A 44987-nucleotide genomic window follows, 5' to 3' on the forward strand; every position below is an offset into this window, starting at 1 on the left:
CGCCCAAAGTTTTAACGTTTGTTGGATACCAGCCCACCGGGATAAAACCTAAACTTTGGCTGCTGCCGGGTTTGGTAACATCAAAAACAGCCAGGCAATTGTTATCGGCGTTGGCAATGTACAAGGTTTTTTCGTTGGCAGATAAAGCCAAACCGTTGGTGGTAGAACCGGTCAGTTTAGTCGGGAACAAAGCTGTAGCCAAAGTTTCTATCACTTTATTGGTTTTGGTGTTGATCACCGAAACCGAATTATCGTTGGCATTGGCTACGTATAAAATGCTCCCTTTTTTATTCAGCAGCAATTCGTTCGGGTGGCTTTCGGTGTTGATGGTTGCGGCCAATGCTTCTTTTACCGCATCAAAAACAGCAACCTTGTCGCTTCCCCACAAAGAAACGTACAGCGTTTTTTCATCCGGCGATAAAACACAACTGTAAGCCTCGGCCGCCAATTTTATTTTGTTGATGATGCTATGCGAAGCCGGGTTGATGATATACAACGTACTGTCTTCCTTGGTTACCGAATACAAGCGGTCGCCGGTTTTATTAACAGTTATTCCGGTCGGGCAAATTTTATCTTTCGGCCACTGTTTTCCCAAAATGATGGTATCGGCGTTGCCCAGTTTGTTGTTGCTGATCGGGTAGCAAAGAATCCAATTGTCATTTCCGCCGGAAGCGTACAGTTTCTTTTCATCTTTGCTGAAGGCCAAACCGTACCACGATTTTTTGATTGTTTTCTGATCAAGCAGTTTTTCGGTATTTGGGTCAATCAATTGGATGGATTGCGTGCTTTGCCCGTTGTTGGTTACGGCCAGTAGTTTTCCGGATGCGGATAATTGCATGTTCAGCGGCAAATCGCCCAAAGGCAATGCACGTCCGGCCGGGCTTAATTTCCAGCCGTTGGGCAGCAGCACTTGCTGTGTTGATTGGATTTTGCCGGGGATTTGTGCCTGCAACTGCACCGACAACACCAAAAAAAGTATGATAAAAGAAGCATGTTTAAAAGAAACCATCCGTATAAAATATGAGTGTTTTTGTTGCCGTAAAATAACAAAACTAAAATTAAGGTTTTGTAAAGTTTAAGTTAACGCAAACCATAAATCATTTAAAATTTAATACCTTGCATAGAATTGTTAAATGTAACCAAGCTTAACACTTCCCGTAATACCGACCAAACTTATTTTATTATGCTGGAAATAAATCCGCCCGTTCCTCTAAACGAAATGGAAAGGACTGTTAACCTTTCTGAGTTTAATTTAGATTATTCTGAACTTGAAAGCCACTTTAAGGATCTGGCCAGATTAACAGCAAAAATAGCAGGTACGCCTGTTTCCCTGATTAACCTAATCGATTCTTATACAGTATGGACAATTACTAACCACGGGTTAGAAACCGGCCAGATGCCACGCGAAGATTCGATTTGCCAATACACAATCTTAAACGATTATGTTTTTGAAGTAAAGGATCTAACAGAAGATGAACGATTTAAAGATAAATTATATGTAACCGATGCCCCTAATTTGCGCTATTATTTAGGTGTTCCGATAAAAACAGAAAGCGGGCATCGGATTGGTTCCCTATGCGTTTTGGATATGGATGCAAAAAGCATCAGTTTAGAAAAGGAGATTACATCAGAAAAAATAGAAATGTTAACACTTATTGCTGCCGAGATTGTGCAAAGGCTAAAAGCATTAAGTGTAATTCAATCGCTTCAGGACCAGTTGCATGAGGCTACTTCTTTAAGGAAAAAAGTATTGCACGACATTCGCGGCCCAATTGGCGGGATTATCGGTTTGGCGCAAATCATTAACGATCAGGAAAAAAGCAATACCATAGAACAAATACTCGAAATGGTTGGCCTCATCCACCAAAGCGGAACTGCACTGCTGGAACTGGCCGACGAGATTTTAAATTCAGAAACCATAGAATTTTCCCATCAGCCGTTCAACTTGCTGGTTTTTAAAGAGAAACTACTGAAACTTTATTCGCCGCAGGCAAAAAACAAAGACATCCATTTTGCTGTAAACATAGCTGCCGGAAATGAAACAAAGGCATTTTCAAAAGATAAACTGCTGCAAATTGTTGGGAATTTGATTTCTAACGCCATAAAGTTTACGCCCCGAAACGGTTTTGTAACGGTAAACATGGCTATCATCGGCCATTCTTCCGAAGCAATGTTAAACATCATCGTTAAAGATTCGGGCGTTGGTTTAAGCCCCGAAGCAATTGCTGTAATTGTAAACGGAACGGCCACGACCACCAAAGGCACGGTTGGCGAAAAAGGTTTTGGTTTTGGTTTGGCTTTGGTAAAACATTTGGTTGATAAACTAAACGGAACAATCAATATCACTTCGGTTGAAGGGGAAGGGACGTCGTTTGAAATCAACCTGCCGCAAGGTTTAAAAACGGCACTGATTACTGCTCAATAAAAATTTTTAAAAAAACCATGCTTCTTTTATCGGCATAAAATTGTTGTTTTCTGTTGAAAGCAACGGTTGCGTTGATACTGATTTTATGCCGATAAAAGAAGCATGAGCATGTTTTAATGGTTAAACCTTTTCAAGCCTGCTGTTTTTGATGATAGATTTGATACTACGCAGCGGAACGATAACCCAAGTTGGGCGGTTGTTCAGCTCGTAGTTCAGCTCGTAAATGGCTTTTTGCAACAGGAAAGTTTGCAGTAAAACTTCCAGCCCTTCCAAATCTTTGGGGATAAAAGAAGCATTGCCAACGGTTTTGAGATAAGCTTTCATAAAAAAACCGCTGATGTAATGGTACCATTGCTCTACAAAAGGTAGCAGTTTGCTGATGTCTTCTTGGCGGATCTGGTTGTCCAAAAATAAACTGCCATAAGCGGCATAATGGAAAGAACGGACCATACCGGCAACATCGCGCATAGCAGAATATTTTAACCTTCTTTCGCTGTAGCTTCGGGCTGGTTCGCCTTCAAAATCCAAGATCAGGAAATCTTTGCCGGTAAACAAAACCTGGCCCAAATGGTAATCGCCATGGATCCTGATTTTGCTGACATCAATTTTCCGACTGTAAACTTTTTTCAACACATTTAGGATTTCTTCCTTCATGCCCAGCACTTCTTCCGCTTCAAGCCGTACGCTTTCGGGCAGTTTTTTGATGTTTTTGCTGAGGCTGGAAAATGCCACGCGCACCAAAGATTGCAGCCCGGCAAACAGCGAACGTTGGTAATGTAAAGAATACTCTTCGGATTTGAATGCTGGTAAATCTTCTCCCGAAGCCAAAGCCAGGTGCATTTCCCCGGTGCGGATGCCAAGCGTGTTTACGTGTTCGGCAACCGTGCCTTCCAGCAGTTCCTGTATATTTTCCGGTACTTCTTCAAAAGCAACCGGCTCAATCAAACTTCCTTTCAGTTCCTGTGAAATCTGTGAAAGATCAGCGTTCGACAACAACTTCTCGTTAAAATGATCCAGCCTGTCCAGCATGTATTCCCAGCCGTCGCTGTGGCTTTTTACCATTTCCTGCATCATGCCCAGCACCATGGTTTCGTGTCCGAACTTCCATTCAATAGCACCGATAAACTCTGGTATGTGTTTAAAATGAGCATGGTTGGTGAGAAATTGCGTAATCTCTACATCGGGGTTGATGGCGCGGTCTACCTTGCGGTAAATTTTTAAATAATACTTGCCATCATAAGTGATCGAGGTATTGCTTTGCTCGGCCGAAAGCACTTTTGGCTTGGTTTGCGGCTGTTCTTCGATATGCTGTTTTAAGCCTTTGTTCCCGGAAAACACAATCTCACCGTTGTTTTGCGGCACAACGTGGTGGTTTCCCATATTGGTAATGATGGCTTGTTGCAAATCAATGCCGTAAATGGCATCATACAGTACGCCTTCTTCTTCACCAACTTTTAATAACGTGATGATAGACTGCGGGCAGTTGTCCTGCAATTTCTGTGCAAGCGGCCCGGTGCCAAAAGCAACAGGCAACTGGTACATATCCGGCAAGCCTTCGCGGTAAGAAACTTCCATTAACAGAAAATACGCGCTGCCTTCTTGCAACGGCACATGCGCATGATCCACAATACGGATGTTTTCCATGCCACGCGCTTTGCCGCCAAACCAGCGCAAACGCATCAGGTAATCGGGCAAAATCTGTTTCTCTAATTGTTCAATGGTTTCCCGCTCGGCCAGGTCTTTCCATTTTTGCATGGCTAAACGATGCACTACAGTTTCCTGTGCTGTTTCTACCTGTGCTTTTTCGAGTTCAAAAATCTGGCAGGCGTAAGGGCCGAGCGTGAAGAAATAAGGCTGGTCTTCGCGCACTAATGGGAAACGATTACGGCTTAATATTTCTACTGGAACATAACCTTTGTAAGCATCCAAATTGATTTCTGCCGGTTGGGTAAACCGGGAAAGATTGGCCACCACCAGCATCACCTGCTCGCCGTAACTACGGGTGAAAGATAGGATTTTGGCATTTTCGGCAGTAACAAACTTCATATCGCCGCGGCCGAACGCTTTGTATTTTTTCCGCGTGCTGATGACCCGTTTCATCCACCCTAATAATGACGAAGTATTTCTGGATTGGATTTCCACGTTCACCGATTCGTAATGAAACTGCGGATCTAAGATTAGCGGCAAGTACAACTTTTGCGGGTTGGCTTTTGAGAAACCGGAGTTACGGTCAGAAGTCCATTGCATCGGTGTCCGAACGCCATCGCGGTCGCCCAGATAAAAGTTATCGCCCATGCCAATTTCATCACCATAATAAATAACAGGCGTACCAGGTAGCGTGAACAACAAGCTGTTTAAAAGCTGGATTTTGTTCCGGTTATTTTCCAACAAAGGTGCCAAACGATGCCGGATACCGAGATTAATCCGTGCTTTCGGGTCTTTTACATAAACGCGGTACATGTAATCGCGTTCCTCATCGGTAACCATTTCCAACGTCAGTTCATCGTGATTTCGAAGAAAAATTGCCCATTGGCAAGTATCAGGGATTGCCGGAGTTTGATCAAAAATGTCCGTGATTGGATAGCGGTCTTCCATTTGTAAAGCCATAAACATGCGCGGCATTACCGGGAAGTGGTAGTTCATCTGGCATTCATCACCATCGCCAAAATATGCCGCCGAATCTTCGGGCCACATATTTGCCTCTGCTAAAAGAAGTGTTCCGGGATAACGTTCGTCCACATATTTCCGAAGCTTTTTTAGGAATGCGTGGGTTTCTGGCAGGTTCTCGCAATTGGTGCCATCGCGCTCAAAAAGGTAAGGAACGGCATCCAAACGGAAACCATCTACGCCCATTTTACACCAGTAATCCATAATCCGAAAAACTTCTTCCTGCACCAATGGACTATCATAATTCAAATCAGGCTGGTGATGGAAAAAGCGGTGCCAATAATACTGCTGCGCTACCGGGTCCCAAGTCCAGTTGGAAGCTTCAAAATCCTGAAAAATGATACGGGCATCCTTAAACTGTTTTGGGTCATCCGTCCACACATAATAATTTCTTTTATCTGATCCTTTTGGCGCTTTCCGTGCCTTTTGGAACCAGGGATGCTGATCGGAAGTATGGTTGATCACCAGCTCGGTTATTATTTTTAAGCCTCTTTTATGGGCTTCTTTTAGCAGTTGTTTAAACTCTTTGATATCGCCGTAAGAAGGGTTGATGTTGTAATAATCAGCAATATCATAGCCGTCATCTTTCAGCGGCGAAGGATAAAAAGGGAGCATCCAGATGGCCGTAATGCCGAGGTCTTGCAGGTAATCCAGCTTTTCCATCAGCCCTTTAAAATCACCGATGCCATCGCAGTTGCCATCGTTAAAAGCTTTGATATGCAGTTCGTAAATTACGGCATCTTTATACCAATGCAATTTATCGTCTAATACTGTTCTTTCTTCGGACATATTTTGGTTGTATATTGTATAAAAATTATTGTTGGACAAGGAATAGGTGGGCAGGCATTAAATAAGGGTTTAGTTGTACAAAGTTCCATTCGCCCTGCCAGGTGTAATTGTCGCCGCTCAATAAATCCTGCACCTGAAAAGGCTTGTCGTAATCTAAACCTATTTTTGATAAAGGCAGTTTTACCCTGGCACTTTGCGTATTGTGTACATCTAGGTTTATGGCAATAATTAACAAATTATTGGTTTGCAAATCAAACTTTGTGTAACAGATAATCTGGTCGTTGGTGGTCTCGGCAAATTCAATGTTCCAGGTGCTTTGCAGTGCGGTGTTATTTCTGCGGATATGGTTTAACCGCGTGATAATTTCGCCGATGCGTGTGTTTCTTTCCCAGTCCCAATGCTTGGTCTCGTATTTTTCATTGTCAATGTATTCTTCTTTTGCGCCATGCGGTTCGTTAATGCCAAACTCGTAAACCGGGCCGTACAAACCGTAGTTGGAAGATAAGGTTCCAGCCAAAATCACGCGCATGATATGTGCATTTTCTCCGCCCTGGATTAAAGCAGGAGGCAAAATATCAGGCGTGTTGGGCCAGAAGTTGGGGCGGAAATAATAGCGCATGTCTGTTTTGGTCAGCTCCGTTATGTATTCCTCAATTTCCTGCTTGGTATTGCGCCAGGTAAAATAGGTGTAAGATTGGTTGAAACCGATCTTCGCCAACCGTTCCATCACGCGCGGACGGGTAAAGGCTTCGGCCAGGAAAATAACCTCGGGATGTTGTTTGCGCACTTCGCCGATCATCCATTCCCAAAAATGAAAAGCTTTGGTGTGCGGGTTGTCAATCCTAAAAATACGGATCCCTTCATCAACCCAAAAATCAATTACGCTTTTCAGTTCCTGCCACAGGTTTTGCCAGTCGTCGGTTTCAAAATTAAAAGGCAAAATGTCCTCGTATTTTTTAGGCGGGTTTTCGGCGTATTGCACCGTTCCGTCTGGCCGCCACTTAAACCACTGCGGGTGTTGTTTTACATAAGGATGGTCTGGTGCACACTGGTAAGCAATGTCCATCGCAATTTCGATGCTTCTTTTACCGGCCTCTTTTATGAGTGTCCTAAAATCGCGTACCGTTCCCAGTTGCGGATGGATGGCTTTGTGGCCGCCTTTTCGGTTGCCGATTGCCCAAGGTGATCCGGGATCTTCCGGACCAGCCGTTAACGAATTGTTTTTGCCTTTTCGATTTTTTTCGCCAATTGGATGAATCGGAGGAAAGTAAAGCACATCAAATCCCATTTTTTGCACGCGCGGCAGCAGTTGGATGACATCCCGAAAAGTCCCGTGTTTGCCTGCTTCCGCAGCAGCCGAACGCGGAAAAAGTTCGTACCAAGTGCTGTAAGCTGCTTTTTTCCGTTCTACCTCAATTTTATAAACGGTTGGATAAACGGTAATCAAATCTTCGTGCCGAAACTGGTACATTGCCTTTGCAACTTCCTCACTTAAAGCCAAAACCACACTTTGTGCCGGGCTTTCTGCCTGTTTTAACTCATCTGCCCAGGCCAAAAGTTCTGCTTTGTTGGTTTCGTTTCCGGCTGCCGCCTGCTCCAATAATTGAACACCGATTTGCAGTTCGACCAAAATATCCTGGCCGGCCTCGTACTTCTTTTGCAGGCCTTTTTTCCAGGTGGTGTAATGGTCTTCCCATGCTTTTACCTGAAATTCGTAAAAACCCAGTTGTTCTACTTTAAATTCCGTTTCCCAATGGTCGTTGTTGATCAATTTCATCGGAAGCTCTTTCCACAACGCCTCGGATGTAGGTTTGATAAAAATGCTTGCGGCAATCTCGTCATGCCCGTCGCCAAAAATAGCTGCCGATAAAGTAACAATTTCATCCAGCACAACCCTTGCCGGAAATTTTCCTTCTTCAACTTTTGGAAATACGTTGGTGATGATAACCCTTTGTCTGCCGCCTGGATGGATCATTGATATATGTTGTTGGTTTTTAAGATTTAATTTGATTGGTGCTTCTTTTATCGTGCAAAAATCAGTGAAGTATCCGGCTTTTGTAAACACCAAACCGAATACCAATTTTTATGTGCTAAAAGAAGCATTGTTGTTGGCCCTGTACTTATCAAAGGCCCAAATATAAATTTAAACTCTAACTATTGGTAAGTTTAAAAAGTTTAACCGGCGGCCAAAAAAATGGCCGGGGAAACGTTTTGGGCGAAAAAAACAACCAATCCAAAGCTGTTTTAGAAAAATGGTTTATAACAGAAAACCGAAAACCGCGAGGTAAACAACAGCTAACCAGTATAATTAAAAATATATTTAACAAATGATTAACTTTTTTTATCAGTTGCCGTAAAAGAAGCAGGTTAAGGTAGATTAATTTCTAATTAGGATATTTTTAAGGTAAATGGCACCATTAAGACAATTTTTTATGCAAAACTTTTTCACCAAATTTTTATGGGTAAAAGAAGCATCAACAGTTTCTGATCAAAGCATAAATGGTGTTTCTGTTTCTTTAATTTAAAATTAACCTGTTGTTTTAATTTTCCAAAAAATGATAATTTAATTTACTTTTGAAAAAATTTGTATTCTGTATTGGAGTGGTGCAACCCATGCTCTAATCGTTTAAATGTATGAACAAAGCTACTTTTCTTGTTTTTTTACTTTCTGTTTTTATCAGTTTTTGTGCGGTAAAAACAGCATCGGCACAAACCAACCTGGATAACATTTCTACCATTAATGTAGATAACCTTACCGATCAGCAGATTAAACAACTGTTGCAGCAGGCGCAAAATCAGGGTATTAGCGATACCGAGTTGTTGCAGCAGGCGCAGGCCAGGGGATTGGCAAACGGGCAGCTTCAAAAACTGCAGGCCAGGATTATCCAAATCCGAAAAAGCAGTACGGCGGGCAACAGTTTGTCGGATACGATCCTTGCCGGCAAAAGAAATTTAAACTACAAGCCAGAGGCTTTAGATACCACAAACCGGGTTGACCTTTTTGCAGATTTAAAGCCTAAAATATTTGGCGCCGACCTTTTTAAAGGTAAAAACAATTCTTTTGAGCCTAACCTTAAACTGGCGACCCCGATAAATTATATCATCGGGCCTGATGACCAGCTTAATATCAACGTTTACGGTAATTCGTTGGTAAACTGGCGGTTGGATGTTTCTCCCGAAGGCAATATTAATATTCCCGGCATTGGTATTTTAAATGTGGCCGGTAAGACGATTGAAACGGCTACAGCAATGATTAAAGCTAAACTGGCAGCAAATAATTATGCTATTGGTCATGGTACAAATGTGCAGGTGAGTTTGGGCAATATCCGCAGCATTAAAGTAATCATGATTGGGCAGTTGGAAAGGCCTGGCACTTACACTTTGCCTTCGCTGGCCACTGTTTTTAATGCCCTGTATGCGGCAGGCGGCCCAAGCGAAACGGGTAGTTTCAGGCAGATTGAAGTGATCAGAAACAACCGGATCATCAGGATATTGGATATGTATGATTTTTTGGTAAAGGGCAACCAGAAAGACAACATTGCTTTACGCGACCAGGACGTGATCCGCGTGCCTACTTACCGCACCCGGGTAGAATTGCTTGGACAGGTTAAAATTCCGGCCTTGTTTGAAGTTTTGCCAGGCGAAAGCTTTCAAACTGTTTTAAATTTTGCCGGAGGTTTTACCGATAGCGCTTACGTATCCAGGATAAAAATTTCTCAAATAAGCGGCCAGCAGCGTAAATTGACAGACTTGGTAGAAGCCGATTATTCAAATTATATGCCTTTGCGCGGCGATATTTATTACATAGAATCTGTGCTTAACCGTTTTGTAAACCGCGTTACTATTAACGGTGCTGTGTTTCGCCCGGGCGAATACGAACTGCAAAACGGGTTAAATTTGGGTCAATTGCTTGAAAAAGCAGCCGGTTTGCGGGAAGATGCTTTTACAGAACGTGGTACGATTACCAGGCTAAAACCCGATAACAGTACGGAGTTGATTTCTTTCAGCGTAAAAGATGTGCTAAACAAAGCAGTAACCATCCCACTGCAAAGGGAAGACGTGGTTTTTATTTCTTCTATTTTTGATCTGCGCAATAAATATCAGGTTACGATCAATGGGTCGGTAAGAAAGCCGGGCACAATTGATTACGCACAAAACATGAAATTGGAAGACCTGATTTTATATGCCGGTGGTTTTGCAGAAGGGGCCAGCCCGAAACGCATTGAAGTGGCCCGAAGGGTGTACAACGCTGACCCGGAATCAAAAAACAGTAAAGTTGCGCAGGTTTTTAGTGTTAATGTGGATAGCCAGCTTAAGCTTGCCGGTGTTGATTTTGTGCTGCAGCCTTTTGATATAGTTTCGGTGTACAGCCTCCCGGGGTTTGAAAAACAAAGGACCGTAAGGGTAGAAGGCGAGGTGCTGTATCCGGGATCCTACACCATTCAAACCAAAGACGAAAAAATCTCTGATTTGGTTAGGCGTGCCGGTGGTTTAACTGTCTCGGCCGATGTACAAGGCGGTTCCTTAAAAAGAAGCAACATTGCTATTTTAGGTGTTGATAAAAATAAAACCGATACCACGGCTTTAAGATTGGAAAGGAATGAGCAAGTGAGCCGTTTAAGAAGGACCAACAGGGGCGATACAACGAATACCAATAATTTGCAGCCCCGCAATAATTATGTAGGTATTGACCTGCGGAAAATAATAGAAAAACCAGGTACAAAGACTGATTTAATACTGGAAGATGGCGATGTTTTACGGGTGCCAAAAGAACAGCAGGTTGTACGTGTAAACGGCGAAGTGCTTTATCCGAGTGCCGTGGTTTACAGCAAATCAAAATCGTTTAAGTCTTATGTCTATAATGCAGGTGGTTTTTCGTCCAATGCCTTAAAAAGCGCTGCTTATGTGGTTTATCCAAACGGAACGGTAAAAGGGACGAAGAAAATCCTTTTCTTTAACAATCACCCCAGTATAAGGCCGGGGAGCGAAATTTTTGTGCCTAACAAACCTAAAAACCCGGTTAACGCCATTCAAACAGTTTTAGGGCTGACCACAGGTTTAGCTTCATTAGGCGCTATTATTTTAGGGATAATAAGTGTTACCAAATAGATTGTCGGTTTGCGAAAGTAGTAAAGGATGGTTTAGAAGATACTAAATGGAAAAAAATAGCATTTCTGATTCTGAAGAAATATCTTTAAAAGAACTCGTTTTAAAAGTAAAGTCTGCAATTGCTTATTTAAAAAGCAAATGGGTTTTGATTACGATATGTGGTATTATGGGCGGGTTGTTGGGTTTGGCATATTCCTTCTACCGAAAACCGCTTTATATCGCAACCAGCACGTTTGTTTTAGAAGATAGTAAAGGCGGAGGTTTAGGCCAATATGCCGGTTTAGCATCGTTGGCAGGGATAGATATTGGCGGAGGGGCTGGCGGGATATTTCAAGGCGACAATATTATTGAATTGTACCGGTCCCGGGTGATGTTGGAAAAAACATTGCTTAGTCCAGTTGTGATTGAAGGGAAAAAGCAGTTGCTGATTGACCGTTACATCAATTTTAATAAGCTGCGCGACAAATGGAAAGAGAAAGACCATATTTCTTCCATCAGTTTTTATGGTGATCCTGACAAATTTAACCGGAAGCAGGACAGTATCATTTCGGATTTGGTTGGACTTTTAAGGACTAAAATTTTGGGCGTTGATAAGATTGATAAAAAACTGAACATTTTAAAAGTAGATATTGCTACCGATGATGAGCTTTTTTCTAAAGAGTTTAACAACAAATTGGTAGAAACGGTAAACAACTTTTATACCGAAACCAAAACAAAAAAAAGTTCGCAAAATGTAATGATCCTGCAAAAACAAGCCGATAGTGTAAAACGGGTTTTGAATTCATCTATCGGTGGTGTAGCTTCCGCTATTGATGCCGCACCCAATGCCAACCCTGCTTTGCTTACCTTACGTGTGCCTTCTCAACGACGACAAGTTGATGTACAGGCTAACTCTGCTATTTATGGAGAGATTGTGAGAAATTTAGAAGTTTCTAAAATTTCATTACGCCAGGAAACACCTTTAATCCAAGTGATCGACAGGCCTGTATTGCCTCTGTTTGTAAGTAGTTTAGGCAAATTAAAAGGGATTTTAGTGGGTGGGTTTTTAGGCGTTTTTTTAATCACCTTAATCCTTTCTGTTCGTAAAATTTTTACCGCAATCCTTAATTAACAGGTATAATATGAAACATTATACACTTAAAGTTATAGGGTTACGTAAAGAAACAGCGGATACACTAACCGTAGTATTTAAACAGCCGGGGTTAAAAAAAATAAAATACCAAGCTGGCCAATACCTAACCCTGATCTTTCACATCAATGGCCGCAGGTATATCCGGCCTTATTCGTTTTCCTCTGCACCAGGTTTTGATCAGGATTTGGAGGTTACGGTAAAGCAGGTTCCGGGAGGCATTGTTTCAAACCATATTGCCGACCGGTTAAAAACAGGTGATCTGGTGGAAGTAATGGAACCGATGGGAAGTTTCGTCCTAAATCCTGATTCAATAACAACAGCTACGCATATTGTACTATGGGGGGCAGGAAGCGGGATAACGCCACTTTTTTCTATCCTAAAAGAAGCATTGTCTAAAAATACAGGCAAGCAAGTTACGCTGGTTTATGGCAACCGCAGTTTGGAAAGTGTGATTTTTAAGGATAAAATTATGGCACTAAAAACAGTATATCCAAATTTTACTTCCTGGGATTTTCATACTAAGCTTGCTATCAGCGAGGTTAATCCAACTATTATTGAAGGACGAATTGATCCGGCAAAAGTACTTTCGGTAATGCAGGCAGAAGGAGATTTAAACCAAATGTTGCATTATATCTGCGGCCCAACCGGATTAAAAGAGTCGGTAAAAACAGCATTGCTGGGTTTAGGTGTCAACGATCAAAGCATCCTGACGGAAGATTTTGAGATTGTAAGAGACCCGGTCGAGTTTGAAAATATCAGTACCAGGATGGTAACGGTGATTAAAGCTGGTGTAAAATCTTTGGTTGAAGTAGTTAAAGGCAAAAGTATTTTAGAAGCCGGGCTGGATGCAATGCTCGATTTATCGTACTCCTGCCAAACCGGAAGTTGTTTGCTTTGCAAGGCCGTACTTTTAAAAGGTGAGGTTAAAATGATAGGCCTTGCAACCAGGCCCGAAGGATTAATTACCGATGAATGTCTTTTATGTTGTAGTTTTCCTTTGGTGGACAACGTAGAAGTTGCTGTTGCGTAAAAATATATAGATTTTACTACATGAAAGTTGTGTTGCTTGCTGGTGGTTTAGGTACCAGGTTATCCGAAGAAACGGTTTTAAAGCCAAAACCAATGGTCGAAATTGGTGGTATGCCGATACTTTGGCACATCATGAAAATGTATTCTGCCCATGGTTTTAATGATTTTGTCATCTGCCTGGGCTACAAAGGCTACGTGGTGAAAGAATACTTCGCCAATTATTTTCTGCATCAATCGGATGTTACCATTGATCTGGCAAAAAATTCGATGGAAGTGCACGATTCTCAGGCAGAACCTTGGAAAATAACTTTGGTAGATACCGGAAACGAATCCATGACAGGTGGCCGGATCAAAAGGATCCAGCAACATACCGAAAACAAACCTTTTATGCTGACGTATGGCGATGGCGTTTCTGATGTCAACATTACCGAATTGTTAAAATTCCATCAAGCCAACGGAAAGTATTGTACTGTTACTGCCGTACAGCCATCAGGCAGGTTTGGTGCCATCAATATGGATGCAGCTAATCAGGTAAAATCATTTATGGAAAAACCAAAAGGTGATGGTGCCTGGATTAACGGTGGTTTTTTTGTTTGTGAACCCGAAATATTTAACTATATTAAAGATGGCGACAGCACGATTTGGGAACGCGAACCAATGGAAAAGATTGCAGAAGAAGGGCAGATGATGGCTTTTAAACACGACAAGTTTTGGAAGCCGATGGACACACTTCGGGATAAGCACGAGCTGGAAGAAGAGTGGTCTCAGAACAGGGCGAAATGGAAAATTTGGTAATATGGGTTTTTGGAATTGTTACCACGGGAAAAAAGTGTTGATTACAGGCCATACCGGTTTTAAAGGATCGTGGCTGGCAATTTGGTTAAAAGAATTGGGAGCTGAAGTTTATGGTTATGCCTTGGCTCCATCATCTGATGCAGATAATTTTGTAACCTGCAACTTGGCTAAAGAAGTTGACCATATGGTAGGTGATGTTCGTGATGCAAAAAAATTAAAAGATTATTTTAAGCATGTACAACCAGATATTGCTTTTCATCTTGCCGCTCAGCCTTTAGTTTTATTATCATATCAAAACCCGGTCGAAACCTTTGAAACAAACCTGATGGGTACAGTAAACTTTTTTGAAGCCGTACGCCAAACACCATCTGTAAAAGCAGCAGTAAACATTACCAGTGATAAATGTTATGATAACAAAGAATGGGTTTGGGGCTATCGCGAAAATGACCCAATGGGCGGGAAAGATCCTTACAGTGCTTCAAAAGGTTGCGCCGAATTAATTACTTCATCCTACATAAACTCTTTTTTTAATGGTGAAAGTTGCTGCGTGGCTTCTGCCCGTGCCGGCAATGTAATCGGTGGCGGGGATTGGGCTGCCGACCGTATCGTGCCCGATTATTTCCGGGCAGTAAAGGCCGGAGAGAAATTAACAATCCGTAACCCAAGCGCAACTCGCCCCTGGCAGCATGTTTTAGAGCCATTAAGCGGTTATTTAAATTTGGGCGCAGCCTTATTTTTAAAAGGTAAACCGTTTGTTGGCGGATGGAATTTCGGACCGGAAGATTCTGCAAATTATTCAGTTCAGGATTTGATAGAAAAAATATTGCAAATTGATCATACGGGCGGTTATACCATTCCGGAAAATACAAACAAGCCCCACGAAGCTCATTTTTTGAAGTTGGATATATCAAAAGCTGTAAACAGGTTAGGTTGGAAGCCTGTACTTTCATTTGATGAAACCGTGAAATTTACAGTAGAAGGTTATCAGGCAGAAAATGACCATTCAAAATCAATTTTAGAAAACAGGGTGCAACAAATTCAAAATTACGTTACAAAAGCTAAAAGTAAAGCCGAATGGGCTTATAGGTAAAATACATGAAAATATTCGGCACACCATTTAGCGATCTGTTTTTGTTAGAATATCATATCCACCGGGATACACGAGGCGAATTTGTAAAAACCATTCACGACGATGTATTTCAATCTCATGGGTTAGATTACTTATTTGTAGAAAACTACTTTTCAGTATCCCACAAAAATGTGATCAGAGGTATGCATTTTCAAAATCCGCCGCACGACCATGCTAAATTAGTTTATGCGGTAACCGGTAAGACTTTGGATGTAGTATTGGATATTCGAAAATCATCTCCTACTTATGGCGAATTTTTTTCGGTTGAATTGAGTGCAGAAAAAAGAAACGCCATTTATATTGGAAAAGGTTTTGCACATGGTTTTTTAAGTTTAGAAGACAATAGTTTGGTAGAATACCATACTACAACCGCGCAAAACAAAGCCTCAGAAGATGGCATCAAATGGGATTCGTTCGGTTTTGAATGGAATGTTGAAAACCCAATTATTTCTGAAAGAGACCAGTCATTTGAAGATTTCAAAAAGTTAATTGCAGTTTAATGAAAGTGTTGATTATTGGTGCATCCGGATTGGTGGGCAGTAACTTGTACCAGGTTTTTGGGAAGAACAATAAAGACGGAATCAACTTGGGAACCCACCTAAGTTATTCAACCGATCATTCTGTTTATTTTGACCCGCTAAAAGAAGTACCGATTGAAATAAGCAAAGAAAACTGGGATGTAATTATCCATACCGGCGCATTAACCAATGTAGATCAATGCGAAACAGAGCAGGATTTAAGTTACCAGCTAACTGTTGCATCTACACAAATGCTTCTTTTACTGGCAAAAAATAACAATTCAAAATTTGTATATCTATCTACAGACTATGTGTTTAATGGCGAAAATGGGCCTTATATAGAAACAGATAAAGTTGAACCATTAAATGTTTATGGCAAACATAAATTGGAAGCAGAAAAATTAGTTTTAACATATCCTGATCATTTAATTTTGCGTATTACCAATGTTTATGGGAATGAAATTCGAAACAAAAATTTTATTGCCAGAATATTAGATTCTGTAAAGCAAAAAGAATTTGTTGAGATTAAAGCACCGGTTGATCAGCTTGCAACACCGGTAAACGCAGCAGATGTGGCAAAAGCAATTTACCTTTTAGTACAAGATAATAGAACAGGTATCTATCATTTGGCAAGTACAGATTATTTATCGCGCGTACAATTATTGCAACGCATAAATGCTTATTATGCCAATAAGATCAAAATTATACCGGTAAAAACAGCATCACTAAACCAGGCTGCCCTTCGCCCTCTTCGTGGCGGTTTAATAGCGGCAAAGTTTGCTTCAGAATATCCTGATTTTATTTTTTCAAATGTAGATGATTACTTAAAAAAGCAATAATGATCAGTCAAACTATAAACGCTCAGGGCTTTGAGCTAAAAACAACAAAAATTTCGGAACCGGGCAAAGATTATATACCTGTAACCGGAAAGATAATCGAAGAAGATGATTTGCTGTTAGGTATGGAAGCCGTAGCAGATGGATGGTTAACCGCAGGAAGGTTTGCTAATCAGTTTGAAAGTAATTTTACTTCCTATTTTAAGGCGGTAAAAACACTATTGGTTAATTCCGGCTCGTCAGCCAATCTGGTTGCCTTTTATTCTTTAACATCACCTAAATTGGGCGACCGTGCAATTAAGCCTGGAGATGAAGTGATTACCGTTGCAGCAGGTTTTCCAACCACGGTTAATCCAATTGTGCAATTTGGCGCTGTTCCGGTTTTTGTAGATGTAGATATTGCTACGCATAATGTACAGGCAGATCTGATCGAACAAGCTGTTTCCTCTAAAACCAAAGCCATCATGATCGCGCATTCTTTAGGAAACCCATTTAATCTGGATGAAGTGATGCGTGTGGCAAAAAAATATAACTTATGGGTTGTAGAAGATGACTGTGATTCCTTGGGAGCAACTTACAGAGGCAAAAAAACCGGGACATTTGGTGATATTTCAACTTTCTCATTTTATCCTGCACACCACATAACCATGGGCGAAGGTGGTGCCGTATTAATTAACAATCCTGAATTGGCCAAAATTGCCGAAAGCTTTCGGGATTGGGGCCGGGACTGCTATTGTGAACCTGGACGAGACAATACATGCGGCTGCCGGTTTTCTCAACAGTTAGGATCGTTGCCTTACGGGTATGACCATAAATATACCTATTCGCATGTTGGGTTTAATTTAAAAGTAACTGATATGCAAGCCGCAATCGGGGTATCACAATTTAAAAAGATAGACCGTTTTGTAGAGAAGCGCCGACAGAATTATAAAGCATTATACGAGCGTATGAAAGAGTTTGAGGAGGTTTTTGTCCTGCCAGAACCAACACCTGAGAGCGACCCATCCTGGTTTGGGTTTTTGATGACGTTGCGAGAAGGAGATGCCGCAGACCGGCACATGTTAGTTCAACATTTGGAACAACATAAAATAGGGACAAGGTTGTTATTTGCCGGAAACTTATTGCGCCAGCCAGCCTATACAAATGTACATCACAGGGTAAGCGGAGGTTTAAAAAACACAGATATCATCATGAACCAGTCATTTTGGTTGGGGGTATGGCCCGGGTTGAACGATAATCATTATGATTATATTACGGATACAATAAGGGATTACATTAATGGATAAAGTTTGGTACTTAAAACTAAGTATCAAATTTAAGTGATTTATGAGCCGTGCTAACTCTGCTTTAAAAGGAATAATTTCTTCCCAAGTCTTTATGGTAATAAACTTGTTGTTAAATTTATTTTCAACACCATTTATTATTCATCATCTTAATGCACAAGTGTATGGTTTATCCATTATCATTTTTCAAATTGTAGGTTATCTTGGAATTTTTGATTTTGGTCTAACCTCCGGAATGGTGAGGTATCTGGCTACTGCCCGCGGAGAAAGTGAGGAAGCCATATCTAATAGCAGAAAGATTATATCTACTTCTTTTATAATATACGCTTTTTTAGGAGTAATAGTTTCTGTAATAGGTATAGGTTTGGCTCCTTTTGCATCAATGGCTTTTAAGATCACTAATAATTTTGAACATCAGGTAACTCACATCATTTCCATTATAAGTGTAATTGTAGGTTTGCAATTTTTAGTTAAAGCTGTAACCGGAGTTTTTTTTGCCCATCAGAGGCAAGTGCTGTCTAATAGTATAATATTCGCTACCGGTATTTTAAATACAATATTAATTGTTCTATTTATATACTTGGGATACAATTTGTGGAGCTTTGTTTATGCTCAAATAATTGTTTTAATAATAAGCGGGATAATTAATGTTTATTTTTTTAAAAAATATTATCGTAGTATATCTATTTCAATAAAAGATTTTGACTATTCATTACTAAAAGAAATGTTTTCTTTTGGTTTTTTTATTTTTTTAAACGGGATAGCTGTTCAGATAATTTTTCAAACCGATCGCATCATGATTGGATCAATTATATCCTTATCGGCTGTAACTATTTATTCTATAACCTCTAAAATTCCGGAAATTGTTTCACAACTGATATGGAAAATAACGGATAATGCATTGCCGGCAATGATTGAGTTATCTGGTGCTGGTTCTAAAAAGCCATTTAGAGATATCCACAATAATATAATGCAGTTATCATTATCGCTTGCAACGGCAGGTTTTTGGATAATTATAATTATAGCTTTTCCTTTTATTAAACTATGGGTAGGTGGGCAATATTATGCAGGGATTACATTTATAGCAGTTGTATCTTACATGTTTCTTATTCATCATTCTATTATACATGTTACAGCAGTATGTTTAAACGGGGCCGGGTTTACCAAAGGGTTTTCAATAATGTCTTTGATAGAAGCGGCTGCCAACTTAGCACTATCTATTATACTTGGCCGTTTATATGGCATTACTGGAATAGTGGTTGCCACAATTATAGCAGGCATTTTAACATCTGGCTGGTTTGTACCCTATATTGCTTTTAAAAATATGGATTTCGATTGGAAGCAGTACTTTTATTATATTTTGAAACCTGTTATTGGCTGTTCATTTTTTGGAGTTTTGTTTTATTATGAGTTTAATGATTTTTTTAAAGCTATTAATCAATGGATAATATTGTTTTTATCAGCAGCAGGTATAACAATTTTATTTCTTTTGCCTGTGTTTTATATTAACAAAAGAAGTGTGTTAAACTTTATGAATAGAAATAAATAACCAATGCCTAAAGTTTCCATAATTATCCCAACTTTTAACAGGGCAGCTTATTTAAAAAAAGCTATTGAAAGTATTTTTTTACAAGATTATACGGATTATGAAATTATTGTAACAGATAATTCTTCAACAGATAATACAGAAGAAGTTATAAAATCTTTTCATGATGATAGAATAGTTTACCAACGAAACGATGAAAATGTTGGTATCACAAACAACCACAATATAGCATTAAAACTTTGTAAAGGTGAATATATCCATATTTTTAGTGATGATGACATCATGTTGCAAGGATGTATCAGAAAGAAAGTAGCGGTACTTGACAGTTTTCCTACAGTGGGTGTAGTTCATTCAGATATTAAAATTATTGGTTCTGATGACGAAGTAATATCAGAAACCCATTGGGCGCAATTGGCTTGGAAACATTGGTCGGATGTTCATAAAGCCGACAAATTGTTTAAGGGAAAGAAATATCATCGGCTGTTGTATAAAATACATAATTTAATAGGGTTGCCTTCTGCAATGATTAGACGTTCTGTGATTGATAAAATTGGATATTTCGACCCAAGCTTTGTTTACATACTTGACTGGGACTTTTGGCTCAGGTTAACGCTATTTTACGATGTTTATTATATAAAAGATAAACTGATTTTATTTAGGTCACATCAATTAAGTACTACGAGTAAAGTGTCGTCACTGTTATTTACCGAACGTAGAAAAATGAAGGCGAAACTTATTCAAAGCTTCCCTAACGATGCATTTATGAAGGATTATAAATATATAGAATTTCTTCAGAAAGCAATGTACTATTCAGATTATAGCATTTACAGGATCTTTAAAATAATTTTAAAAAAGATACTATATATTTGACTAATAGCTTTACTTGATGGAAAATCAGTTGAACATTTTTTTTACGATTGATGAAAATTACATACAACATTTTACAGTAACACTAACGTCTATTTTAGAAAACAATAAAGATTTATCAATAAGGGTATTTGTAATTCATGATCTTAAAAAAATATCAATTTTAAACAGAGCAAGTAATTTCATAAAAAAAAGATATGGTGTAACTTTAGAATTATATTCATTAAACCCTAAGTTATTTGAAGAATTTAAAATAACAGACCATGTTTCTAAAGCCACTTACTTCAGACTATTACTTACAGAAATTATCCCAAATGATGTAAATTACGGTTTGTTTATTGACTCTGATATTGTTGTAACAGGGCCGCTTAGATATTTTTCACAAATAAATTTTGACAATAGTTGCAACTCCAATTCATTGTTTGCTGTAAAGGATGATGATATTGTTAATGTAAAAAGACTTAATAGTTTGGGTTTTGAAACAATGAAGTATTTTAATGCAGGTGTAATGTATATAAATTTAAAAGCATGGAGAAATGAAAAAGCCCCACAGCATTTAATTCAAATAGCTGAAGAATTTAAGCAGGAATTATTATGGTGGGACCAGGATGTATTAAATATGTTTTTTTACGATAAATGGTCGCCGCTTCCCTTTGTTTATAATGCATTTGCACTTCAAGAGAAGATGCCGAATTTGCCAGTTGTAATTCATTATACTGGGTCTTTTAAACCTTGGGATTATAACAACAATCACCCTTATCGTTACTTGTATTTTAAATATTTAAAAATTACGCCTTATAAATTCTACAATCCATTTTTTTATACTTATAAAAAAAGGATAGTTGGTAAAATAAAAAAAATATTTAATGTTAAAAACAAGCAGTAATTATTAGTTATAGTATGGTAATCAATTAAGGTCCTTTTTAAATTCTGTCATATCTTTTGACAAGCTTAGGGTTAATAATTATAATGCTTCTTTTATGCCTGTAAATTTTGTTTTAAATGTTGCATTGATACAAAAAGTACAATATGTGCCAATGATTTTTTGGTGGTAAAAGAAGCATGGAAAATAAATTGAATAAAATTTAAACAGGCCCTTAAAATGTTAATATTTCTTTTGGCTTTTGATTGGCAGTAAATTGTTAAAGATATATTTGTAAAAATTAAAAACGAAAAGTTTGATATGTTTTTTTATAAATATAGTTGATGTTATTGAAATGGTAAATTATATATGTAAATCTCCAGTGTTGTTTTTAATATTTAATAGGCCGGAAGAAACAAGAAGGGTATTTGATAGAATTAAAGAGGTTAAGCCATCAAAGTTATATATAGCTGCAGACGGCCCTCGTAAAAACAAAGCAACAGATATTGAATTGTGCCAAAAAACACAAGCTATTGTAAATGAAATAGATTGGGATTGTGATGTAAAAACGTTATTTCATAATATAAATTATGGTTGCAAAATTGCAGTTAGTAACAATATAACATGGTTTTTTGAAAATGAAGTTGAAGGCATAATTTTAGAAGATGATTGTTTGCCAAGTCAACAATTTTTTGAATATTGTGATATTTTGCTTGACAAATATAGAGATGATACAAGAATACGGCATATTAGTGGCAGTAACTTGAATGCTGGAAAGATAAGTAGTGATACCTATTATTTTTCAAAGTTAACCAGTATATGGGGTTGGGCTTCCTGGAGGCGGGTATGGAAAGATTATGACGTGAATTTAACCCTTTTTGACAAAGTTACAAGTTTGTCTTTGTTTAATAATATTATTCCGGATAAATTGGTTGCAAACCATTTTTATAAACAGTTTAAATTAATCAAGCAAAGTGGTTTGGATACATGGGACTATCAATATGTGTTTTGTAATATGATAAATAATGGTTTGTGCATCCAGCCTAATTACAACATGATTTCAAATATTGGTTTTAATAAAGATGCTACCCATACACATGATGCAGAAAATGTTCTCTCAAACTTGCTTTTTGAAAAATATGATCAAATGGTGCATCCTGATTTTATTATTCCTAATGTAATTAGTGATATTAAACAAGTAAAGAAATATATTCCATCTCCAATTCAGAGGGGGAAATATTACCTAAAGTATCATCTTAAAAAAATAGTTGTAAAGTTAATTAAGCTTAAATAATTAGGTTGTTATTACAAACTAAAATATATTGTTATAAATAATTATAAGTTAGTTTATTAAAATGTCATATGAAGAGTTGCAAAATTTGTAATAGTGAAATACAGGAATGTTTTAATGGCCTAATTTTAAAGAAGTATAATGAAACATATTATAGATGTGTTAATTGTGGTTTTATCCAAACCGATATGCCACATTGGCTGGACGAGGCTTATAGTAGTGCTATAACAAAACAGGATATCGGATTGGTACACCGTAATCTTTCTTTCGCCCCGATAGTATCTTGCTTAATATCATTTATATTTAACAAAAAAGGTAGATTTATAGATTTTGGCGGTGGATATGGATTATTAACAAGGATAATGAGAGACAAAGGCTACGAGTATTATCGGTATGATACTTATTGCGAAAACCTGTTTGCTAAAGATTTTGATAAAGTTTCCCCTGCATCTCCTGATTACGAACTTTTAACAGCTTTTGAATTATTTGAACACTTGGTTAACCCTGTGGAAGAACTTAAAGAAATGTTAAAATGGAGCACCAATATATTTTTTTCAACTGAAATACAAAAACCTGATTTAAAATCCCCTGAAGATTGGTGGTATATAATGCCTGAAACAGGGCAGCATATTGCGTTCTATACTGTTAAATCTTTACGCTTGTTAGGAGAAAAATTCAATCTAAATTTTTACACTAACGGTGTTAACCTACATTTATTTACTAAAAATAAAATTAGTCCAATCAAATTCAAGCTATCTACAACATATTTAAGCGCCAAACTTTTAGATTATTTTGCTTCTAAAAATGAATCCTTATTAATGAAGGATTACAATTTAAGTAAGGTCTAAGGGGGCCTGTTCAAATTTAAACAAGAAAATACCCAATACTTCTTTTACCCCTATAAAATTGGTGTTTACTTCAACATAAACAAACCAAAAACCAATTGGACATTAATTTTTAGGTGATAAAAGAAGCATAGAAACTTAATAAGTAAATTTTAAACAGGCTTTATATTTTATGAAAATTTTATACGATTGTCAAGCCTTTGATTTTTTAAACTTTGGAGGCGTTCCAAGATACTTTTATGAATTAACGAGGGGGATAACCAAACTAAATCATGCAGTAACAAACTCTATCAGGTTTTCAGAAAATGTTTATACTTTAGATAAGGATTATTTTAACGCTTCTCCATTTTTTCTTGGTTCTAAGTTTCGAGGTAGAACGCGTATTAAAAGATATCTGAATAAGAGGGCTTCTATTAAATACATCAAAGAAAACAAGTACGATATATTTCATCCCACCTATTATGACCCTTATTTTTTAAAATATCTAAAAAATAAACCTTACGTTGTTACTTTCCATGATATGATCCATGAAAAGTTTTCTAACAAGTATGAATTTTTGGCCAAAGATTATAAAACGATAGTTTTTAAAAAAGAGGTCTTAAAAAAAGCACAAACAATTATTTCGGTTTCTGAAACCACTAAAAAGGACCTCATAGATATTTATCAAATAAATGCTGATAAAATAAAAGTTATAGGTTTAGGCAACTCTATACAAGTTAAGGATATAATTTATGTAAATAATACCCAACAGAAGTATATATTATATGTAGGGAATAGGGTGGCTTGGAAAAACTTTAACTTTTGTATTGAAGCTATAGCATCCACCTTAAAAAGCTTTAACTTGTTGTTTATTTGTGCTGGTGGCGGTAAGTTTACTGATGCTGAAACTGCACATATTAATAAATTAGGATTAAAAAACCACGTTAAACAGGAGCTTGTTACTGATATCAAAGCTGCTTCTTTATACGGCAATGCCTACGCTTTTATCTTTCCAAGTGCGTATGAAGGTTTTGGGATACCTGTTTTAGAAGCATTTGCCTGCGGTTGTCCATGCTTATTAAGTAATAGAGGTTCGCTACCGGAGGTGGGTGGAGAAGCTGCACTATACTTTGATCCAGAAGATGGAAATTCTATTCAAAAAGCTTTAAACACGATAATTACAGACCGGGTATTAAGGAACTCTTTAATAGTAAAGGGTAAAAGTAGGTTAAAGCATTTTTCGTGGGATATTACTTGTAAGAAAACTTTACAGATATATCAATCTGTAATAAATGATTCTATTTAAACTTTATCTTTGACAGTTTAGAATTAATAATGCAAGAAAACCTTCCTTTAATATCAGTTATAACAGTTGTTTACAATGCACTTAGTGAAATTGAAAAAACAATTGAAAGTGTTATAAACCAAACTTATCCGAAAGTTGAATACATTATTATTGATGGAGGGTCAAAAGATGGCACAGTTGATATTATCAGGAAACACGAAGAAAAAATAAGCTATTGGATAAGCGAACCAGATAAAGGTATCTACGATGCTATGAATAAAGGTATAGATCAGGCTAATGGTTTATATACCATTTTTGTCAATTCGGGAGATTATTTATATGAAGATTTTGTTTTAGAAAAAATTGCGGCAGAAATTGAAAATGACTCCAATTGCGAGATGATATATGGCCGTTCAAAAATTATCAAGGCAAATGGACAGATCACAGATTTAAATATCAAACATTCGCATCAAGATTTATGGAAAGGGCCCAGTTTTCGTCATGGTGCTTTATTTGCGAGAACAAGTTTGTTAAAACATTTTAAGTTTGAAATATCAGAACGTCTTAAAATTGCGGCCGATTTAGATTTTATTTATAAAGTATATAAGCAAGGTTATAAATTTTGTGCCGTAAACGTAGTTGTTGTTGCTTTTTTGGAAGAAGGGGTTTCTAATAACCCTTATATGAACATCAAAGACAGTATCCATGTTGTTAAAAAATATGGTGATTGGGATTTTAAAAAAAGCTTATTTTATTTATATAAATATTTTAAACTGTTTATAAGCCTTTCTGTTTTTAAATATGTTTATAAGTTCTTTCGTCTTTTTTTTCAAGATTACTTTTCCAACTACTGGATAAACAAAATCCCTTTTTATTTTATCAGACATCAGTACTACAAAACGGTAATGGGAATAAAAATTGGGAAAGGCAGTAGCATACATTTAAATTGCTTTGTTTATGGCACAAATATTCAAATAGCAGAAAATAGCACAATAAACAGAAATTGTTATTTAGACGGAAGAGGCAGGTTGTTTATTGGCAATAAAGTTTCAATTTCGCCGGAAGTACAATTAATTACCGAAGACCATGATTATAATTCTATTAATTTCTCTGGCCGCTCGAGAGATATTGTAATAGGGGATTACGTGTGGATAGGAACAAGGGCAATAATACTTCCCGGTGTACATATTGGGAAAGGGGCCGTTGTATGTGCAGGTGCTGTAGTAACAAAAAGTGTAGCAGAATATGATGTAGTAGCTGGTGTACCTGCTGTTAAGATCAAGGAAAGAAATAAAAATCTTAATTATAATCCGAGTTGGTTGCCTTACTTTGATTAGTTATAATAAAATAATGAGTAAACAAAGTATTTATATTATTGATAAGTTAGTTAATGGATACAATCATGTTACGTTTAACGCAGCAATTACTTCTATAATTGCTAAAGTTTATAAAAACCAAGAGGTGATTTTTATTTGTGAATCCCTACACGCAAATGCCATCAAAAGCAAAAACAGCGATCTTGCAAATTTAAAATATCGGCCCTACAGCGAAAGCCCATTATCACCCAGTATAACCAAAAGAATACTTCCCTGGATGAAAAAGAAGTTAACTGATTTGTTTTTTATAAACCATTTTTATAAACAAACAATTAAACAGTCTTCTGTTGTTTTTTTTACATGTCTCAGTACTTCTACGCTTTTGTACACAGGTTATAAGTTAAAACTGTTAAACATTCCTGTTTATTTTTTTTTACACGGTGAAATTGAATTTCTTTTTTTAAAAAAAATCAGTACAATAAACAAAATTCGTGGTGAAATATATAAGTTGTTTTTTAAGCAATTAGGTGAAACGTCAAAGATTGTAGTAATATCTGAAATTGTTAAAGAAAGTTTAGTTGCAGGTAAGTATTTATCGGAAGATAAAGTTATTACAATTGAACACCCTATTACACCATCATCTTCTATTAGAAAATTATCCATAGAAAAAAAGATAATTTTTGGTCATATAGGCGTAGCAGTAAAGAAAAAAAGTTCTGAGTTGTTTTTTGAATTATCAAAATTACATAAACGAGAAATAGAAAAAGGTTTTGTTGAATTTCAATTAATTGGCAAAATAGGAAATGAGCTTTTTTTAGAAGACAGCAGTACCGTTAAAATATTGACAGAGAATAATAAATCACTTGCTCAGGATCAATATGAGCAGAGTATAGCCAATATTGATTATGCTATTTTTACTTTTACCAAAGATAATTATGTTTATAGGGCAAGCGGTTCTGTAATGGACGCAATTGCTTTTACAAAACCAATTATCGCTTTAAAGCACCATTATTTTGATTATTTATTTAGTAGTGCAGGAAATATTGGTTTTTTGTGCAACAATTTTGAAGAGTTGAATATATTATTAAACAGAATTATCTTAAAAGATAAGGGCTTATTAGGCCAGTATCAATTTCAACAAGACAACTTGAGAAAGTTGGCGAAAAGGCAATCCAATGAGGAAATAGAAAATAAATTGTTGACAGTTTTTTAAATAATCTGTATTTTGTTTAGTAGCTTAGTTATTAAGGCGTGTTTGTGTTTTTATTCAAATATTTTCCATGCTTCTTTTACCACATAAAAATCATTGTTTTTTGTAATTTTTGTACTGTTGTAATATCTAAATACAAAATTTATGGGCATAAAAAAAGCACTATAAATTTTTATGACAGGAATTTAAACAGGCTCTTATATCCTAAAAACAACTATCATTAAAAAGAGGCATGTGGTTTTATAGTATTGTATTTTTAGTTTTAGCTATTTTTAACGCTTACACCTATTTTCGTAAATTTCCTAAAATTGGTTATGTTATTAGCATAGTTGTTTTAATTATAATTGCAGCCTTTAGGCCTAGTTCTTGTTGTGCAGATTATGGAACTTATATTGAATATTACAATGATATTTCTAATATTCCATTCACATTTTTAGAACCAACCTTTTTTGCTATTGTATGGTTATCGAATATAATATTCAAAAGTCCTATTGGTATTTTCATTATTTACAGCATGTTAGGTGTAAGCATTAAAGGGTTTGCACTTACCCGTTTAACCAAATATTATCAAGTTTCCTTAATCTTATATTTTGGCTCTTTTTTTTTGTTAGAAGAAATGACCCAAATCAGGGTTGGCGTGGCTGCCGCTATTCTTTTGCTTAGCATTCCTTACATCCAAGAAAAAAAACCGTTAAAATTTTTCCCACTTGTTTTCGTTGGATTCTTGTTTCATTATTCTTTAATTATTTTTGCTTTTTTTTATTTTTTAAATCCTGCAAAAATTAATAAGTATATATATATAACAGCGATTTTTGCTGTTTTTGTCGCTACAATTTTTGGATTAAACTTCATCTCAATCCTACAACTATTAAAACTGGGATTCTTAACCCAAAAAATAGAAACTTATCAAATGTTGCTTGAGCAAGGTATGTTTGGCGGAATAACATTATTAAACCCTTTGTTATTTTTAAGAATAGCCATATTGATATTCTTTATTATAAATTATGAAGCACTGCTTTTGCGAAATAAATATTCTTTAACAGTTACCAAAATTTATGCTTTTTCTATATTCTCTTTTATTTTATTAAGTCCGTTGCCTGTTCTTGCAGGTAGGGTAAGCCAGTTACTTGGAGTGGTAGAAATTTTGATTGTACCATACAGTATTTACATATTAAAACCAAAATATGCCTCTATATTGTTGGTTGTTTTTTTTGCCATAATGATTATGTACAAACAGTTATACTACAGTGATCTGTTGTTCGGATATTTTAAATAGATAAATATGGTATCAGTTTGTATGGCTACTTATAATGGGGAAGGATTTATTTCAGAACAAATTAAATCTATCCTAATCCAGCTTAACCCTAATGATGAATTGGTAATTTCTGACGATTCATCAACCGATCATACCGTAGAAATAATAAAAAACATTACAGATTCAAGGATAAGGCTTTTGGCAGGGCAAACATTTAGGGACCCTATCAAAAATTTTCAGAACGCACTTATTAATGCTAAAGGAGAATTTGTTTTTTTATCTGATCAGGATGACGTATGGCTGGAAGGAAAATACAAAGGTATGCTTCAATTACTTAGAAAATATGATTTAGTAATCAGTGATTCTATTATAGTAAATGAGCAACTCCAGATATTACACCCATCCTTTTTTAAATATTTTAATTCGGGTAGGGGAATAGTAAAAAATATGATGAAAAGTTGTTACTATGGATCTTGTATGGCTTTCCGAAGGAATGTGTTGGAAGCAGCACTGCCGTTTCCTGGTACTAAAGAAATTGGCCATGATTTATGGATCGGATTGGTTGCAGAGATGATTGGGGCTGTTTGTTTCTATCCAAAACCCTTACTTTTGTACAGACGGCATGATACTGCTTTTACCCCTGTAAATGTTGGCAAAAGCACTCGTACAAAGTATCAGATGCTGCGCGGAAGGGTAATTATGTTTAAAGAAGTTGCCAAGTTTTATCTTAAATATAAATTAAATTGGAAAAAGGTTTAGTCTCCATCATAACACCCATGTATAATGGAGAGAAATTTATAGTTGAAACTGTAAAGTCTGTTTTGCATCAAACTTATCCAAACTGGGAAATGATTATCGTTGATGATGGCTCAAAAGATAAAGGTGCTGAAATTGTAACCGGATTTGCTTTAAAAGACCCGAGAATAAAATTGGTACAACAAGCAAACGGTGGCTCTGCTTCGGCCAGAAACAATGGGATACGGCTGGCTAAAGGGCAATACATCGCTTTGTTAGACGCTGACGATACCTGGAACAATAACTTTTTAGAAAAGCAGCTTAAATTGATGCATGATAAAAAAGCTGCATTAGTTTATTCTTCGCATACGCGTATTGATGAAAATTCGAAAGAAATTTTAAAACCGTTTATTGTTCCTGCAAAAGTAACTTATACAGATTTATTAAAAACTTGCTCTATTTCATGTTTAACGGGTTTGTACGATACAGAAAAATTTGGTAAAGTATATTTGCGTGAAGACATGAAAAGCCTGCGGGACGACTACGTTTATTGGCTCGAAATAATTAAGAAAGTAAAAGTAGCTTACGGTAACCAGGAAATATTGGCTAATTATCGGATATTAGGTTCATCGGCAAGCAGAAAAAAGAAAAAAGTAATCCTGCCGCATTTTAAGGTTTTTTATAATATTGAGAAGTTGGGGCTTATGCGTAGTTTATATTACTTAGGAAACTGGGCCGTAATTAGTTATTTTAAATACAGAAAATAAAGGATTACAGGTATGAATGTTTTAATAACAGGTTCTTCTGGTTTTGTTGGCCAAAATTTATTGCATTATCTTGAAAAAGATTATCAATGCAATGCGCTAAATCGAAATGAACTACAAAATATTTCTAAAGATGTAATTAACAATTACAATACTGTCATCCACCTTGCCGGCAAAGCCCACGACCTAAAAAAAACCTCCGATCCCGAAGAATACTACCAGGTTAATTTCGAACTCACCAAAAAGCTATATGATGCTTTTTTAAATTCCAACCCGAAGAAGTTCATTTTTGTAAGTTCCGTTAAAGCGGCGGCGGATAGGACTGATGAGATATTGACCGAAGATGTTAATCCTGACCCAAAAACAGATTATGGAAAATCCAAACTGATGGCCGAACAATATATCGAAAGCCAAGTGTTGCCCCAAGGAAAAGCATATTACATCCTTCGCCCTTGCATGATTCATGGCCCTGGAAATAAGGGGAATTTAAATTTGCTTTACCAGGTGGTAAAAAAAGGCCTCCCTTATCCGCTGGCCGGATTTCAAAACAAGCGTTCGTTTTTAAGTGTAGAAAACTTGTGTTTTATCATAAAAGAGTTGATCTCCAGGGACGACATTAAAAGCGGCATTTATAATGTTGCGGATGACGAAGCGCTATCAACCAATGAAGTGGTTTCTATTTTGGCAACATCACTAAATAAAAAGCCGCGTTTGTGGAAAATCTCTCCAAGCCTGATTACCTTTTTTGCCAAAATTGGTAATCGGCTGCACCTTCCTTTAACTACCGAACGGCTTGACAAACTAACGGAAAGCTACGTGGTGAGCAATGCAAAAATAAAAGCAGCCATCAACAAAAAATTACCTGTAAGAGCAGCACAAGGTTTACAAACAACCGCTGCTTCTTTTAGCCACTAATAATTATGCCGGTAAGCCTACTTGTTGTTAGTTTAATACTTCTTTTTGCTGCCGAATTGTTGTATTTCAAAATTGCCGATCATTATAACATCATTGATAAACCCAACCACCGCAGTTCGCACACGGCAATAACCATACGCGGCGGCGGCATTATATTTCCGTTTGCCATATTGGCTTTTTCATTTTATGCAGGCTTCGTTTATCCATACTTTTTAGTTGGGCTGTTGCTGATCAGCTTCATCAGTTTTATGGACGACATCCGCGAACTAAGCAGTAAAGTGCGTATGCTTTTCCATATCACGGCCGTGGCCTTGCTTTTTTACCAGCTACACCTGTTTGTGTTCCCGGTTTATTGGATTTTATTGGCTTTGGTGTTTGTGATCGGCACCATCAACGCCATCAATTTTATGGACGGCATCAACGGCATTACCGGCGGCTACGGCTTGGTTACGCTTGTTACTTTACAATACATCAATGCGGTTAGGGTTCATTTTACTGCCGATGGCTTTTTGATTGTGGCGATACTGGCCGTGTTGGTTTTCAACTTTTTTAATTTCCGCACCAAAGCCAAATGCTTTGCCGGCGACGTTGGCAGCGTAAGTTTGGCTTTTATCATTCTTTTCTTTTTGATGCAACTGATCATCAAAACACATAACCCGGGCTATTTTGCGCTGCTTTTGCTTTATGGTTTGGATGCGGTTTCGACCATTGTGTTTAGGCTGTTCCGAAAAGAAAATATTTTTAAAGCACACCGCAGCCATTTGTACCAGTTTTTGGCCAACGAAAAAAAACTGCCCCACGTGCTGGTTACCTCGCTTTATGCCTTGGTTCAGTTAGGAATAAATATTTGCTGGCTTGCTTTTCTTTCCGCATCTAATTTTAAATTAGCCGCAGTTTTGGTTTTGGTTACCGGTTTGTTCATTGCATTACGGTTTTTATTAGAAGGTCCGCGCAGGTTGTTAAAACCAGCGAAAATTTAAGCGTTTAATGCAATGCTTCTTTTACCACCATAAAATTGTTGTTGCAAAATTTGATGACCGCGCAACCAACACTGATTTTTATACGATAAAAGAAGTATGCCCTGGCTTAAATTATTTTAAAATGCTGTAACAGATGCACACCATATTAACGTATTAAATATAAAAACAAAAACCGATGACAATTTTTTTAACTATGTTTAAATTTATGCTTTATTTTACTTCATTATTTTGCCGGTAAAGATTGCAGATAAAAAACCTGTTACAAACACAACATACTTTTAAATGTAGATATTTAATACACGTTGTATTGCGATAGCTCACAATTACCTCACATGACTTCTACAAGATTGTTTAAACAGTTAAATATAGTACCGCGCTGGATCATTTTTACCCTCGACCTGCTTATCTGCCTGCTGTCTATAACGGCTGCCTACATTATCAAATACAATTTCGACTTTTCTGCCCTCAACTTTATGCAGTTCAGTCAAAATGTATTGATTATCCTGACTATCAGTACCATCGTTTTTTTTGCCGTAAAAACCTATTCCGGCATCATCCGATATACCAGCGCGCAGGATTCTTTCCGTATTTTGTTTGCCGTTTTCCTTAGCAACGGTGCTTTTTTTATCCTCAATTTATTTACCGTGGCAAGTGGCAAGCCGCAATTTATTTCCAACAGTATTTTAATTATCAATGCGTTGTCGTGCTTTTTGCTGATGGTAACCTACCGCATGTTGGTAAAGTATTTCTTTCTCTACGTAAAAAACCTGAGGCTGGATAAAAAGAGGGTGATCATTTATGGTGCAGGTGAATCTGGCGTTGCGGCAAAAAGGACTTTCGACCACGATTTTAAAGTGAATAAAAATATCATTGCCTATGTAGACGACGACCAGCGGAAAGTAGGAAAAATGATTGACCGGATTAAGATTTTGGATGCCAAAGAGCTGCCGGGACTGATCGAAGATCATAAATTAGACGAAGTGATTTTTGCTTCTTACACCATTCCTGTAGACCGCAAAAACAAAATTGTAGATGTTTGCCTGGAAAATAACATCAAAGTAATGCACGTTCCCCCACACGATGTTTGGTCGGGCGGAAAGCTACAACCAACACAAATCCAAAAAGTTAATATTGAAGACCTTTTAAACCGAAAATCCATACAGATTGATATTACCGCAATCCAAACCGAATTAAAAGGAAAAAGGATATTGATAACCGGTGCGGCAGGTTCTATCGGCAGCGAAATTGTAAGGCAATTGTTAAAGTTTGATACCGGATTGATTATTATGTGCGATCAATCGGAAACGGCCTTGCACCACATGTACCTGGAAATTGAAGATGCACACGTAAGTTCAAACTTCCATGCTTTTATAGGCGATGTAAAAGATGAAAAGCGTATGGGCCATCTGTTTGAAACCTACAAACCGCAATACGTTTACCATGCTGCTGCCTACAAACACGTTCCTTTGATGGAAGACAACGCTTCGGAAGCCATCAAAACTAATGTGTTGGGGACAAAAACTATTGCCGACCTTTCGGTGAAACATGGCGTGCAAAAGTTTGTGATGATTTCTACTGACAAAGCCGTAAACCCAACCAACGTGATGGGCGCCTCAAAAAGGATTGCCGAAATTTATGTGCAGGCTTTAAACAAATCCATCACCAGCAAAGATTTCCGTTTTACAAACGGTTTAAGCCAGTTAAATAATACCAAACCAGTTACCCGTTTTATCACCACGCGTTTTGGCAATGTGCTGGGTTCCAACGGTTCGGTTATCCCAAGGTTTAAAGAACAGATTGAAAAAGGCGGGCCGGTTACGGTTACGCACCCGGAAATTACACGTTTTTTTATGACGATACCCGAAGCCTGCCGTTTGGTTTTGGAAGCAGGCTGTATGGGCAATGGCGGCGAAATCTACATTTTTGACATGGGCAAATCGGTAAAAATCATTGAACTGGCCAAGCGCATGATTCGATTGGCCGGGTTGATCCCAAACCAGGATATTAAAATTGAGTTTACAGGTTTAAGGCCGGGTGAAAAGCTGTTTGAAGAATTGCTGAACGACCACGAAAACACGATGCCCACCCATCACGAAAAAATTATGATCGGCAAAGTGAGGGAGTACTTGTTCAACGAAATTGAAAGCCAGATTTATGAACTGATTAACCAGGCCAAAACCAATGACGATTTGCAGGTGGTGAAAACCATGAAGCAAATTGTGCACGAGTTTAAAAGTAAGAACTCGGTTTTTGAAGAGTTGGACCTGATTGCTAAAGCAAGGTAAATGATAAAAAAATTACGCTTTATTGTTGCATTCTGCATCATTTTTTTGGTTTCCTGTAAAGAGCATGTACGCAATGAAGTACAGGTTTACGCCAATAACTTTGAAAGCGGCGATCTGTCTGCCATACAAAACGGCGTTATTGAGCAGTTTAACAACTCGGCAGTTTTAGGGCGGTACAACAACGGCAACTTTGCACTAACCATCAATAACCTGCCCGAACACGACCTGATTACCATTTCTTTCGATCTGTATATCCATGATAAATGGGACGGCAACAGAACGGCTCCCGACGGCCCGGACATTTGGGAGATGCTGGTTGATGGAAACACTTATATCAACACTACTTTTTCTAATGATGTTTGCCCTGGCGGTAGTGGTGTTTTTTGCCCGCCGCAAGCGTATCCTGCAGATTATCCAAACAGCAACCATAACCCCAAAACGGGTGCTTTCAGGACTGATCTTCCCGGTGCTTGCAGCAACAGCAGCAGCCCCAATGGAACAACCGAATACAAGATCGAAAAAACTTTCAGGCATACCAATAAAACTTTGGTATTGCAGTGCTTAGATAAGCTGGTCCAACCGAACGCAGCCGATCCGAAATGCGATGAAAGCTGGTCAGTAGATAATATCGTTGTAAAAGCAATTACTTTGTGAGGGTCATCAAATTTACAATCCTTTTTGTTGTGCTGATCGGTGTCAGTTCGGCAATACACGCGCAGTCGCTTTCGGTAGGTTCTGTAGCTACCGAAGATTATTTCAGGCGGGCGCAGTTGCAGGGCCAGGCCGATACCAGTGTTTCTTTTACCGTTCGGCCGGTGTTTCCTACCAGTTTAAAAAAGCCGGCAGACCCTTTTTATCCCGACAGCAGCGAGCAGCACTACAACTTACTGAAAACGAACAGTTCATGGCGATATTCGGATAAAAAGTTAAGCATGCTTCTTTTACCGCTAACTTTTCAGTCGCAGTTCAATTCCGATCATCCTTATGGTTGGAACGATGGCGCGATGATCCCGGCAAAAGGCATCCAAACTTATTTCAGTGCCGGTGTTTATGCAGCGTACGGGCCTTTGTCTGTTCAATTCAGGCCAGAGTTGGTGATTGCCCAAAATCCGCCCTTTGAAACGTTAAGCCAAAGCCATTACGATGTTATTTTTGCCCGCTACTACGATATTTACAACAATACCGATCTGCCCGTCCGTTTTGGTACAACCAGTTACACAAAGGCCTATTGGGGCCAAAGCAGTATCCGCTTAAATTACAAAGGCTTGTCTTTTGGTTTGTCCACAGAAAATTTATGGTGGGGGCCAGGCATCAGGAATTCATTGCTGATGAGCAATTCTGCACCGGGCTTTAAACACCTCACCTTAAATACTTCCCGGCCTTTAAAAACGCCCATTGGTTCTTTTGAGGGGCAGTTGATTGCCGGCCGGTTAGAAAACTCAGGCTATGCGCCTTTGGTTCCCGACCATACTTATTTTAACACCAATTTGTATGTGCCAAAGCCCAACGACTGGCGTTACTTGGCCGGGATAATTGTAACCTGGCAGCCTAAATGGGTTCCCGGCTTGTTTTTAGGTTTTGATCAAAGCTCGCAAACTTATGGCAAGGATTTGAGCGGAATCAAAAGTTACCTTCCGCTTTTTTCATCGGTAAAAACAGTATCAGCGCCAGATGCGCCAATCAACAAGCAAGACCAGCGAAGTTCAGTTTTTATGCGCTGGCTGTGGAAAAAAGAACACGCCGAAATTTATTTTGAATACGGCCACAACAATACCACAAGCGATTTTTTGCAATCAATTTTATCTCCAGAAAACTCGAGGGCATACATTTGGGGGCTTAGAAAACTATTGCCTTTTAACACTTCCCGCAAAGAAAATATTTTAATTGGTGTTGAAGTTACTCAACTTCAAGAAAATTCAATCAGCAAAATTTTGGCCGGTGATGAATGGTACGTCAGCAAAAGCATCCGTCAGGGTTATACCAACTTGGGGGAAAGTTTGGGGGCCGGGATTGGGCCAGGGGCAAACCTTCAATCTTTGGATGTAAGTTGGGTAAGCGGATTAAAAAAGTTGGGCCTGCAGTTTGAGCGTTATGTCCATAACAATGATTTTTATTACTACGCTTTTAGCGACAGCCAGGATTATACACGGCATTGGGTTGATATGAGCATGGCTTTTAACGGCGAATGGAATTATAAAAACTTAATTTTCAACACAAAAATCCAAGCGATTAAATCTTTTGATTACCAATGGGCTTTGAAGAAACCGGGCAACGATATTACTTTTCAAAATCAAACCAGCAGGTTTAATTTGCAGGTGCAGCTTGGGGCCAGTTACAGGTTTTAGTTTACTGGTTTAGGTGGATAAGCAGGTTGTTTTAAAGCTTTGGAAAAATTAACGCAATGCTTCTTTTAGCACTAAAAAATTGGTATCAAACTTAAATTTAAAATATTGGCCATACTGTTTTTAGTACGGTAAAAGAAGCATGAAGGCAAAAAAGAGGTTAAGCAAGTCCTGACAATCAGGCCCGTAGAAATGAAAAAAATATTTTTTATCGTATTGAGCGCGCTTGCTTTTAACTGTTTTGTGCCAAGCGCTAAAGTAACCGCACAAACACTTCCCGTTGGCTCCAACGTGCTGGACGATTATTACCGGCGCGAACAGCTTTTAGGCAAGGTGGATTCCACTGTTTCTTTTACTATACGCCCTCTTTTTCCGGTTGCTTCGTTAAAAATTAAGGATGTTTTTGATCCGGACAGTTCCCTCAAAGCTGACCATTGGGTACAATCCGGTCCAATATCTTTTGCAAAAGGTTTAGGTGTTTTCCAAATTTTGCCGCTATCGTGGCAGCAGCAATATAATTCTGACCATCCTTATGGTTGGAACGATGGTGCCATGATCCCGGCCAAAGGCTATCAAACTATGGTGAGCGGTGGTTTTTTTGCAAAAATTGGGCCGTTAAGTGTTCAGCTAAGGCCAGAATTTGTTTATGCTGCAAACCCGGCTTTTAATGGTTTTGCTTCCGGCCATACAGGGCAAGATTTAGTCAATTACTACGCTTATCACAATTTGATTGACTGGCCCGAACGCTATGGCAACAGCCCATACAGCAAAGCGTTTTGGGGGCAAAGCAGTATCAGGTTAACAGTTGGGCCAGTGTCTGCAGGCTTGTCCAACGAAAATATCTGGTGGGGGCCGGGCATCCACAATGCTTTGGTTTTAAGCAATAATGCACCGGGTTTTAAGCATTTTACGCTAAATACTGTTCGGCCAATAAAAACTTACATTGGTTCTTTTGAAGGACAATTTATAGCCGGACGGTTGGATGCGTCAAATTTTACACCTTTAGAAGTAACTGCTTTGCCAGACGGAACAAATTTGTTTGTACCCAAAAGAAACGACTGGCGGTATTTCACCGGGATCAACATCAATTACCATCCAAAATGGGTGCCGGGCCTTACGCTTGGTTATACCCGGACTTTTGATGCTTATCATAATGATGTCCACGGTTTCAGCAGTTATTTTCCATTTTTTACAGCATATGAAAAAGTTATTTCCGGTGTTAACGGCGACCCTTTTCCACGCGATCAGGTAACTTCGTTTTACAGCCGCTGGTTGTTTACCAAAGCGCAGGCAGAGGTTTATTTTGAGTACGGCCTGAATGACAATTCTTATAATTATAATGATTTTTTGGGTTCTCCGGATCACTCCAGGGCGTATTTGTTTGGCTTTCGCAAGATGCTTCTTTTACCGGGTAAAAATGATCAGCATGTTTTGTTCAGTGCCGAAATCACACAGCTTTCGCAAACAATAGATAGGATAGTGCGCGATGCAAGCGGCTGGTACATCCACAGCACAGTACGGCAGGGACAAACCAATCAAGGCCAAATTTTGGGTGCAGGAACTGGTTCTGGCGGAAACCTGCAATCCATGGATGTAAGCTGGGTTTCGGGCCTGAAAAAATTAGGCATCGGCTTAGAACGTTATGAACACAATGTTGATTTTTACCGCACAGCTTTCCCAGATATTAACGGCAACAGCAGGAAATGGGTTGATTTTGCCTTTGCATTGAATGGCGAATGGAACTACAAAAACCTGATATTCAATGCCAAATTTCAGGAGATCAAATCTTTAAATTACGAATGGATTTTAAAAGATTATGACCCCGGCAAGTATTATATCCCGCACAACGATGTTTTTAATTTTCATGGCGAGCTGGGCGTAACTTTCAGGTTTTAACTGTTTTGCGGGACAGCAACACATAAAAGCTGAACAATACTGCAGAGAGGAGAATACCGGTCAAAATCCCGATTGAGTATTTCAGCCGGTTTTTCTTTAAAGGAAGTTCCGGCTCGTCTACCACTTGTACTGTTGGCGTTTCCTGGGCCAGCATCGTTTTGCTTGATTCTAAATTTTTGACCGTTTCAGAAAAAATGGTGGACAAAACTATTTTATCGCGTTCGCGGATATCCACACTGGCATTGGCAGTGGTGTAAGCAGGGTTGAGGTCTAAAAGGCTTTGGTTGGCAGCGGATGCAGCGTAGGTTTTACGGTTGAGGATTACACCAATACTGTCCGCACGGTGCTGCAAACGGTTCACATTGTTTCGCAACCGTTTGGTTTTGGTGCTGATAAAAAAATCCGTGGACTGTTTAATCATTCTTGTACAAAAAAGCATCGCCAGTTTTTCATCGCGCATGGTGGTGTTCACTTCAAAAAAACCTAATTTTTTATCGGTTTTGGCGATACCAAATTCTCCGTTTAAAATCAGCGTAACCATTTCATGCAGCAAACTGTCTTGCAAGCGTGTGTTGTGTTTATCATCCGCAGGAAACCGAACAATTTTGCCGTCAGGACTGTACTTCAACCATTTTTTATCCAACTTATAAACAGCGGCATAACGATCGGCTAGGGTTTGCGTGCTGTCATAAGGCGTCAGCAAAGTTTTTTTAATCAGCTTCTGGCTTTTGATCAGTTCCTGCACATTATCGCCGGCCAAAACGCCGCTTGCGCCGCCTAAACCGTCTAAATTAAAACCAAACTGTCCGGCCAAAGAAGCCAACCCGCCTGCGCCGCCTGCAGATTTTGAATCATCCACCACAAAAGTTAAGCGTGCGGTATAAGTTGGCGTCCAAAGCCGGGCCGTTAAAGCGCCAAGCATCGCGCCAATGGTTAAAACCAGTGCCAGCGTTTTTTTAAATTTCAGCACATATTTAACATCGTTAATGCGGTCAACCAGCAGTTTGTTAAAAGAAAATTCTGGTTCGTATGGGTAGGCCGATTCCTGGTTCATGTTTATTTATGTAAGATGGCAAATAAACTGACTAAAGCAGTAAGCACCGGGGCAATAATTACAGCCAAATCGCCAAAGCCAATTTTAAACGCTTTTGGCGATTTCACGGGAACGATGATTTTACTTCCCGGTTTTACGCTTGGGTAATTGCGGAAGAATAAAAAATGCCTAACCGGGCGGTTCAGCCCATCCGGATATTTGATGTATGCTCCTTTTAGCCGTGCATTTTCGGTAAGGCCTGCTGCCGAATTGATGTAATACCTAAACCGGCGCCCACTATAACTAATAAATTGCGGGTTGTTTACCGCTCCTGAAACCTCTACATAAGAAATTACACGAGGCACAAAAATACTATCGCCGGGCAGCAAAACCATATTTTTGTTGTTCTTGCGGTCGCCGTTTTTGGCAGCCAGTTCTAAATTTACACGTACGCCATTTCTGTAAACCTGCGTGTTTTCAACAGAACCATAAGGCGTTATCCCGCCAGCCCTTTTCAAAAAATCGGTGGCTGTTTCGTCCCTTTTTTGTACGGCATAATCTCCCGGAAACAAAACTTCTCCCTTAACGCTCACATTGCCCAACGAACGGTAATTGACCAAACGCGGCACATTGATGTAATCCAGCGGCTGCAGTTCGATATCCTGACTACTGTTTTTATCGTCCATATTTACGATAAAAGTACTGACCAATTGGTTGGCCACACTGTCCGATTCATTCTTGATAATCCTCGAAATTTCCACATGATGATCTGCTGCTTCCTCATTAAAACCGCCAGCCATTGCAATCGCATCCGCTAATTTAATGCCTTTTCGAAAGGTTAAAATAGAAGGCCGCCGAACATAACCGTTCACCGTGATTTTTTGGTTGGATGTGAAAGCCGTACGGTCTTGAACGATGACGGAATCATCACGCAACAGCGGCACATCGTTTTTACCGCTGATGATTTCGGTTGGATTGAACGGCACCAAAGTTTTTTCTAAGTTTGGCAGCGTCCTTTTGATGTAGCCGCGTTCCATATAAGCTTCGGGTTTTAAACCTTGTGCTGTTTTTAGCAATTCGGCAAGTGTAAAACCGGCTGTCAATTCGTAAGTTCCGGGGCGATAGACGGCACCTTCCAAAGTAATGCGGTTGGTATAACGGTTGGTAATGGCACCAATCTGTACCAAGTCACCATTGTGTGGAATATAGTTGGAAAAAAGATTTGCCGGCACATCTTTCACCTCTCGTTCCAACGCGTTGATCTGGTCTACTTTTGCAATGCCTTTATAAGCAATATCGGTATAACCACCGGCGTAACGGATCAAATCGTCCAGTTGTTCGGTTTCTTTCAGTTCATAAATTGCCGGCCTTTTCACCTCGCCGCTGATGCCAACACGCTTTCGGTAAACCGGGATTCGGATCACGTCCTGGTCTTCCAACCGAACGTTCCCGTCCAACAAACCTTTCTGCAAAAAAGTATAAAAATCAACCGTTTTATAAGGTTTGTTATTTCTAATTAATTCAATATACCGCAACGAACCATTGGCGTTTGGCCCGCCCGAATTGTACAAAGCATTAAACAAAGTGGCCAAAGAAGAAAGCGTATAAGTGCCAGGCGTTTTTACTTCGCCAACAAGCGTGATTTTGATGCTGCGTGTATTGCCCAAATTTACCGTTAGCTGGGTTTGCCCCGAACGTAAAGCCGGATAAACTTTCGTCATTTTGTTCCTGATCAAATTGGTGGCCTGCTCAATCGTAAAGCCGTTTACATAAACAATGCCGGCGTATGGGATTTGCAAGTTTCCTTCGGGACTGATCTTGCTGCGCACGCTGCTTTCGTTTAAACCGGTTACCAATACAATCACTTCATCGCCCGGGCCCAAAACATAACTTTTTGGTGTGGCCACGCTAAAGTTAGGTTCAAACTTGATGGCGGTTTGGTTAAAAAAATCTGTGCCATAAACATTTAAAACCGGTGCGGCGGCAGTTTGTGGCAAAGGCTTTACCGGTTTTGGCACCGAAACACTATCGTTGATACTTCTGGAAAAATCTATACTTTTTTTCTCTGCGGATGATGCTGTTTTTATCGGTGTTTTTTTGTTGAGCCCTAACAAAGTAACGCGGTTTTTCAATTCTTCCACTTCGGTTGCGGGCATGCCTCTTTGCGCCAGCAGTTTGTATGCGTCTTGCTCAGAAATGCCCGAATCCTGTAATTTTTTCCAAGCTTGTGTTATTTGGTCGTCTGTCAACTGGCTTACTTTGATGGTGGAAGGATCGCTCATAGACATACTTTGGGCCGCAGCATGTTTTGCAAAAAAGATCAAACTGAAAAAAAATAAACAAAGCAGGTATTTAATGCGCATGTACAAATTGATGTTAAATTGAGCGGTGCAAATCTAAAATTTTAAATCGGTGAAAACTCATGGCAAAAAGCCGGAATTTAGTAGGAAAAGTATTTTTGCCGATGCTTCTTTTATGCCGGTAAAAACAGTATGAAGTGCTGTTTTGATTGGGTTAATTCTTGACTGCTGCTAATGCCTGATAAGCTTCCAAAGTTTGTTCTGCTGCCTTTTTCCAAGTATGCGATGTCAATATTTTTTCTGCCAAATGTTCGGGAAAGGGTGCTGCACTTGCTCGTTCTACCGCTGCTTTAATGCTTTCCGGTTTTTCAGGTTCGCAATAAAAGGCATCGTTGCCAAAGTATTCGCGCGTGTCCCCTTTTTCTGTAATCACCAAATTACAGTGCATAATTGCCGCTTCCAACGAACTTAGCCCGGTTGTTTCAAACCAACTGGCCAGCACGTGTACTTTGGCCAGTTGATAATATTTCACCAAATCTTCATGTGGCACGCGGTTTAAAAAAGTTACGTTAGATGCCGCTGTTGCCTTGCACTCCTGGTAATAATCCAACTGGTTGGCCGAAGGTGCGCCAATAAGCACCAGCTTGTATTTGGTGTTGTTTAAAGCCTTGATCAAATTAAGCTGGTTCTTTCGGTTTTCGATACGGCCTACACAAATAACCAGGTTTTCATCTTTAGGAACCTCAAGATTGTAGGGAAATTTCTCCGGGTTAATGCCATTGGTAACAACCATAGATTTAACCTTGCCGGTATATGCTTCTTTTAGCCGCTCTAATTCTGAATAGGAATTGGGCAAGATAAAACCTGCCGTTTCCAGTACTTCGATAACACTTTTGCGCTGGCCAGTCAGCAAATATTTTACACTTGGAAAATGGTCTTTTCCTACCAGCCAACGGGCAATGGTTTTAAAATATTCCATCCTGTCTGTTTGCAAGCGGGAAAAAATAACGCCAATGCCTTTTTTGTTGTACTTATAATAATCGCCGTAAGTGCAATAAATGGTTGATACTACAAACGGTATTTTGGCCCTTTTGCTGTGGTAAACCATATCTGCAGGGCGTGGGATGCCAAAAAAATGAAGTAGGTCATACTTTTCATAAGGTATCACATCTACCGACCGCAGTATATCAACTTCAACGCCCAAATCAATCAACCTTCGTGCGGTTTGTTCTATTTGTACGGTATCACCCCCGGCTATTTTATATAAGTTTAGTCTCGTAATAAATGCTACCTTCATTTTTGTTTGTTAACACACTTCTTAAAGTTGGAAGAAGAAATAGGCCAAAGTTAAATATTTATTCAAGGATGTTCTTTTTTCAGTTGGTTTATTTTATTGGAGAAAGCATCGGCATAAATTTTTTAGATTGGATTAAACTAAACAAAAGCCAAAGCTGCCCGTATAAATTAGGTTGATCTATTAATTAATTTGTTGCAATAAGTGTAACAAATGCTTCTTTTACACGTAAAAAATTGGTGAGTGCTTTTTTTATCTGAACAAAGAACAAAAAAATGAGGGTAAAAGAAGCATGCAAAGTTTTTCGGGCAACCTTATTTGGAAGGTTTTGAAACAATTTCAAATCTTAAAATTAACTGTCTTTAAAAAAATGTTCTGGTTTGAGGCAAAAAAAGTTACTTTTGGAGCTAAGGTGTAACGGGTAATGATAAGTCCTGCTGCTGTTCATTAACAGCTAAATATTTAGCCACGATAGCTAAAACGACCATATGAAGAAGAAAATTTACATTGCGGGTGCGGGTGGGATGCTGGGCGAGGCTTTTTACCGCATTTTTAAAAACGAATACCAAATTAAATGTACGGACAAAGATGTAAATGAAAAATGGCTCAGCTTTTTAGACTTCCGCAACTTTGGCTTATACAAGCAAGACGTAGAAGAATTTAAGCCGGATTACCTGTTTCACTTGGGCGCTTATACCGATCTGGAATTTTGCGAACTTAATTTAGAAGACACTTACCTCACCAACACCACTTCTGTAGAAAACGCGGTCATGATTGCCAATCAGTTAAACATTCCGTTGCTGTACATCAGCACCGCCGGGATTTTTGACGGCAAAAAAGATTTTTACGACGATTGGGACGAACCAAACCCGCTTGGCCATTATGCCCGTTCAAAATACATGGGCGAGCGTTATGTGCGCGAAAATGCAAAACGTTACATCATTTGCCGCGCCGGCTGGATGATGGGCGGCGGGCCGGACAAAGACAAAAAATTCATCAATAAACTCATCAAACAACTGGCAAGCGGAAAACGCGACCTGCACATTGTAAACGATAAAGACGGCACACCAACTTTTACGGTAGATTTTGCCAAAAACGTGAAGCTGTTGATCGAAAAAGAATACTGGGGATTGTACAACCTGGTTTGCAACGGCGAAACCAGCCGCATAGAAGTGGCGCAGGAACTGGTTAAAATTTTAGGTTTGGAACACGATGTTACTTTCCACGAAGTAAATTCCAGCTATTTTAAAGACACTTATTTTGCGCCGCGGCCAACTTCTGAACGCCTGATTAACCGCAAGCTCGAACTGCGCAACATGAACATCATGCGCGATTGGAAAGTAGCTTTAAAAGAATATATTGACGATTATTATACCAGCTACCTGGACGGAAAAATCACGGCCATAAAAGAACTAAGTACTACCTTATAAACCTACTTTTCCGATGCGTATCGCAGCTTTTGGTTTCCGGTCAATCCCGCCTGCAACCGGCGCGGCAGGGGCCGATAAATTTGCCATAGAATTATTTCCGAGACTGGTAAAACGCGGGCACAGCGTAATTGGCTACAACAGGCGCTATCCCAACGTTTTTGTTGATGTAAAAGAATACAAAGGCGTTAAAATCAAAACCATCAAAACAACCAGCAAAAAAGGTTTTGATACACTTTGGCACTCTTTCCGCTGCACGTTTGATATTATTTTTCATAACACGGCCGATATTGTCCATATCCAAAATGGCGGAAACAGCATTTGGGCCTTGCCGCTGCGGTTGTTCGGCAAAAAAGTTTTTATCAGTCAGGATGGCGTAGATTGGAAGCGCGATAAATGGCCCTGGTACGGCAAGTTGTACCTGCGCTTTTCGGCTTTTGTAACAGCGCATTTGCCCAACGAAGTCATCTTTGATAATGTTATCGCCAAAAAAATTTTTGAAGATAAATTCAAAAAACAGTTCAAATTTATCCCTTTTGGCAGCGAAGTTGAAATGGCTGCCGCGCAAAACGATGTCTTGTCTAAAAACAACCTGCAAAAAGGCGAATATTATTTGTTCATCGGCCGGTTTATCCCTGATAAAGGTTTACATTATTTAATCCCGGCTTTTATCAATGCCAGCACCAGCAAGAAATTGGTTTTGATCGGTGGTTCGCCAAACCCTTCGCCTTACGAACAAAAATTGCAGGATTTGGCCAACAACCAGGTTTTGTTTCCGGGCTATATTTATGGCGATGAAGTAAATGCGCTGATCAAAAATGCTTATTGTTACATCCAGCCTTCGGATG

Annotated in this window: 34 protein-coding genes; 28 read left to right on the top strand and 6 right to left on the bottom strand. The window is 38.7% G+C overall.

Features of this window, described 5'->3' with window-relative positions; translation table 11 throughout:
• Window positions 1–1009, bottom strand: a 1009-nt coding sequence (locus Q0192_RS01705) for a YncE family protein (RefSeq protein ID WP_299285131.1), incomplete at its 3' end; no start/stop codon positions are given.
• 174 nt (window positions 1010–1183) lie between these two features.
• Here Q0192_RS01705 and Q0192_RS01710 point away from each other — a divergent pair.
• Complete coding sequence (locus Q0192_RS01710; RefSeq protein WP_299285134.1) at window positions 1184–2425, top strand: ATP-binding protein; 1242 nt, start codon at window positions 1184–1186, stop codon at window positions 2423–2425.
• Between the two features lie 120 nt (window positions 2426–2545).
• Here Q0192_RS01710 and treS read toward each other — a convergent pair whose 3' ends face one another.
• Both treS and Q0192_RS01720 read right to left on the bottom strand, forming a co-directional pair.
• Window positions 2546–5881: a maltose alpha-D-glucosyltransferase gene (gene treS, locus Q0192_RS01715; protein ID WP_299285137.1), complete on the bottom strand. Its 3336-nt coding sequence runs from the start codon at window positions 5879–5881 to the stop codon at window positions 2546–2548.
• Between the two features lie 25 nt (window positions 5882–5906).
• Window positions 5907–7856 (bottom strand): alpha-1,4-glucan--maltose-1-phosphate maltosyltransferase, encoded by a 1950-nt coding sequence (locus Q0192_RS01720; RefSeq protein WP_299285140.1) that lies wholly within the window; start codon window positions 7854–7856, stop codon window positions 5907–5909.
• 659 nt (window positions 7857–8515) lie between these two features.
• Here Q0192_RS01720 and Q0192_RS01725 point away from each other — a divergent pair.
• The 25 genes from Q0192_RS01725 (at window position 8516) to Q0192_RS01845 (ending at window position 38085) form a co-directional block, all read left to right on the top strand.
• Window positions 8516–10990: an SLBB domain-containing protein gene (locus tag Q0192_RS01725; protein ID WP_299285142.1), complete on the top strand. Its 2475-nt coding sequence runs from the start codon at window positions 8516–8518 to the stop codon at window positions 10988–10990.
• Window positions 10991–11036: 46 nt separating this feature from the next.
• Entirely contained in the window at window positions 11037–12101 is a 1065-nt protein-coding gene (locus Q0192_RS01730; RefSeq protein WP_299285145.1) for a lipopolysaccharide biosynthesis protein, read from the top strand.
• Between the two features lie 10 nt (window positions 12102–12111).
• Window positions 12112–13152 (top strand): ferredoxin--NADP reductase, encoded by a 1041-nt coding sequence (locus tag Q0192_RS01735; protein WP_299285148.1) that lies wholly within the window; start codon window positions 12112–12114, stop codon window positions 13150–13152.
• A 20-nt stretch (window positions 13153–13172) separates the two neighbouring features.
• Window positions 13173–13946: a glucose-1-phosphate cytidylyltransferase gene (gene rfbF / locus Q0192_RS01740; protein WP_299285151.1), complete on the top strand. Its 774-nt coding sequence runs from the start codon at window positions 13173–13175 to the stop codon at window positions 13944–13946.
• Window position 13947: 1 nt separating this feature from the next.
• On the top strand, window positions 13948–15036 hold the full coding sequence (rfbG, locus tag Q0192_RS01745; RefSeq protein WP_299285154.1) for a CDP-glucose 4,6-dehydratase: 1089 nt from the start codon (window positions 13948–13950) through the stop codon (window positions 15034–15036).
• A gap of 5 nt (window positions 15037–15041) precedes the next feature.
• Complete coding sequence (rfbC, locus tag Q0192_RS01750; RefSeq protein ID WP_299285157.1) at window positions 15042–15575, top strand: dTDP-4-dehydrorhamnose 3,5-epimerase; 534 nt, start codon at window positions 15042–15044, stop codon at window positions 15573–15575.
• The gene (locus Q0192_RS01755) at window positions 15575–16432 is read left to right on the top strand and encodes an SDR family oxidoreductase (protein WP_299285160.1); all 858 of its coding nucleotides are present in this window, start codon (window positions 15575–15577) and stop codon (window positions 16430–16432) included. Before rfbC ends, Q0192_RS01755 begins: the two co-directional genes overlap by 1 nt.
• Window positions 16432–17715 carry a lipopolysaccharide biosynthesis protein RfbH gene (gene rfbH / locus Q0192_RS01760; protein WP_299285163.1) on the top strand — a complete coding sequence of 428 codons (1284 nt, stop codon included), beginning with the start codon at window positions 16432–16434 and terminating at the stop codon, window positions 17713–17715. Before Q0192_RS01755 ends, rfbH begins: the two co-directional genes overlap by 1 nt.
• A 40-nt stretch (window positions 17716–17755) precedes the next feature.
• A complete protein-coding gene (locus Q0192_RS01765) occupies window positions 17756–19261 on the top strand; it encodes an oligosaccharide flippase family protein (RefSeq protein WP_299285165.1) in 1506 nt (501 codons plus the stop codon).
• 3 nt (window positions 19262–19264) lie between these two features.
• The gene (locus Q0192_RS01770; protein WP_299285168.1) at window positions 19265–20128 is read left to right on the top strand and encodes a glycosyltransferase; all 864 of its coding nucleotides are present in this window, start codon (window positions 19265–19267) and stop codon (window positions 20126–20128) included.
• A gap of 16 nt (window positions 20129–20144) precedes the next feature.
• Window positions 20145–21011 carry a glycosyltransferase family 8 protein gene (locus tag Q0192_RS01775; RefSeq protein WP_299285172.1) on the top strand — a complete coding sequence of 289 codons (867 nt, stop codon included), beginning with the start codon at window positions 20145–20147 and terminating at the stop codon, window positions 21009–21011.
• 331 nt (window positions 21012–21342) lie between these two features.
• Window positions 21343–22281, top strand: a complete 939-nt coding sequence (locus Q0192_RS01780) for a nucleotide-diphospho-sugar transferase (protein ID WP_299285175.1) — start codon at window positions 21343–21345, stop codon at window positions 22279–22281.
• Between the two features lie 185 nt (window positions 22282–22466).
• Window positions 22467–23126, top strand: a complete 660-nt coding sequence (locus Q0192_RS01785; protein ID WP_299285178.1) for a class I SAM-dependent methyltransferase — start codon at window positions 22467–22469, stop codon at window positions 23124–23126.
• Between the two features lie 169 nt (window positions 23127–23295).
• Window positions 23296–24408 (top strand): glycosyltransferase family 1 protein, encoded by a 1113-nt coding sequence (locus Q0192_RS01790; protein ID WP_299285181.1) that lies wholly within the window; start codon window positions 23296–23298, stop codon window positions 24406–24408.
• A 29-nt stretch (window positions 24409–24437) separates the two neighbouring features.
• Window positions 24438–25724, top strand: a complete 1287-nt coding sequence (locus Q0192_RS01795; RefSeq protein WP_299285184.1) for a glycosyltransferase — start codon at window positions 24438–24440, stop codon at window positions 25722–25724.
• Window positions 25725–25737: 13 nt separating this feature from the next.
• Entirely contained in the window at window positions 25738–26916 is a 1179-nt protein-coding gene (locus Q0192_RS01800) for a hypothetical protein (protein WP_299285187.1), read from the top strand.
• Between the two features lie 229 nt (window positions 26917–27145).
• On the top strand, window positions 27146–28189 hold the full coding sequence (locus Q0192_RS01805; RefSeq protein WP_299285191.1) for an EpsG family protein: 1044 nt from the start codon (window positions 27146–27148) through the stop codon (window positions 28187–28189).
• Between the two features lie 6 nt (window positions 28190–28195).
• The gene (locus Q0192_RS01810) at window positions 28196–28927 is read left to right on the top strand and encodes a glycosyltransferase family 2 protein (protein ID WP_299285194.1); all 732 of its coding nucleotides are present in this window, start codon (window positions 28196–28198) and stop codon (window positions 28925–28927) included.
• On the top strand, window positions 28912–29670 hold the full coding sequence (locus tag Q0192_RS01815) for a glycosyltransferase family 2 protein (protein ID WP_299285197.1): 759 nt from the start codon (window positions 28912–28914) through the stop codon (window positions 29668–29670). Before Q0192_RS01810 ends, Q0192_RS01815 begins: the two co-directional genes overlap by 16 nt.
• A gap of 12 nt (window positions 29671–29682) precedes the next feature.
• A complete protein-coding gene (locus Q0192_RS01820) occupies window positions 29683–30582 on the top strand; it encodes an NAD-dependent epimerase/dehydratase family protein (protein WP_299285200.1) in 900 nt (299 codons plus the stop codon).
• 5 nt (window positions 30583–30587) lie between these two features.
• A complete protein-coding gene (locus Q0192_RS01825) occupies window positions 30588–31562 on the top strand; it encodes a glycosyltransferase family 4 protein (RefSeq protein ID WP_299285202.1) in 975 nt (324 codons plus the stop codon).
• 332 nt (window positions 31563–31894) lie between these two features.
• The gene (locus Q0192_RS01830) at window positions 31895–33847 is read left to right on the top strand and encodes a nucleoside-diphosphate sugar epimerase/dehydratase (RefSeq protein ID WP_299285204.1); all 1953 of its coding nucleotides are present in this window, start codon (window positions 31895–31897) and stop codon (window positions 33845–33847) included.
• Window positions 33848–34501, top strand: coding sequence for a hypothetical protein (locus Q0192_RS01835; RefSeq protein ID WP_299285206.1), 654 nt, complete (start codon window positions 33848–33850; stop codon window positions 34499–34501).
• Window positions 34498–36192, top strand: coding sequence for a capsule assembly Wzi family protein (locus tag Q0192_RS01840; RefSeq protein ID WP_299285209.1), 1695 nt, complete (start codon window positions 34498–34500; stop codon window positions 36190–36192). Before Q0192_RS01835 ends, Q0192_RS01840 begins: the two co-directional genes overlap by 4 nt.
• Before the next feature lie 189 nt (window positions 36193–36381).
• Window positions 36382–38085, top strand: a complete 1704-nt coding sequence (locus tag Q0192_RS01845) for a capsule assembly Wzi family protein (protein ID WP_299285212.1) — start codon at window positions 36382–36384, stop codon at window positions 38083–38085.
• On the opposite strand, the gene Q0192_RS01850 is transcribed toward Q0192_RS01845, so the two are convergent.
• From Q0192_RS01850 to Q0192_RS01860, 3 genes are all read right to left on the bottom strand, one after another.
• Complete coding sequence (locus tag Q0192_RS01850) at window positions 38075–39139, bottom strand: hypothetical protein (protein WP_299285215.1); 1065 nt, start codon at window positions 39137–39139, stop codon at window positions 38075–38077. The two genes, Q0192_RS01845 and Q0192_RS01850, sit on opposite strands and share 11 nt — an antisense overlap.
• Window positions 39140–39141: 2 nt before the next feature.
• Entirely contained in the window at window positions 39142–41481 is a 2340-nt protein-coding gene (locus tag Q0192_RS01855) for an SLBB domain-containing protein (protein WP_299285218.1), read from the bottom strand.
• A 151-nt stretch (window positions 41482–41632) separates the two neighbouring features.
• Complete coding sequence (locus tag Q0192_RS01860; RefSeq protein WP_299285221.1) at window positions 41633–42715, bottom strand: glycosyltransferase family 4 protein; 1083 nt, start codon at window positions 42713–42715, stop codon at window positions 41633–41635.
• Window positions 42716–43200: 485 nt separating this feature from the next.
• Here Q0192_RS01860 and Q0192_RS01865 point away from each other — a divergent pair, with 485 nt between their 5' ends.
• Complete coding sequence (locus tag Q0192_RS01865; protein ID WP_299285224.1) at window positions 43201–44142, top strand: NAD(P)-dependent oxidoreductase; 942 nt, start codon at window positions 43201–43203, stop codon at window positions 44140–44142.
• Between the two features lie 13 nt (window positions 44143–44155).
• Window positions 44156–44987 (top strand): glycosyltransferase (locus Q0192_RS01870; protein ID WP_299285226.1); only part of this gene is annotated, 832 nt, incomplete at its 3' end.

Origin of the sequence: uncultured Mucilaginibacter sp. (assembly GCF_937859865.1) — a bacterium.
GTDB lineage: Bacteria > Bacteroidota > Bacteroidia > Sphingobacteriales > Sphingobacteriaceae > Mucilaginibacter_A.

Excerpts from the sequence above, each read along its gene's own strand:
- Q0192_RS01860 (WP_299285221.1), bottom strand. The coding sequence starts at position 42,715 with ATGAAGGTAGCATTTATTACGAGACTAAACTTATATAAAATAGCCGGG.
- Q0192_RS01790 (WP_299285181.1), top strand. The coding sequence starts at position 23,296 with ATGAAAATTTTATACGATTGTCAAGCCTTTGATTTTTTAAACTTTGGA.
- Q0192_RS01835 (WP_299285206.1), top strand. The coding sequence starts at position 33,848 with ATGATAAAAAAATTACGCTTTATTGTTGCATTCTGCATCATTTTTTTG.
- Q0192_RS01730 (WP_299285145.1), top strand. The coding sequence starts at position 11,037 with ATGGAAAAAAATAGCATTTCTGATTCTGAAGAAATATCTTTAAAAGAA.
- Q0192_RS01825 (WP_299285202.1), top strand. The coding sequence starts at position 30,588 with ATGCCGGTAAGCCTACTTGTTGTTAGTTTAATACTTCTTTTTGCTGCC.
- Q0192_RS01710 (WP_299285134.1), top strand. The coding sequence starts at position 1,184 with ATGCTGGAAATAAATCCGCCCGTTCCTCTAAACGAAATGGAAAGGACT.
- Q0192_RS01735 (WP_299285148.1), top strand. The coding sequence starts at position 12,112 with ATGAAACATTATACACTTAAAGTTATAGGGTTACGTAAAGAAACAGCG.
- treS (WP_299285137.1), bottom strand. The coding sequence starts at position 5,881 with ATGTCCGAAGAAAGAACAGTATTAGACGATAAATTGCATTGGTATAAA.
- Q0192_RS01720 (WP_299285140.1), bottom strand. The coding sequence starts at position 7,856 with ATGATCCATCCAGGCGGCAGACAAAGGGTTATCATCACCAACGTATTT.
- Q0192_RS01820 (WP_299285200.1), top strand. The coding sequence starts at position 29,683 with ATGAATGTTTTAATAACAGGTTCTTCTGGTTTTGTTGGCCAAAATTTA.
- rfbC (WP_299285157.1), top strand. The coding sequence starts at position 15,042 with ATGAAAATATTCGGCACACCATTTAGCGATCTGTTTTTGTTAGAATAT.
- Q0192_RS01800 (WP_299285187.1), top strand. The coding sequence starts at position 25,738 with ATGAGTAAACAAAGTATTTATATTATTGATAAGTTAGTTAATGGATAC.
- Q0192_RS01855 (WP_299285218.1), bottom strand. The coding sequence starts at position 41,481 with ATGCGCATTAAATACCTGCTTTGTTTATTTTTTTTCAGTTTGATCTTT.
- Q0192_RS01770 (WP_299285168.1), top strand. The coding sequence starts at position 19,265 with ATGCCTAAAGTTTCCATAATTATCCCAACTTTTAACAGGGCAGCTTAT.
- Q0192_RS01830 (WP_299285204.1), top strand. The coding sequence starts at position 31,895 with ATGACTTCTACAAGATTGTTTAAACAGTTAAATATAGTACCGCGCTGG.
- Q0192_RS01780 (WP_299285175.1), top strand. The coding sequence starts at position 21,343 with ATGGTAAATTATATATGTAAATCTCCAGTGTTGTTTTTAATATTTAAT.
- rfbH (WP_299285163.1), top strand. The coding sequence starts at position 16,432 with ATGATCAGTCAAACTATAAACGCTCAGGGCTTTGAGCTAAAAACAACA.
- Q0192_RS01865 (WP_299285224.1), top strand. The coding sequence starts at position 43,201 with ATGAAGAAGAAAATTTACATTGCGGGTGCGGGTGGGATGCTGGGCGAG.
- Q0192_RS01810 (WP_299285194.1), top strand. The coding sequence starts at position 28,196 with ATGGTATCAGTTTGTATGGCTACTTATAATGGGGAAGGATTTATTTCA.
- Q0192_RS01845 (WP_299285212.1), top strand. The coding sequence starts at position 36,382 with ATGAAAAAAATATTTTTTATCGTATTGAGCGCGCTTGCTTTTAACTGT.
- Q0192_RS01785 (WP_299285178.1), top strand. The coding sequence starts at position 22,467 with ATGCCACATTGGCTGGACGAGGCTTATAGTAGTGCTATAACAAAACAG.
- Q0192_RS01795 (WP_299285184.1), top strand. The coding sequence starts at position 24,438 with ATGCAAGAAAACCTTCCTTTAATATCAGTTATAACAGTTGTTTACAAT.
- rfbG (WP_299285154.1), top strand. The coding sequence starts at position 13,948 with ATGGGTTTTTGGAATTGTTACCACGGGAAAAAAGTGTTGATTACAGGC.
- Q0192_RS01725 (WP_299285142.1), top strand. The coding sequence starts at position 8,516 with ATGAACAAAGCTACTTTTCTTGTTTTTTTACTTTCTGTTTTTATCAGT.
- Q0192_RS01775 (WP_299285172.1), top strand. The coding sequence starts at position 20,145 with ATGGAAAATCAGTTGAACATTTTTTTTACGATTGATGAAAATTACATA.
- Q0192_RS01755 (WP_299285160.1), top strand. The coding sequence starts at position 15,575 with ATGAAAGTGTTGATTATTGGTGCATCCGGATTGGTGGGCAGTAACTTG.
- Q0192_RS01805 (WP_299285191.1), top strand. The coding sequence starts at position 27,146 with ATGTGGTTTTATAGTATTGTATTTTTAGTTTTAGCTATTTTTAACGCT.
- Q0192_RS01765 (WP_299285165.1), top strand. The coding sequence starts at position 17,756 with ATGAGCCGTGCTAACTCTGCTTTAAAAGGAATAATTTCTTCCCAAGTC.
- Q0192_RS01850 (WP_299285215.1), bottom strand. The coding sequence starts at position 39,139 with ATGAACCAGGAATCGGCCTACCCATACGAACCAGAATTTTCTTTTAAC.
- rfbF (WP_299285151.1), top strand. The coding sequence starts at position 13,173 with ATGAAAGTTGTGTTGCTTGCTGGTGGTTTAGGTACCAGGTTATCCGAA.